This window comes from Kitasatospora misakiensis (genome assembly GCF_042656005.1).
Classification (GTDB): domain Bacteria; phylum Actinomycetota; class Actinomycetes; order Streptomycetales; family Streptomycetaceae; genus Kitasatospora; species Kitasatospora misakiensis.
Genome location: NZ_JBHSOF010000057.1, coordinates 1 through 48729, shown reverse-complemented (window position 1 = coordinate 48729; position 48729 = coordinate 1). Strand labels below are relative to the sequence as shown.

The 48729-nt window shown below is 74.9% G+C and carries 39 protein-coding genes; 29 read left to right on the top strand and 10 right to left on the bottom strand.

The annotated features are described in order from the left end of the window. The first annotated feature begins 169 nt into the window (after positions 1-169). Together tsaE and ACFP3U_RS31375 are read left to right on the top strand one after the other, a co-directional pair. Positions 170-667: a tRNA (adenosine(37)-N6)-threonylcarbamoyltransferase complex ATPase subunit type 1 TsaE gene (tsaE, locus tag ACFP3U_RS31380; protein ID WP_380229124.1), complete on the top strand. Its 498-nt coding sequence runs from the start codon at positions 170-172 to the stop codon at positions 665-667. Between the two features lie 158 nt (positions 668-825). Continuing rightward, a complete protein-coding gene (locus ACFP3U_RS31375) occupies positions 826-1062 on the top strand; it encodes a hypothetical protein (RefSeq protein ID WP_380229123.1) in 237 nt (78 codons plus the stop codon). Between the two features lie 17 nt (positions 1063-1079). Here the strand turns inward: ACFP3U_RS31375 and ACFP3U_RS31370 are convergent, their stop codons facing one another. Continuing rightward, positions 1080-1709, bottom strand: coding sequence for a hypothetical protein (locus ACFP3U_RS31370; RefSeq protein ID WP_380229127.1), 630 nt, complete (start codon positions 1707-1709; stop codon positions 1080-1082). A gap of 198 nt (positions 1710-1907) precedes the next feature. Between ACFP3U_RS31370 and tsaB the strand changes: the two genes are divergently transcribed. From tsaB to ACFP3U_RS31345, 5 genes are all read left to right on the top strand, one after another. Next, on the top strand, positions 1908-2564 hold the full coding sequence (tsaB, locus tag ACFP3U_RS31365) for a tRNA (adenosine(37)-N6)-threonylcarbamoyltransferase complex dimerization subunit type 1 TsaB (protein ID WP_380229122.1): 657 nt from the start codon (positions 1908-1910) through the stop codon (positions 2562-2564). A gap of 68 nt (positions 2565-2632) precedes the next feature. Beyond that, a complete protein-coding gene (gene rimI / locus ACFP3U_RS31360) occupies positions 2633-3163 on the top strand; it encodes a ribosomal protein S18-alanine N-acetyltransferase (RefSeq protein WP_380229126.1) in 531 nt (176 codons plus the stop codon). Continuing rightward, on the top strand, positions 3156-4244 hold the full coding sequence (tsaD, locus tag ACFP3U_RS31355) for a tRNA (adenosine(37)-N6)-threonylcarbamoyltransferase complex transferase subunit TsaD (protein WP_380229121.1): 1089 nt from the start codon (positions 3156-3158) through the stop codon (positions 4242-4244). Before rimI ends, tsaD begins: the two co-directional genes overlap by 8 nt. Then, on the top strand, positions 4241-4504 hold the full coding sequence (locus ACFP3U_RS31350; protein ID WP_380229120.1) for a hypothetical protein: 264 nt from the start codon (positions 4241-4243) through the stop codon (positions 4502-4504). The genes tsaD and ACFP3U_RS31350 overlap by 4 nt, the downstream gene beginning before the upstream one ends. A gap of 90 nt (positions 4505-4594) precedes the next feature. Next, positions 4595-5509: a polysaccharide deacetylase family protein gene (locus ACFP3U_RS31345; protein WP_380229119.1), complete on the top strand. Its 915-nt coding sequence runs from the start codon at positions 4595-4597 to the stop codon at positions 5507-5509. Here ACFP3U_RS31345 and ACFP3U_RS31340 read toward each other — a convergent pair. Next, positions 5485-6693, bottom strand: coding sequence for a THUMP-like domain-containing protein (locus tag ACFP3U_RS31340; RefSeq protein ID WP_380229118.1), 1209 nt, complete (start codon positions 6691-6693; stop codon positions 5485-5487). The two genes, ACFP3U_RS31345 and ACFP3U_RS31340, sit on opposite strands and share 25 nt — an antisense overlap. Positions 6694-6960: 267 nt before the next feature. Here ACFP3U_RS31340 and groES point away from each other — a divergent pair, with 267 nt between their 5' ends. The 3 genes from groES to ACFP3U_RS31325 all read left to right on the top strand — a co-directional run bounded on the left by groES (position 6961) and on the right by ACFP3U_RS31325 (position 10170). Next, positions 6961-7266 (top strand): co-chaperone GroES, encoded by a 306-nt coding sequence (groES, locus tag ACFP3U_RS31335; RefSeq protein ID WP_014136232.1) that lies wholly within the window; start codon positions 6961-6963, stop codon positions 7264-7266. A gap of 112 nt (positions 7267-7378) precedes the next feature. Continuing rightward, positions 7379-9007 (top strand): chaperonin GroEL, encoded by a 1629-nt coding sequence (gene groL / locus ACFP3U_RS31330; protein ID WP_380229117.1) that lies wholly within the window; start codon positions 7379-7381, stop codon positions 9005-9007. Between the two features lie 158 nt (positions 9008-9165). Then, complete coding sequence (locus ACFP3U_RS31325; RefSeq protein ID WP_380229116.1) at positions 9166-10170, top strand: LysR family transcriptional regulator; 1005 nt, start codon at positions 9166-9168, stop codon at positions 10168-10170. A gap of 110 nt (positions 10171-10280) precedes the next feature. On the opposite strand, the gene ACFP3U_RS31320 is transcribed toward ACFP3U_RS31325, so the two are convergent. Further along, complete coding sequence (locus tag ACFP3U_RS31320; protein ID WP_380229115.1) at positions 10281-10607, bottom strand: WhiB family transcriptional regulator; 327 nt, start codon at positions 10605-10607, stop codon at positions 10281-10283. A gap of 572 nt (positions 10608-11179) precedes the next feature. On the opposite strand from ACFP3U_RS31320, the gene ACFP3U_RS31315 reads away from it, so the two are divergent. From ACFP3U_RS31315 to ACFP3U_RS31300, 4 genes are all read left to right on the top strand, one after another. Further along, a complete protein-coding gene (locus tag ACFP3U_RS31315; RefSeq protein ID WP_014136228.1) occupies positions 11180-11791 on the top strand; it encodes a response regulator transcription factor in 612 nt (203 codons plus the stop codon). A gap of 317 nt (positions 11792-12108) precedes the next feature. Next, positions 12109-12777 carry an RNA polymerase sigma factor ShbA gene (shbA, locus tag ACFP3U_RS31310; protein WP_380229114.1) on the top strand — a complete coding sequence of 223 codons (669 nt, stop codon included), beginning with the start codon at positions 12109-12111 and terminating at the stop codon, positions 12775-12777. A gap of 282 nt (positions 12778-13059) precedes the next feature. Continuing rightward, complete coding sequence (guaB, locus tag ACFP3U_RS31305; RefSeq protein WP_380229113.1) at positions 13060-14562, top strand: IMP dehydrogenase; 1503 nt, start codon at positions 13060-13062, stop codon at positions 14560-14562. Between the two features lie 179 nt (positions 14563-14741). Then, on the top strand, positions 14742-15869 hold the full coding sequence (locus ACFP3U_RS31300; RefSeq protein ID WP_380229112.1) for a GuaB3 family IMP dehydrogenase-related protein: 1128 nt from the start codon (positions 14742-14744) through the stop codon (positions 15867-15869). A gap of 87 nt (positions 15870-15956) precedes the next feature. On the opposite strand, the gene ACFP3U_RS31295 is transcribed toward ACFP3U_RS31300, so the two are convergent. Then, a complete protein-coding gene (locus ACFP3U_RS31295; RefSeq protein WP_380229111.1) occupies positions 15957-16559 on the bottom strand; it encodes a hypothetical protein in 603 nt (200 codons plus the stop codon). Positions 16560-16811: 252 nt separating this feature from the next. On the opposite strand from ACFP3U_RS31295, the gene ACFP3U_RS31290 reads away from it, so the two are divergent. Then, complete coding sequence (locus ACFP3U_RS31290; RefSeq protein ID WP_380229110.1) at positions 16812-18701, top strand: serine/threonine-protein kinase; 1890 nt, start codon at positions 16812-16814, stop codon at positions 18699-18701. Between the two features lie 85 nt (positions 18702-18786). Here the strand turns inward: ACFP3U_RS31290 and ACFP3U_RS31285 are convergent, their stop codons facing one another. Further along, positions 18787-19335: an SHOCT domain-containing protein gene (locus tag ACFP3U_RS31285; protein ID WP_380229109.1), complete on the bottom strand. Its 549-nt coding sequence runs from the start codon at positions 19333-19335 to the stop codon at positions 18787-18789. A 79-nt stretch (positions 19336-19414) separates the two neighbouring features. Between ACFP3U_RS31285 and ACFP3U_RS31280 the strand changes: the two genes are divergently transcribed. The 7 genes from ACFP3U_RS31280 to ACFP3U_RS31250 all read left to right on the top strand — a co-directional run bounded on the left by ACFP3U_RS31280 (position 19415) and on the right by ACFP3U_RS31250 (position 31958). Further along, positions 19415-20551 (top strand): protein kinase family protein, encoded by a 1137-nt coding sequence (locus ACFP3U_RS31280; protein WP_380229108.1) that lies wholly within the window; start codon positions 19415-19417, stop codon positions 20549-20551. Positions 20552-20723: 172 nt separating this feature from the next. After that, positions 20724-22496, top strand: a complete 1773-nt coding sequence (locus tag ACFP3U_RS31275) for a protein kinase domain-containing protein (protein ID WP_380229107.1) — start codon at positions 20724-20726, stop codon at positions 22494-22496. 105 nt (positions 22497-22601) lie between these two features. Then, on the top strand, positions 22602-24245 hold the full coding sequence (locus ACFP3U_RS31270; protein ID WP_380229106.1) for a succinic semialdehyde dehydrogenase: 1644 nt from the start codon (positions 22602-22604) through the stop codon (positions 24243-24245). A gap of 108 nt (positions 24246-24353) precedes the next feature. After that, complete coding sequence (locus ACFP3U_RS31265; protein WP_380229105.1) at positions 24354-26144, top strand: GMC oxidoreductase; 1791 nt, start codon at positions 24354-24356, stop codon at positions 26142-26144. Positions 26145-26316: 172 nt separating this feature from the next. After that, positions 26317-28026 carry a hypothetical protein gene (locus ACFP3U_RS31260; protein WP_380229104.1) on the top strand — a complete coding sequence of 570 codons (1710 nt, stop codon included), beginning with the start codon at positions 26317-26319 and terminating at the stop codon, positions 28024-28026. Between the two features lie 1050 nt (positions 28027-29076). After that, positions 29077-30672 (top strand): glutamine-hydrolyzing GMP synthase, encoded by a 1596-nt coding sequence (guaA, locus tag ACFP3U_RS31255; RefSeq protein ID WP_380229103.1) that lies wholly within the window; start codon positions 29077-29079, stop codon positions 30670-30672. A 209-nt stretch (positions 30673-30881) separates the two neighbouring features. Then, positions 30882-31958, top strand: coding sequence for a QcrA and Rieske domain-containing protein (locus ACFP3U_RS31250; protein WP_380229102.1), 1077 nt, complete (start codon positions 30882-30884; stop codon positions 31956-31958). A gap of 47 nt (positions 31959-32005) precedes the next feature. Here ACFP3U_RS31250 and ACFP3U_RS31245 read toward each other — a convergent pair whose 3' ends face one another. Beyond that, positions 32006-32221 (bottom strand): hypothetical protein, encoded by a 216-nt coding sequence (locus ACFP3U_RS31245; protein WP_380229101.1) that lies wholly within the window; start codon positions 32219-32221, stop codon positions 32006-32008. Next, positions 32218-33774 (bottom strand): PspC domain-containing protein, encoded by a 1557-nt coding sequence (locus ACFP3U_RS31240; protein WP_380229100.1) that lies wholly within the window; start codon positions 33772-33774, stop codon positions 32218-32220. The genes ACFP3U_RS31245 and ACFP3U_RS31240 overlap by 4 nt, the downstream gene beginning before the upstream one ends. A gap of 238 nt (positions 33775-34012) precedes the next feature. Between ACFP3U_RS31240 and ACFP3U_RS31235 the strand changes: the two genes are divergently transcribed. The 3 genes from ACFP3U_RS31235 (at position 34013) to pcrA (ending at position 38829) form a co-directional block, all read left to right on the top strand. Beyond that, positions 34013-35416, top strand: a complete 1404-nt coding sequence (locus ACFP3U_RS31235; protein ID WP_380229125.1) for an ATP-binding protein — start codon at positions 34013-34015, stop codon at positions 35414-35416. Then, the gene (locus tag ACFP3U_RS31230) at positions 35409-36086 is read left to right on the top strand and encodes a LuxR C-terminal-related transcriptional regulator (RefSeq protein ID WP_030300497.1); all 678 of its coding nucleotides are present in this window, start codon (positions 35409-35411) and stop codon (positions 36084-36086) included. The genes ACFP3U_RS31235 and ACFP3U_RS31230 overlap by 8 nt, the downstream gene beginning before the upstream one ends. 100 nt (positions 36087-36186) lie before the next feature. Beyond that, complete coding sequence (gene pcrA, locus ACFP3U_RS31225) at positions 36187-38829, top strand: DNA helicase PcrA (protein ID WP_380229099.1); 2643 nt, start codon at positions 36187-36189, stop codon at positions 38827-38829. Positions 38830-38890: 61 nt separating this feature from the next. On the opposite strand, the gene ACFP3U_RS31220 is transcribed toward pcrA, so the two are convergent. After that, complete coding sequence (locus ACFP3U_RS31220) at positions 38891-39709, bottom strand: M23 family metallopeptidase (protein ID WP_380229098.1); 819 nt, start codon at positions 39707-39709, stop codon at positions 38891-38893. Positions 39710-40015: 306 nt separating this feature from the next. Between ACFP3U_RS31220 and ACFP3U_RS31215 the strand changes: the two genes are divergently transcribed. Next, positions 40016-40423 carry a cobalamin B12-binding domain-containing protein gene (locus ACFP3U_RS31215; protein WP_380229097.1) on the top strand — a complete coding sequence of 136 codons (408 nt, stop codon included), beginning with the start codon at positions 40016-40018 and terminating at the stop codon, positions 40421-40423. 107 nt (positions 40424-40530) lie between these two features. Here ACFP3U_RS31215 and ACFP3U_RS31210 read toward each other — a convergent pair whose 3' ends face one another. Then, positions 40531-42114 carry a DUF5691 domain-containing protein gene (locus ACFP3U_RS31210; protein ID WP_380229096.1) on the bottom strand — a complete coding sequence of 528 codons (1584 nt, stop codon included), beginning with the start codon at positions 42112-42114 and terminating at the stop codon, positions 40531-40533. A gap of 161 nt (positions 42115-42275) precedes the next feature. Further along, positions 42276-43601: an SWIM zinc finger family protein gene (locus ACFP3U_RS31205; protein ID WP_380229095.1), complete on the bottom strand. Its 1326-nt coding sequence runs from the start codon at positions 43599-43601 to the stop codon at positions 42276-42278. 189 nt (positions 43602-43790) lie between these two features. Here ACFP3U_RS31205 and ACFP3U_RS31200 point away from each other — a divergent pair, with 189 nt between their 5' ends. The 3 genes from ACFP3U_RS31200 to ACFP3U_RS31190 all read left to right on the top strand — a co-directional run bounded on the left by ACFP3U_RS31200 (position 43791) and on the right by ACFP3U_RS31190 (position 48536). Then, positions 43791-44894, top strand: a complete 1104-nt coding sequence (locus tag ACFP3U_RS31200) for an ATP-binding protein (protein WP_380229094.1) — start codon at positions 43791-43793, stop codon at positions 44892-44894. 43 nt (positions 44895-44937) lie between these two features. After that, complete coding sequence (locus tag ACFP3U_RS31195) at positions 44938-47256, top strand: DUF5682 family protein (protein ID WP_380229093.1); 2319 nt, start codon at positions 44938-44940, stop codon at positions 47254-47256. A gap of 71 nt (positions 47257-47327) precedes the next feature. After that, positions 47328-48536, top strand: coding sequence for a VWA domain-containing protein (locus ACFP3U_RS31190; protein ID WP_380229092.1), 1209 nt, complete (start codon positions 47328-47330; stop codon positions 48534-48536). Positions 48537-48729: the final 193 nt, after the last annotated feature.

Genomic DNA, 48729 nt, shown 5'->3' with positions numbered 1-48729 from the left:
ACATCACACAAACCCGCTGGCCACAGACCTGAAACGGTCACCCGCGAAGTACGGGCCTAGAACGCTGCTGTCCAGGGGCCGGCGCGGGCGGCGGCGGGGATGTGGCACGGTAGCGGGGGCGCCCGAGGGCCGGTGCGCCGCCGTACGGACCGAAGGGCTTGATTCGCGCATGGGCTCCCACGCCTCTCTCACCGTCGCCACCCCCGACCGGATGGGCCGGCTCGGCCGGGAGCTGGCCGCGCTCCTGCGGCCGGGGGACCTGGTGCTGCTCTCCGGCGAGCTGGGGGCGGGGAAGACCACGCTGACCCGGGGCCTCGGCGAGGGGCTCCAGGTGCGCGGGGCGGTCACCTCACCGACCTTCGTGATCGCCCGGGTGCACCCCTCGCTGGTGGGTGGCCCGGCGCTGGTGCACGTCGACGCGTACCGGCTGGGCGGCGACCTCGACGAGATGGAGGACCTCGACCTCGACGTCTCGCTGCCCGAGTCGGTGGTGGTGGTCGAGTGGGGCGAGGGCAAGGTCGAGCGGCTCGCGGAGGACCGCCTGGAGGTCCGGATCGAGCGCGCGATCGGCGCCGAGGCGGCCGGGGACGACCTGGACCCGCGCCGGGTGGCGCTGACCGGCATCGGCACCCGCTGGGACGGCGTGGACCTGGCGGCGCTGACCTGACCGCGCCGGGCCGGACCCGCCGGGCCGATCCGTCCGCCCACGACCCGGCCCACGTGTGTCAGAGTTTGCCGACAGTCTGTCGGGAAGATGTTGCGGTCGAGGTCCCGGGCGTGGTGGGATGGGTGCTGAGGTTAGGTCTGCCTAACTAGGGAGGCGCCATGCCGAGCACCACGCCCGCCCCGGAGCGCGCACCGCGCGGGACCGGGGCCGAGGAGCCCGCCCGCCGTGCCGCGGGGCAGCCGATGCGGGCCCTGCTGGCCGCCTGTGCGGCGGCGGAGGCGGTCTCCACCCCGCCCGAACGCCGTCCGGCCGCCCCCGCACCGGGCGAGGACCCCGGGACGCCCGGGGCGCCGGCCGCGGACGACGGCGCGCACCCGGCCCGCCGCGCCGCGTAGGCCCTGCGCCACCTGGGTCAGGGGATCACGACGACCTTGGTGTCCTTCGGCGCGAAGTCCCAGAGCAGTTGGCCGTCCGCGCGGCTGCTGCGGATGCCGCCCGTCTTGCCCCCCGAGGTCGAGCCCGACGCCGAGCCCGAGGCGGACGCGCTGGGCGCCGGGGCGGCCGGCGGAGCGCCGGTCGCGGCGCCGTCGACGGCCGCGCTGAAGCCGAACACCACGCCGTTCTGCTGCGCGAACCGCACCACGTGCTCGATCTGCCTGCCGTCGGTGCCCGTGCCGGACGGGGTCCGGCTGTACACCGGGTAGCTGCCGGGAGCCGGCTCCACCGTGCCCGGGGTGACCGGGAAGACCGCCACCACCTGCGGGGTCTTCCTCGGGTCGATCAGCCAGACGTAGTGCGTGCTCACCGAGTAGACGACCCGCAGCCCGGTGCCGGTGCCCGCGGTCGGCAGCGTCGGGGCGGTCGGCGTGGGCGTGGCGGTCGGGGTGGCCGAGGCGGCCGGTCCGCTGGACGTCACGGCGGTGCTCGTGCTCGGGTTCGCGGCGACCGCGCGGTCCTGCGCGCCGTTCGCCTGGAAGGCCAGCAGGCTCACCACTGCCAGGGCCCCCAGGGTCAACCCCGTGACCACCACTCCAGGACCCATCTTCGCCACGTGTGCTCCCACCGCCGTCCCAAAAACCGTCGGCCCCATCGTGCCAGGTTCGCCCGTCCGGTCCGCATCGCGTCGGACGTGTGTTCCGGAGCGGGCCGGGTTTTCGATCGGGCGGAGCACGCGCCCGGGTGCGGCTGGGCGGGACCGGGCCCGGGGCCGGTCGCCGTTCGGCCGGTCTAACCTTGACCCGTGCTGCTGCTCGCGTTCGACACCGCTACCCCCGCCGTCACCGCCGCCGTCCACGACGGCACGGCCGTCCTGGCGCAGACCGACCAGGTCGACGCCAGGCGCCACGGCGAACTGCTGCTGCCCGCGATCGACCGGGTGCTGAGGGAGGCCGGGGTCGACCGGCACCGGCTCACCGACATCGCGGTCGGCGTCGGCCCGGGCCCGTACACCGGTCTGCGGGTCGGCCTGGTGACCGCCGCCGCGCTGGGCCACGCGCTCGGCCTGCCGGTGCACGGCGTCTGCACCCTGGACGCGATCGCCCACCAGGCCCGTGCCGAGGGCCTGGCCGGCGAGGCGTTCACGGTGGCCACCGACGCGCGGCGCAAGGAGGTCTACTGGGCCGCGTACGACGCCGAGGGCCGGCGGACGGAGGGGCCGTCGGTGGACCGCCCGGGCGAGCTGGCGACCCCGGCGCGGGCGGTCGGCGCCGGTGCGCTGCTGTACCCGGACACCTTCCCCGGCGCGCACGGCCCGGAGCACGTCTCGGCCGGCGCGCTCGCCGGCTTCGCCGTCGCGGAGCTGGCCGCCGACCGGGCCCTGCTGCCCAACGCCCCGCTCTACCTGCGCCGCCCGGACGCCCAGGTGCCGGCCGGCTACAAGGCGGTGCTCCCGGCGTGACCGGCCCGAGCACCACCGGACCGGCCGCGACCGACCGGACCGCCGGCCCGGCCGCCGTCCTGCGCCCGATGCGCTGGTGGCACATCGCGCCGGTGCTGGCGCTGGAGCTGGAGCTGTTCCCCGAGGACGCCTGGTCCGCCGGCATGTTCTGGTCCGAGCTGGCCGAGGCCCACCCCGGCGGCACCCGCCACTACACCGTCGCCCTCACCCCGGACGGCGCGGTCGTCGGCTACGCGGGGCTGATGGCGGTGGCCGGCGAGGGCGACGTGCAGACCATCGCCGTCGACGGGCGCCACCAGGGCACCGGGCTCGGCGCGGCGCTGCTCGCCGACCTGGTCCGGGAGGCCGCCCGGCGCGGCTGCGCGGACCTGCTGCTGGAGGTCCGGGTGGACAACACCCGCGCGCAGCGGCTCTACGAGCGCTTCGGTTTCGAACCGGTCGGCATCCGGCGCGGCTACTACCAGCCCGCCAACGTCGACGCGCTGGTGATGCGCCTCGACCTCGCGGCCGCCTCCGCGGCCGGTGCCGCCCCCGAAGACCTCGACGAACCCGCGGACCACCCGCGACCGGACGTGAAGAAGGACACCCCCCATGGCTGACGAACCGCTCGTCCTCGGCATCGAGACCTCCTGCGACGAGACCGGCGTCGGCATCGTGCGCGGCACCACGCTGCTCGCCGACGCGGTGGCCTCCAGCGTCAACGACCACGCCCGGTTCGGCGGCGTCGTCCCCGAGATCGCCAGCCGCGCCCACCTGGAGGCGATGGTCCCGACCATCCAGCGCGCCCTGGACACCGCGGGCGTCAAGGCGAGCGACCTGGACGGCATCGCCGTCACCGCCGGTCCGGGCCTGGCCGGCGCGCTGCTGGTCGGCGTGAGCGCCGCCAAGGCCTACGCGTGGGCCCTGGAGAAGCCGCTGTACGGGGTCAACCACCTCGCCTCGCACATCTGCGTGGACCAGCTGGAGCACGGCCGCCTGCCCTCGCCGACGATGGCGCTGCTGGTCTCCGGCGGGCACTCCTCGCTGCTGCTCAGCGAGGACATCACCAGCGACGTCCGCCCGCTCGGCGCGACCATCGACGACGCGGCCGGCGAGGCCTTCGACAAGGTGGCCCGGGTGCTCGGGCTGGGCTTCCCCGGCGGCCCGGTGGTGGACCGCACCGCCCGCGAGGGCGACCGGAAGGCGATCGCCTTCCCGCGCGGCCTGACCGGCCCCAAGGACCCGGAGTACGACTTCTCCTTCTCCGGCCTGAAGACCGCCGTCGCCCGCTGGGTGGAGGCCAGGCGCCGGGCCGGCGAGGAGGTGCCGATCGCCGACGTCGCGGCGTCCTTCCAGGAGGCGGTCACCGACGTGCTGACCCGCAAGGCCGTCAAGGCCTGCAAGGACAACGGCGTCGACCACCTGATGATCGGCGGCGGCGTCGCGGCCAACTCCCGGCTGCGCGAGATGGCCCGGCAGCGCTGCGACAAGGCCGGCATCCGGCTGCGGGTGCCGCGTCCGGGCCTGTGCACCGACAACGGCGCGATGGTCGCCGCGCTCGGCTCCGAGATGGTCTGGCGGGACCGCGCGCCGTCCTCGCTCGACCTGTCGGCGGACTCCTCGCTGCCGGTCACCGAGGTCCACGTGCCGCACACCGACTTCCACGGGCAGGCCTACCGGGCGCTGACCGGGCAGCAGTGACCACCACCGCCGCGATGTGGGAGGCCCGGGCCGCCGACGGCCGGGGCGCCGAGCTCTCCGCCTGGGTCCGGGGGACGGCGCTGCCCGCGCTGCGCGGCTCCGCGGGCCTGGTCCGCACCGAGCTGCTCGCGGCCTCCGGCGACCGGGTGCTGCTGATCACCTGGTGGTCCGGCGAACCCGTCCCGGTGGCCGACCCGCCCGCCGCCCTGCTGGGCCGTCCGGTGCACCGCTGGTCCTTCACCAGCGAGCATGTGGAGTAGCCGCTCGTACTCCTGAACGGGAACCGAACGCCCGACCGTTACCGTGCTTAGTGATCGAGGTCGCTGAACGGGAGCGGGGAGTACGGCGCGGTGAACAGGCACGGGCGGGGCAGGACGACGGTGTACGCGGCGGGGGCGCTGGCCCTGCTGGCCGCCGCCACCGGATGCGGGAGCGGCGGCGGTGCGGCCTCGGCCGCCCTGGTCCCGAGCACCGCCGCGCGGTCCACCGCGCCGACCGCCGCACCGCCGGCGCAGCCTGCCGGCACACCGCCGGGCGCGTCCCCCACCGCCGCCGCCGGGGACGCCGCCGCGTGGGCGAAGTGGCACCTCACCCCGCTGCCGCCGGCGCCGCCGGCGCCCGCCGACAAGCCGGTGAAGCTCCCGCGGACCGGGCCCGTCCCGGTGTTCAGCGAGGTGCCGACGAACGACAAGGTCGTCTTCGTCACCATCGACGACGGCGCCGAGAAGGACCCGAGGTTCGTCGAGATGCTGACCGACCTCAAGGTGCCGGTCTCGATGTTCCTGACCCGCGACATCGTCAAGGACGACTACGGCTACTTCAAGCGGCTCCAGGCGCTCGGCAACCGCATCCACAACCACACCGTGGACCACCCGCAGATGAGCAGGCAGACGCCGGAGAAGCAGAAGTCCGAGATCTGCGACGACCAGGCCGCGCTCACCCAGCAGTACGGCACCCCGCCGCTGTTGTTCCGCCCGCCGTACGGGGACGGCGCCCACACGCCGGCGCTCAACACCGCGGTGCAGCAGTGCGGGCCGCGGGCGGTCGTGCTCTGGCGCGAGTCGATGCAGATCCACGACATGCAGTACCAGGCGACGGACAAGAAGCTGCGGCCCGGCGACATCGTGCTCGCCCACTTCAGGGGCCCGAAGGACCTCAAGGGCGAGACGATGACGGAGATGTTCGGGGAGCTGCTGGCCCGGATCCAGGAGCAGGGCTTCGCGGTGGCCCGGCTGGAGGACTACATCGAGGCGCCGGCCGCCTGAACCGCAGCGGCCGGGCCGGTGACCGGCCGGCCGAGCATCATCAGCGGGCCGTGGTCGGTACGGCTGAGGATGACCGTGACGGCGTTCGGGCCGGCGGGCTTCAGCTGGCGGCGCAGCTCCTCCGGGGTGATCGCCATCCCGCGCTTCTTGATCACCACCGTGCCGACGCCCCGCTCGCGCAGCAGCGCCTTGAGCTTCTTGATGTGGAACGGCAGCACGTCGGTCAGCTCGAAGGCGTGCGCGTACGGGGTGTCGACCAGCTCGTCCGAGGTGAGGTAGGCGATCTTCGGGTCGATCAGCCGGCCGTTCACCCGCTCGGCCACCTCGGCGACCAGGTGGGCGCGGATCACCGCGCCGTCCGGCTCGTAGAGGTAGCGGCCGACCGGGCCGGCCGGGGGGTCGGGCAGCTCGCCGCCGGTGAGGGTGGCCCGCTCCGGCAGCAGGGTGGCGCGGTGGCGGTGCCCGGCCCGGGTGCCGAACCAGAGCACCGCCTCCTTGACGTCGCCGTGGTCGGAGACCCACTCGGCCTCGGCGTCGGCCGGCACCGCCTCGTGCGGGATGCCGGGCGCCACCTTGAGCGCGCCGACCGGGGTCCGTCGGCCGGCCCCGATCGCCCAGGACAGCGGCGGGGCGTAGGCCTCGGGGTCGAAGACCCGGCCGCGCGAGGTGCGCCGGGCCGGGTCGGTGAAGACCGCGTCGTAGCCGGTGACGTCGACCTCGGTGACGTCCGCGCAGCGCACCTCGACCAGGTCGGCGAGGCCCAGGGCGGCGGCGTTGGCGGCGACGGCGGCGCAGGCCGCCGGGTCCCGGTCGACGGCGAGCACCTCGATGCCGGCCCGGGCCAGCGCCAGTACGTCGCCGCCGACGCCGCAGCAGAGGTCGGCCAGCCGCTTCACCCCGAGGTCGGCGAACCGGCGGGCCCGCCACTCGGCGACCTCGCGCCGGGTGGACTGCTCGACGCCGTTGGGCGTGAAGTACATGAGATCGGCGTCGGCGCCGAACTTGGCCCGGGCCCGCTGTCGCAGCCGGGCCTGTCCGAAGGCGGCCGACACCAGCTCGGCGGGGTGCTCCTTGCGCAGCCTGGTGGCCAGCGCCAGCTCCTCCTCGGGCGCGAACTCGCGCAGTTCGGCGAGCAGGGCCTGGCCCCGGTCGGTCAGCAGGGGCCGCAGGTCGTCGTTCTCCACCCGCCCATTCTCGCCGGTCGGGGCGGTGCGCGGCGGGGCGGCCCCGCAGGCGGGGGAGTGGCCCGGCGCCGTGTTCGGTGGCAGCCGGTCCGCGTGGCGTTGGCACTCTGGTTGACTGAGTGCTAACGGCCGCCTATGGTCATCACTAGCACTCCCCACCGGGGGAGTGCTAACGCGAGAATGCGTGTCTGACCCCCGCGACGGCAGACACGCGAGTTCGCCCCTACCCGTTAGAAAACCCCGTAATCTCCGAAGGGGAGCTCGGACGTGACCACCAGCAGCAAGGTTGCCATCAAGCCGCTCGAGGACCGCATCGTGGTCCAGCCGCTCGACGCCGAGACCACCACGGCCTCCGGCCTGGTTATCCCGGACACCGCCAAGGAGAAGCCCCAGGAGGGCGTCGTCCTGGCCGTCGGCCCGGGCCGCTTCGAGGACGGCCAGCGTCTGCCGCTCGACGTCGCCGTCGGTGACATCGTCCTGTACTCGAAGTACGGCGGCACCGAGGTGAAGTACCAGGGCGAGGAGTACCTCGTCCTCTCCGCCCGCGACGTTCTCGCCATCATCGAGAAGTAAAGCGTTCAGCCGCGCCCCGGATCCGTGTCCCAGTGACAGGGCGCCGGGGCGCGGCTGTTGGTTCACGTAGTCGAGCGGCCGTGCCGGCCGCACCCCCGAGGGAATAGGGAACATGGCGAAGATCCTGCAGTTCGACGAGGACGCCCGCCGCTCGCTGGAGCGCGGTGTCAACAAGCTGGCCGACACCGTCAAGGTGACCATCGGCCCCAAGGGCCGCAACGTCGTCATCGACAAGAAGTTCGGCGCTCCGACCATCACCAACGACGGTGTCACCATCGCCCGTGAGGTCGAGCTCGACGACCCGTACGAGAACCTTGGCGCGCAGCTCGTCAAGGAGGTCGCCACCAAGACCAACGACGTCGCGGGCGACGGCACCACCACCGCCACCGTGCTGGCCCAGGCCCTGGTCAACGAGGGTCTGCGCAACGTCGCCGCCGGCGCCGGCCCAGCCGCCCTGAAGAAGGGCATCGACAAGGCCGTCGCCGCCGTCTCCGAGCACCTGCTGTCGGTCGCCCGCGAGATCGAGGGCAAGGACGACGTCGCCGCCGTCGCCACCCTGTCCGCCCAGGACTCGCAGGTCGGCGAGCTGATCGCCGAGGCGATCGACAAGGTCGGCAAGGACGGTGTCATCACCGTCGAGGAGTCGAACACCTTCGGCGTGGAGCTGGACTTCACCGAGGGCATGCAGTTCGACAAGGGCTACCTGTCGCCGTACTTCGTCACCGACGCGGAGCGGCAGGAGGCGGTCCTCGAGGACCCGTACATCCTGATCAACCAGGGCAAGATCTCCTCCATCCAGGAGCTGCTGCCGCTGCTGGAGAAGATCCTCCAGGGCGGCACCTCCCGCCCGCTGCTGATCATCGCCGAGGACGTCGACGGCGAGGCGCTGTCCACCCTCGTGGTGAACAAGATCCGCGGCACCTTCAACGCGGTGGCCGTCAAGGCCCCGGGCTTCGGCGACCGCCGCAAGGCGATCCTCGGCGACCTGGCCGTCCTGACCGGCGGCACCGTGATCTCCGAGGAGGTCGGCCTCAAGCTCGACCAGGCCGGTCTGGACGTGCTGGGCTCCGCCCGCCGCGTGACCGTCACCAAGGACGAGACGATCGTCGTCGACGGTGCCGGCGAGTCCGAGGCCGTGGCCGGCCGCGTCGCCCAGATCAAGGGCGAGATCGCCAACACCGACTCGGACTGGGACCGCGAGAAGCTGCAGGAGCGCCTGGCCAAGCTGGCCGGCGGCGTCTGCGTCATCCGCGTCGGTGCCGCCACCGAGGTGGAGCTGAAGGAGCGCAAGCACCGCCTGGAGGACGCCATCTCGGCGACCCGCGCCGCGGTCGAGGAGGGCATCGTCGCCGGTGGTGGCGCCTCCCTGGTCCACGCCGCCAAGGTGCTGGACGGCGGCCTGGGCCTGTCCGGCGACGAGGCCACCGGTGTCGCGGTCGTCCGCAAGGCGCTGCACGAGCCGCTGCGCTGGATCGCCCAGAACGCCGGCCTGGAGGGCTACGTCATCACCTCCAAGGTCGCCGAGCTGGAGCTGGGCCAGGGCTACAACGCCGCCACCGGCGAGTACGGCGACCTGGTGAAGGCCGGCGTCATCGACCCGGTCAAGGTCACCCGTTCCGCCCTGGAGAACGCCGCCTCGATCGCCTCCCTGCTGCTCACCACCGAGACCCTCGTGGTGGAGAAGAAGGAGGAGGAGGCCGACAGCGGTCACTCGCACGGCGGTCACGGCCACTCGCACTGAGGCCCGAACGACTGACCGGAGGCCCGGTCCGCGCCCCGCGAGGGGTGGCGGGCCGGGCCTCCGGCCGTGTCGGGGCGGGGGTTGGCGCGGAGGTGCTCCACCGTTCAACCATCAGTTGAATTTTGCATACGGCAAAGAATGTCTTATATCTTGAGGGCATGATCGAGGCCCGCCACCTGCGCGTCCTGCGTGCCGTCGCCCGCACCGGCTCCTTCTCCGCCGCCGCCCGCGAGCTGGGCTGCACCCAGCCCGCCGTCAGCCAGCAGATGAAGGCCCTGGAGAAGTCCGTGGACACCCCGCTGGTGGTCCGCTCGGGCCGCGGGATGCAGCTGAGTGAGGCCGGCAAGGTGCTGCTCAAGCATGCCACCGGGATCCTCGCCGGACTCTCCGCCGCCGAGGAGGAGGTCGCCGCGATCGCCGGGCTGCGGGCCGGACGGGTCCGGCTGGTCTCCTTCCCGACCGCGAGTTCCACCCTGGTGCCGCCGGCCGTCGCCCGGCTGCGGGGCACCCATCCGGGGGTGCGCGTGTCGCTGGTCGAGGCGGAGCCGCCGGAGTCGCTGGCGATGCTGCGCGGTGGTGAGTGCGAGGTCGCGCTCGCCTTCCGCTATCCGCAGGCCCCCGGTTCCACCCTCACGCCGGCGCCCGCGCCCGCGCACGGCACGCCGCGGGAGGCGCGCGCCGAGGCCAATCTGGAGGCGCAGCAGCTGAGCGCCGGCGCCGACTGGTCCGATCTGGTGGCCACCCCGCTGCTGGACGACCCGCTGGTCGGCCTGCTGCCCGCCGGGCACCGGCTGGCCGGGCGCGGCGGGCCGGTGCGGCTGGCCGAGCTGGCGGGGGAGCAGTGGATCGCCGGCTGCCCGCAGTGCCGGGGGCACCTGGTGGAGCTGTGCGCGGGCGCCGGCTTCGAGCCGCGGATCGACTTCGCGACCGACGACTATCCGGCGGTGGTCGGGTTGGTGGCCGCCGGGCTCGGGGTGGCGGTGCTGCCCGGGCTGGCGCTGCAGTCGGTGCGCCCGGACGGGGTGGCGACGGTGGCGGTGCACACCGCCTCCGGGGCGCCGGCGGTGCGGCAGGTGGTCGCGCTGACCCTGCCGGACCTCGCCGAGGTGCCGGCGGTGGCGCTGATGCTGGAGCGGCTGTCGGGGGCCGCGGCCGGGCGCTGACGCCCGCCCGGGAGCCGGGCCGGGCCCGGTTGGCCGGGCTCCGGGCAGACCTCGCCCCGGGAAGACCCCCGAGAAGAAACGTTTCTTCTCGGCGGGGCGAAACCCTCGGCCTACTGCTGGACCACGCTCGGCGCGACGAGCGGAACCTCCACCAGACGGTGCCGCGAACGGCCCATCATCTCCTCGCGCTCGTCCTCGGTGAGGCCTCCCCAGACGCCGTACGGCTCGCGGACCGCCAGGGCGTGCGCGGCGCACTCGGTACGGACCGGGCAGCGCATGCAGACCTCCTTGGCGCTGGCCTCCCGTGAGCTGCGGGCCGCGCCGCGCTCTCCCTCGGGGTGGAAGAAGAGCGAGCTGTCCACGCCGCGGCAGGCTGCGGAGAGCTGCCAGTCCCAGAGATCCGCATTGGGGCCGGGGAGGCGGGAGAAATCTGCCATGGCTCATTCCCTTCAGAGGTCGTCGACCGCGGGCCGTCACCAGCGGGTTGCGCTGGAGGCGGCTTGGCGGGGCGTCCGGCGCGGTGTGGACACCTGGAAATATGACTTACGGCAACTCCATGGACAAGTCACCCACAGAGTGGCACAACAGTCAATGACCATACAAAAGCTCTAAAACCGGGCAAAGTGGGCATGACTGTCGGGCTCGCAGTAGACCGGCGCAAGCGTGGCAATCGGGTGGCCGGCGGGCGCGCGGAGTGCCTCGCGGGTGTGCGGGTCGTACGCCCACCGCGCGCGAGCTGCACAAAAGTGCGGCGTGTGCACCGCGATGCGGCTGATCGGTAACGGGTCGGCCACGTACAGTGGTGGAGATGGCCCTGAAGGCCGTAACTCATTCGAGTGACGGTCGTTGGAAGTGCGGAGGCGGTTAGCGGGCGTCGGACGTCGGGAACGATCGCGGGGAATGCCAGGCGATCAGCACGGAAGTCCGAACGCCGATCGGCCGTGTCGGAGAGGTTCGTACCAGCCAGGAGGCTCAACGTGACGCGGATCAGCTGCGGAGGACGACGGTCATGACTTCCGTTCTCGTTTGCGACGATTCCCCGCTCGCCCGCGAGGCGCTTCGCCGCGCGGTCGCGACCGTACCCGGTGTCGACCGGGTCACCACCGCGACGAACGGGGAGGAGGTCCTCCGCCGCTGGGTGGCCGACCGCTCCGATCTCGTCCTGATGGACGTCCGGATGCCCGGCCTCGGCGGGGTGGAGACGGTTCGGCGGCTGCTGTCCGCCGACCCGGGCGCCCGGATCATCATGCTCACCGTCGCCGAGGACCTCGACGGTGTCGCCCTCGCCGTCGCGGCGGGCGCGCGCGGATACCTGCACAAGGACGCCTCGCGCGCCGAACTGCGGGCCACCGTGACCCAGGCCCTCGCCGACCCGACCTGGCGGCTCGCGCCCCGCCGGCTGCGCAGCCCCGACATGGGCGCCGCGCCGACCCTGACGGCGCGTGAGATCCAGGTGCTCGAAGGCATGAGCCACGGCCGCAGCAACGCCGAGATCGGCCGCGAGCTCTTCCTCTCCGAGGACACCGTCAAGACCCACGCCCGACGCCTGTTCAAGAAGCTCGGCGCCTCGGACCGCGCGCACGCGGTGGCCCTGGGCTTCCGCTGGGGTCTGGTCCGCTGACCGCCGGCGGCGCCGCCGGTTCCGGCACGCTGCTCGCGATTGTCCGTGCGGGGGCGTGTGACGTTACGGTCCCGAGGTTGCACCATGGAGGAGTGGAGCACCTCGGGGACCAGCGGACAGGAACTGCGGCGAACCACGCAGCCGCAGGAGACTCGGCGGACGGCGCTGCGGACGGAATCGCCCACGGCGGCGGGGCGGGAGGCGGGACGGTGCAGGAGGGGCCGGTGGTGCGTACCGGAGCGGCACCGCATAACGTTCCGGTGCACAACTCCGGACGCGGTGCCGCGTTTTCCCTCACGACCAGGCACCATGGACCGATGCGTGACGACGTGACCGGGTCTCCCGGTGAGGCGGACCCGGTGGAGGCCGAGCCCCCTACGCCCGGGCCCGGCCGGGCGTACGCGGAACCGGCCGACGGGCCGGGCGCGCTCGCCGAACTGGTCGCCGCCGCCGTCCGCGGCGAGGGTCCGGCGATCGACGCGCTGCTCGCCCACGTCCACCCGCTGGCCCTGCGCTACTGCCGCGGCCGGCTGGTCCGGCTGCCCGGCGGCGCCCGCCACCACGTCGACGACATCGCCCAGGAGGTCTGCGTCGCGGTGCTCTGCGCACTGCCGCGCTACCGGGACCAGGGGCGGCCGTTCGAGGCCTTCGTCTACGGGATCGCCGCGCACAAGATCGCCGATCTGCAGCGGGCCGCGATGCGCGGGCCCGGCTCGACGGTGGTCCCGCAGGACGACCTGCCGGAGGTGCCGGACGACGCGCTCGGCCCGGAGGAGCGGGCGCTGCTCAGCAGTGACGCGGCCTGGGCCAAGGAACTGCTCTCCAACCTGCCGGCCCGCCAGCGCGAACTGGTGCTGCTGCGGGTGGCCGCCGGGCTCTCGGCGGAGGAGACCGGCGAGGTGCTCGGCATGTCGCCGGGGGCCGTCCGGGTCGCCCAGCACCGCGCCCTGAGCCGACTGCGGGCCCTCGCCGAGGAGTCGTCCTAGCCCAGGGGCCCCCTAATCCGCCCCCGAGCGGGCGAAATTGCGGAATGGCTCATGCGTGATGGGTGTTGTCAAGGGCGCACGAGGTTCCCATTCGCGGTGCCAGTACCATGGGGTATCGGCGCCTGGGCGGGTTGCCAAAGTTTCGACGGTGCGTACGGGGTTCCCCTGGAGGATCCTCCAAAGAACACCGGGCTTTCGGCGGTCCGAGCGAGTGAGCTGATGACAGCGCCCCCATCCTCAGGGCGCGAGCGGATTAGGCCGGCCACGGAAGGTACCCCCGAAATGTCTTACAACGCCGCAGGCGTACCCGAGAAGTTCGCGATGCTCGGGCTCACGTACGACGACGTCCTGCTGCTGCCGGGGGCGTCCGAGGTGCTGCCGAACCAGGTCGACACCTCCTCGCGGGTCTCCCGCAACGTGCGGGTGAACATCCCGCTGCTCTCCGCCGCGATGGACAAGGTCACCGAGTCGCGGATGGCGATCGCGATGGCCCGTCAGGGCGGCGTCGGCGTCCTGCACCGCAACCTCTCGGTCGAGGACCAGGCCAACCAGGTCGACCTGGTGAAGCGCTCCGAGTCCGGCATGGTCAGCGACCCGATCACGGTCGGCCCGGACACCACGCTCGCCGAGGCCGACGCGCTCTGCGCGAAGTTCCGGATCTCCGGCGTGCCGATCGCCGACGAGAGCGGCAAGCTGCTCGGCATCGTCACCAACCGCGACATGGCCTTCGAGACGGACCGCACCCGCCGGGTCCGCGAGATCATGACCCCGATGCCGCTGATCACCGGCAAGGTCGGCATCTCCGGCGTCGACGCGATGGCGCTGCTCCGCCGCCACAAGATCGAGAAGCTGCCGCTGGTCGACGACGACGGCCGGATCAAGGGCCTCATCACCGTCAAGGACTTCGTCAAGGCCGAGCAGTACCCGAACGCCGCCAAGGACTCCGAGGGCCGGCTGCTGGTCGGCGCCGCCGTCGGTGCCAGCGCCGAGGCCTTCGACCGCGCCCAGGCCCTGGTCGAGGCGGGTGTGGACTTCCTGGTCGTCGACACCTCGCACGGCCACAGCCACAACGCGCTGGCCTGGATCCAGAAGATCAAGTCGGCCGTCAAGGTCGACGTGGTCGGCGGCAACGTCGCCACCCGCGACGGCGCCCAGGCGCTGATCGACGCCGGCGTGGACGGCGTCAAGGTCGGCGTCGGCCCGGGCTCCATCTGCACCACCCGCGTGGTCGCCGGCATCGGCGTCCCGCAGGTCACCGCGATCTACGAGGCCGCGCTGGCCTGCCAGGCGGCCGGCGTGCCGGTCATCGGCGACGGCGGCCTGCAGTACTCGGGCGACATCGGCAAGGCGCTGGCCGCCGGTGCCGACACCGTGATGCTCGGCTCGCTGCTGGCCGGCTGCGAGGAGTCCCCGGGCGAGCTGCTGTTCATCAACGGCAAGCAGTTCAAGTCCTACCGCGGCATGGGCTCGCTGGGCGCCATGCAGTCGCGCGGGCAGGCGAGGTCCTTCTCCAAGGACCGCTACTTCCAGGGCGACGTCACCTCCGACGAGAAGCTGATCGCCGAGGGCATCGAGGGCCAGGTCCCCTACCGCGGCCCGCTCTCCGCGGTGCTCTACCAGCTGATCGGCGGCCTGCGCCAGACCATGGGCTACGTGGGTGCCGCCACCGTCGCCGAGATGGAGAGCAAGGGCCGGTTCGTCCGGATCACCTCGGCGGGCCTCAAGGAGAGCCACCCGCACGACATCCAGATGACCGTCGAGGCGCCGAACTACACCAGCCGCTGATCGCACCCGCGTCAGGAGGGCCCGTCACCCGTCGGTGGCGGGCCCTCCCGGCCGTCCGGGCACCGGTCGCAGCCGGTCCGCGGAGCGGGCGGCGCCGTGCGGCGGCGGGTGGGTGCGGGATACTGGGGGCGGCCGGGGTGACCCGGCGGGCATGAGCAACACCAGAAGAAGGGCTCGAAGTGACTGAGATCGAGATCGGGCGAGGCAAGCGCGGACGCCGGGCGTACTCCTTCGACGACATCGCCGTCGTCCCCAGCCGGCGTACGCGTGACCCGAAGGAGGTCTCGATCGCCTGGCAGATCGACGCCTACCGCTTCGAGCTGCCGTTCCTGGCCGCGCCCATGGACAGCGTGGTCTCCCCGCAGCAGGCCATCGCCATCGGCCGCCTCGGCGGCCTGGGCGTGCTGAACCTCGAAGGTCTGTGGACCCGCTACGAGGACCCGCAGCCGCTGCTCGACGAGATCGCCGCGATCACCGACGAGGCCGCCGCCACCCGCCGGCTCCAGGAGATCTACGCGGAGCCGATCAAGGCCGAGCTGATCAAGCACCGGATCCAGGAGGTCCGCGACTCCGGCGTGGTCACCGCCGCCGCGCTCTCGCCGCAGCGCACCGCCGAGTTCTCCAAGGCCGTCGTGGACGCCGGCGTCGACGTCTTCGTCATCCGCGGCACCACCGTCTCGGCCGAGCACGTCTCCGGTGCCGCCGAGCCGCTCAACCTGAAGCAGTTCATCTACGAGCTGGACGTCCCGGTCATCGTCGGCGGCTGCGCCACCTACACCGCGGCGCTGCACCTGATGCGCACCGGTGCGGCCGGCGTGCTGGTCGGCTTCGGCGGCGGCGCCGCGCACACCACCCGCAACGTGCTGGGCATCCAGGTGCCGATGGCCACCGCCGTCGCGGACGTGGCCGCCGCCCGCCGCGACTACATGGACGAGTCCGGCGGCCGCTACGTGCACGTCATCGCGGACGGCGGCGTCGGCTACAGCGGCGACATCCCGAAGGCCGTCGCCTGCGGCGCCGACGCGGTGATGATCGGTGCCGCGCTGGCCCGGGCCACCGACGCGCCCGGCAAGGGCTACCACTGGGGCATGGAGGCCGTCCACGAGGAGCTGCCGCGCGGCAAGCGGGTGGACCTCGGCACCGTCGGCACCACCGAGGAGATCCTCACCGGTCCGTCGCACACCCCGGACGGCACCATGAACCTGTTCGGCGCGCTGCGCCGGGCGATGGCGACCACCGGGTACACCGAGCTCAAGGAGTTCCAGCGGGTCGAGGTGACCGTCAACCCGGCGCTCACCCACGGCTGAGCCCACCACTGGGCGACCCGAGGCCCCCGTCGCACCGCGCGACGGGGGCCTCGCGCCGTTCGGTTCCCCCGGCGCGGACCGGACGGCCTACTGGCGGACGGCGGCCCGGCGGGTCAGCAGGAAGCCGCCGATCAGGGCGATGCCGTAGAAGACGAGGTCCAGCGGGCGGCGGTCGGCGCGCCAGAGCGGGAGGGCTTCGCGGAGCAGCTCGCCGTACCCGGTGCCGGCCAGCGCGTGCAGCCGGCGGGTCTGCCCGAGCAGCTGACCGAGGAACAGCGCGCCGGACGCCAGCACGGCGCCCAGCGGCGGCAGCAGCCGGACCGGGTCGCCGAGCCGGCCCAGCGCCAAGGGCACCGCGGCCGCCGAGGCGATGGCCAGCCAGCCGACGGTCGCCTCCGCGCGGGTCGGCGCGCAGCCGAGCGCCGCGGCGCCGGCCAGCATCGCGAGGACGGCGATCGCCACGGCCCGGCCGGTCCGCCGGCGCCGCCGTCGGCGCCCGCGGCCGGCCTCCTCGGCCGTCGGGGCGGCCGTCGGCGCCGGGGCGTCAGGGTGGTAACCGGCCACCGGGGCACCGGGCATGCCGGGGGCCACGTAGCCCTCCGGGGTCCCCGGTTCCGGTGCGACCGAGAAGTGCGGGGCCGTGGGCGGCCGGTTCGACTGGCCGTCAGCGCCCGGTGCGGATGCGGTCATGGACGTCCTGTTCCCCCCGGAAAGACGGTGAGCTGCCGAACGGTAGCAGTGGCCGGAGCTGGGCGGACAGGGGTTTCGATCACAGATCGGGCACGGAGCGCCGCGCCGGGCCGGGGTGCGGACCAGGGTGGCCGGGGGCCGGGTGGTCGGGGGCGTGCGGGACAGGGGATGATGGAGGCTTGGTTCGGGCCCGACGCCGGTCCGACGTGCCGTCATCACGACCGCCAGCAGCACAGTGGGGGAACGTTCCGAATGACCCAGGCGCAGGGTTCCACCGGCCGCCTCCTGGCCGGACGCTACCGACTGGACGCGGTGCTCGGGCGCGGTGGCATGGGCACCGTGTGGCGCGCCGAGGACGAGATGCTGGGCCGGACGGTCGCGGTCAAGGAACTGCGGATGAACGCCAGCGTGGACGAGGACGAGAAGCACCGGCTGATCGTCCGGACCCTGCGCGAGGCCAAGGCGACGGCCCGGATCCGGCACAACTCGGCCGTCACCGTCTTCGACGTGGTCGAGGAGGACGACCGGCCGTGGATCGTCATGGAGCTGGTCGAGTCCCGCTCGCTGGCGGACGTCATCCGGGAGGACGGCCCGCTGGCGCCGGCCCGGGCGGCGGAGATCGCGCTGGACGTGCTCGGGGTCCTGAGCGCCGCGCACGCGCACGGCATCCTGCACCGGGACGTCAAGCCGTCCAATGTGCTGATCGGCGAGGCCGGCCGGGTGGTGCTCACCGACTTCGGCATCGCCAGCGTGGAGGGCGACTCCTCGGTGACCTCGACCGGCATGCTGGTCGGCGCGCCCTCGTACATATCCCCGGAGCGGGCCCAGGGGCAGAAGCCCGGACCGCCGGCCGACCTGTGGTCGCTGGGCGGCACGCTGTACGCGATGGTCGAGGGCAGACCGCCGTACGACCGGGGCTCGGCGCTGGCCACCCTGACGGCGGTCATGACGGAGGAGCTGACCACGCCGGCGCACGCCGGGCCGCTGCTGCCGGTCATCGAGGGGCTGCTGGCCAAGGACCCGGCGGAGCGGCTGACGGCCCCGCAGACCAGCTCGATGCTCAAGCGGGTGGTCGCGGAGGCGACCGCGCGGTCCGAGTCCACCACCGAGCAGGCGGTGCCGGTGGCGGGCCTGGGGACCGGCAAGGGCGGGAAGCCGCCGGTGGGCGGACTGCTCGGGACGGTCCGGGTGGGCAGCCGCGCCGAGGACGCCGGGAGCGGGGAGACGCCGGTGACGCCGGTCGCGCCGGTCGCGTCGGTGTCGCCGAAGGACAAGGCGGCGGCGGGGTCCGCGGGCCCGGCGGAGCCGGAGGACGAGTCGGTCCGGCCGGTCACCAGTGAGTGGACGCTGGGCGCGACCCAGGCGGCCGGGGCCGACCCGCGCACCGGCCGGCGGCGACTGGCCGTGGCGACGGTGGTGGTGGTGCTGCTGCTGATCGCGGGCGTGGTGGCGCTGCTCCAGGCGTTCGGCGACTCCGACGGCGGCTCGGTGAAGGGCGCGCCGGGCACCGCGCCGGTGGTGGCGACCACGGACGTCACGGACGTCGCGGACGCCACGCCGGGCGGCGCCGCACCGGTGACGGCCTCGGAGAGCACCGGCCCGGCGGGGACCGCCGCGCCGGCGCCCGCGCCCGTACCGCCCGCAGCCCCGACGCCGACTCCCACGCCGACCCCGGCCCCGACGCCGACCGGGCCCACCGTGCCGGCCGGGTACCACGAGTACAAGGACCCGTCCGGCTTCTCGATCGTGCTGCCCGACTGGCTGCAGCCGGCGGGCTCCGAGTCGAACCGCCGCACCTTCAAGGGCGGCGGCAGCACCCTGCGGATCGAGTGGACGACCACGCCGGGGGCCAGCGCGCTCGCCGACTGGCAGGCCTCCGAGCCGGGACTGCGCGGGCAGGTGAGCAACTACCAGCGGGTCCAGCTGCAGTCCGTCGCCTACCGGGAGTGGTCCAACGCGGCCGACTGGGAGTGGACCAACGGCACTCCGCGGACGCACTCGCTGAACCGCGGCTTCGTCACCGGCTCCCCGGCCAAGTACGGCTACGCGATCTACTGGACGACGCCGGACGCGGACTGGTCCTCGGCGCAGAACGCGCAGGCCCGGCAGACCGCCTTCGACACCTTCCAGCCCGCGGGGTGATCCGCCGACCCGCCGTTCCCGGCGCCCGGGGCGGGGGGGCGCGGCGGCCCGCCCGCTCCCGGGACTGCCCGGGCCGCCCGCTCGGTCAGCCGATGAGGCGCTGTTTGGCGCGGGCGAACTCCTCGTCGGTGAGGGCGCCGGCGGTGTGCAGGGCGGCCAGCCGCTCCAACTGGTCGAGCAGGTCGGCGCCGGTGGAGGCGGGGGCCGCCGGGGCGGCCGGGGCGGGGGCGTCGAGGGCCTTTCGGGAGGCCTCCCGGGCCAGCCGGGCGGCGGCCCGGAGCTGTTCGGCGAAGACCTCGGCCTTGACCACCTCCTCGAAGCGGTGCGAGCCGGTCAGCGCGACCACCAGCAGCACCTCGCCGTTGATCCGGGTCTTGGTGACGGTCGCGTCGGTGACCGCCGAGAGCGCAACCGGGATCGGGGGCTTGCCGTCCTTGAGGAAGAGCAGCCGGTGGGTCGTCAGGACCAGGACGCCTTTGCGGAAGTGGTCGGGGTGGCGTCCGGCCGTGGAGGCGACCGGCTTCTCGTCGGGGGCGACGTTCGCCTCGACGGTGCGCAGGGCGGCGGCCCGGTTGGCGCTGTTGCTGTTGCCGGCCACGTCGAAGGCCGTGTCGATGAGATCGGTCCAGTCCATGGACCGAGCGTAATCCGGGTGGCTCCGGCAGTTCCTTCCACGGCGAACTAGGCTTGGCGATGAGCGGAGAGGAACACGCATGCGAGCGGGCCCGGGTCAGGTGCTGGCGGGGCGTTATCGGCTGGCGGGCCGTCCTGAGGCACTGGGCGCGTTCGCCGTGGACGAGCGGAGCGGTGACGTCGTGCGGCTGCGCGCGCTGGAGCTGCCGGCGTCGCTGATCGGGGATCAGGAGCCGGACGGCCTCGGGGCGGAGCCGGGGGAGCGGCTGGTGCGCCGGGTGGCGGCGGTCGGTGCCGCGGCGCCGCGGCACGCGCGACTGCTGCAGGGCGCGGGGGCGTTCGTCGAGGGCGAGCTGCTGTGGACCGTCGAGGAGCGGCCGGCCGGGCAGCCGCTGGACGCGCTGCTCGCGGCCGGGCCGGTCTCGGCGTACCGGGCGGCGGAGGTGGTGTCGGACCTCGCCGCGGCGCTGCGGGTGCTGCACGAGGCGGGTCTGGCGCACGGGAACGTGACGGCCGGCTCGGTCCTGGTCTGCGAGGACGGCGCGGCCCTGCTGGGCGGGCTGCTCCCCGGGGTGGCCGAGGAGGCGCTGGCCGAGGAGTTGGGCGGTCCGGGCGGGCGGCGGCGGTACGAGGTCCGGGCCGCGCTGGTCGGGCCGGTGGCCGAGCGCTGGCCGCTGGACGGCGGACCGGCCGGCGACTGCTGGGCGCTCGGGGTGCTGCTGCACCGGATGGCGACCGGCCGCGCGCCGTACCCGGAGAGCGGGGTGCCGGAGCTGGTGACGGCGGTGCGGGAGGGTCGGCGGGTCCCGTCGGAGGCGTGCGGGCCGCTGGGACCGCTGGTGGAGCGGCTGGTGCAGCCCGATCCGGCGCTGCGGCCGACGGCGGCGGAGGTCCGGCTGGAGCTGGCGGACCTGCTGGCGAGCGCGCCGGAGCCGGTGGACGGGCCGCGGGTGGCCGGTCCGTCCGGTGTGCCGGGGCCGCGGGCCACCGGGGCGTCCGGGCGCCGCCGGGCCAAGCGCGCGGGAGCGGCCGCGGAGCGGTCGCGGGCGGCGGCGGCACGCGTGGAGACGGTACGGGCGGACGCGGCGCGGGTGGCGGCCGCCGGGCCCGCCCGGCCGCCGCGGATCCCGCCGGCGCTGCTCGGGCCGCTCCTGGTCGGCGGGGTGTTCCTGCTCCTGGTCCTCGGCGTGGCGGCCGTCGTGCTGTTCGCAGGCTGACGGGGCCGGTGGGAACATGGTCGCCGGGGTGGCGGGTGGGGGAGATTACCGGGGTACGACCGGGGCGCCTAATGTGTCCGTGGAATCTGTTCGATTCAGTGGTCTGCACCGAGTGGTCTGCACCGGGCCCTCCGTCGCGTGACGGCAGGTGGATGAGGGGGAGCGGTCGCGGATGGGCGTGCAGGACCGGCCGGAGTCGGCCGAGGGGGAGCGGCTGCTGGCCGGCCGCTACGAGCTGGGCGACCGGCTCGGCCGGGGCGGCATGGGTACGGTCTGGCGGGCCCGGGACCGGATGCTGGACCGTGAGGTCGCGGTCAAGGAGCTGACCGTCAGCCACCTCCCCGAGGAGGAGGTGGAGATCCTGCACGCCCGGATGAAGCGGGAGGCCGCCGCGGCCGCCCGGATCAAGCACCCCGGCGTGATCACCGTGCACGACGTGCTGGAGCAGGACGGCCGGCCGTGGATCGTCATGGAGCTGGTCGACGGCCGCTCGCTGGCCGATGTGATCAGCCAGGACGGCACGCTGCCGCCGCGCGCCGCCGCCGAGGTGGGCGGCCAGGTGCTGGCCGCGCTGCACCGGGGCCACCAGCTGGGCGTGCTGCACCGGGACGTGAAGCCGGCCAACGTGCTGTTGGAGCACGGGACCGGCCGGGCGGTGCTGCTGGACTTCGGCATCGCGACGTACGAGGGCTCGGCCGAGCTGACCCGGCCGGGCGACCTGGTCGGTTCGCCGGACTACCTGGCGCCGGAGCGCGCGCAGGGCGAGCGGCCGGGCCCGGCCTCCGACCTGTGGGGGCTCGGGGCGACGCTGTACGCCGCGGTGGAGGGCGACTCGCCGTTCCGCCGCACCTCGCCGCTGACCACGCTGGCCGCGGTGGTCGGCGATCCCCTGCCGGAGCCGCGCCGGGCCGGGCCGCTGGGGCCGGTGCTGGCCGCGCTGATGGCCAAGGACCCGGCCGAACGGCCGAGCGCGGACGAGGCGGCCCGGATGCTGGCCGAGGTGGAGGCCGGCCACACCCTCGGGTTCAAGCCGGTCGCGCCGGTGCGGACGCCGACCCAGTCGGTCCCGGTGGTGGACCGGTCGGGCGAGCCGGACGGCTCGGCCGAGCCGGCGCCCGGCACGGCGGCCGGTACGGCGGCCGAGGGCGCGGAGGCCGTCACGGTGCCGGGTCCGGGCGCGGCGGCGGACCAGGCGCAGGAGTCCCCGGTGGCACCGCCCGCCGGGACCGTTCCGGCGCGGGAGGCGGCCGAGGGGGCGCCCACCGCACCGGTCGCGCCGGTGCCGTACACCGATGCGCCCGCACGCGGACCGGCGAAGCGCCGGGTGGCGCTGCGGGTGCTCGCGCTCGCGGTGGTCGTGGCGGTGCTGGTCGCCGGGGCGCTCTACCTGGTCCGGCGCGACCGCGCGCCCGTGGACGACCCGGTCCGGCCCTCCCCGACCCAGCAGGCCGGGCCGCAGCCGACCGGCTCGGTCGACGGCACGCCCGCGCCCGCCGGCTACCACTGGGTGGACGATCCGGCGGGCTTCCGCTTCCCGCTGCCCGCGACCACCCCGGCCTGGCAGCGCAGCAGCACGCCCGACAACCAGATCTACTACAGCCCCGACAACCGGGCGCACTACCTGCAGTTCGCGGTCACCGTGGGCCAGTCCGTCCGGCCGCTGGAGCACATGAAGCAGATGGAGGTCAGCCTCTCCAAGTCGCTGAAGGAGTACAAGCAGCACAAGCTGACCGGGGTCGCGGTGAACGGCCACGAGGCGGCCGTCTGGGAGTTCAGCTACCTGGCGAAGGAGGGCGGCCGCCGCCGGGCGATCGAGGCCGAGTTCATCGACGAGGACGGCACCAGCTACGCGATCTACTCGTCCAGCCCGGAACGCGGCAACGAGTGGAACGAGGCCGAGCAGCGCTTCAACGCGGTACTCCACTACTTCACCCCGACCCGCTGACCGACCCGCTGACCGACCCGCCGACCCGACGGGGCGCCGCCGACACACCGTTTTCTTGTTACCGACGGGTACCGGACCGGCCGCCGAAGGCCTAGGCTGCGCCCTATGTCGGACCTCACAGCAGCTGCCAAGGACACCGATCCCGCCGGCCCCGGAGCGCCGGGCCGCAACCCCGCCGCGCCCGGCGGCGGACGCACCGTCGCCTCGGCCGTGCCCCCGTCCCTGGTCGGCCGCCTCGCCGCCGGGGTCACCGCGACCGGCGAGCCCAGCGTGGTGGAGACCGTCGCCCCGCTGACCGGCGAACGGCTGGCCGGCCTGCCGCGGTCCACCCCCGCGGACGTCGAGGTCGCCTTCGAGCTGGCCCGCCGCGCCCAGCCGGCCTGGGCCGCGCTGCCGGTCCGCCGGCGCGCCGCCGTCCTGCTGCGCTTCCACGACCTGCTGATCAAGCGGCAGGACGAGGTGCTCGACCTCATCCAGGCGGAGACCGGCAAGGCCCGGCTGCACGCCTTCGAGGAGGTCCTCGCCGTCGCGATCGCCGCCCGCCACTACGGCCGCGCCGCGCAGGGCTACCTGCTCGACAAGCGGCACCTCGGCGCGGTGCCGCTGTTCACCCAGGCGGTCGAGGCCCGCCGCCCCAAGGGCGTGGTCGGCCACATCTCGCCGTGGAACTACCCGCTGGAGCTGTCGGTCGGCGACGCCCTGCCGGCCTTCGTGGCGGGCAACGCGGTGGTCAACAAGCCGGACACGCAGACCGCGCTGACCGCGCTCTGGGCCCGTGAGCTGCTGATCGAGGCCGGCCTGCCGGCCGACCTGTGGCAGGTCGTGATCGGTGACGGCCCGGTCATCGGCCCGGCCGTGGTCGAGCACGCCGACTACGTCTCGTTCACCGGCTCCACCCGCACCGGCCGCGAGGTCGCCCGGCGGGCCGCCGAGCGGCTGGTCGGCGCCTCGCTCGAACTCGGCGGCAAGAACGCGCTGCTGGTGCTGGCCGACGCGGACCTCGACCGGGCCGCCGAGGGCGCCGTCCGGGCCTGCTTCTCCTCGGCCGGCCAGCTGTGCATCTCGATCGAGCGGCTGCTGGTGCACCGCTCGGTGGCCGACGAGTTCCTCGCGAAGTTCGCCGCCCGCACCCGCGCGCTGCGGCTCGGCGGCGGCCTCGCGTACGGGGCCGACATGGGCTCGCTGGTCTCCGGCCGGCAGCTGGAGACCACCACCCGGCACGTCGAGGAGGCGGTCAAGGCCGGCGCCACCGTGGTGGCCGGCGGCCGGGCCCGGCCGGACCTCGGCCCGTTCTTCCACGAGCCGACCATCCTGGAGGGCGTCACCCCGGACATGGCGGTCTGCGGCGAGGAGACCTTCGGTCCGGTGGTCTCCGTCTACCGCTTCGACACCGAGGAGGAGGCGGTGACCGCCGCCAACTCCACCCCGTACGGCCTCAACTCCAGCGTCTGGACCAGGGACGTGCGGCGCGGGCGGGCGATCGCGGCCCGGCTGCGCACCGGCACGGTCAACGTCAACGAGGCGTACGGCGCGGCCTACGGTTCGGCCGGCTCGCCGATGGGCGGCATGGGCGAGTCCGGGCTCGGGCGGCGGCACGGCGCCGAGGGCATCCTGCGGTTCACCGAGGCGCAGACGATCGCGAGCCAGCGGCTGCTGCCGCTCGCGCCGGCGTTCGGCCAGGACGACCGGCAGTACGCGGCGATGATGACCGCCGGGCTGCGGATCCTGAAGGCGCTGCGCGTCAAGTAGCCGGGCCCGCCGGCCGGTTGCCCGTTTCTGGTTCCTCGCGGCCGGTTCCCCGCTGCCGGTTCCCCGTTTCCCGAACGTCCCGAACGACTTCCGAAGGAGCAGTGGCAGATGGTGGGTTCGGCTGACGGCCGGGAGTTCGACTACGACGTGGTCGTGGTCGGCTCCGGCTTCGGCGGTTCGGTCTCGGCGCTGCGGCTGACCGAGAAGGGGTACCGGGTCGCCGTCCTGGAGGCCGGGCGCCGCTTCGACCGCGACGAACTGCCCAGGAACTCCTGGGACGTCGCCAACTACCTGTGGGCGCCGAAGCTCGGCCTGTACGGCATCCAGCGCATCCACCTGCTGGCCAATGTGATGATCCTGGCCGGCGCCGGGGTCGGCGGCGGCTCGCTGAACTACGCCAACACCCTGTACGTGCCGCCGAAGGCGTTCTTCGAGGACCGCCAGTGGCGGCACATCACCGACTGGCAGGAGGAGTTGGCGCCGTTCTACGACCAGGCGCGGCGGATGCTCGGGGTGCGGCTCAACCCGACCGTCACCCCCTCGGACGTCCACCTGCGGGCCGCCGCCGAGCGGATGGGCGTCGGCGACACCTTCCACATGGCGCCGGTCGGGGTGTTCTTCGGCGACGGCGAGGACGCCGACGGGGCGACCCGGGCGGCGCCGGGCGACGAGGTGGCGGACCCGTACTTCGGCGGCGCCGGCCCGGCCCGCCGGGCCTGCGTGGAGTGCGGGGAGTGCATGACCGGCTGCCGCCACGGGGCCAAGAACACGCTCACCGAGAACTACCTGTACCTGGCCGAGCGGGGCGGCGCCGAGATCCACCCGCTCACCACGGTGGCCCGGATCCGGGAGCGTGGCGAGGGCTTCGCGGTGGACGTCCGGCGCACCGACGCCCGGTCCACCACCGACCGGGTCAAGGCCGGGGCGCGGACGATCACCGCCGCCCGGGTGGTGGTCGCGGCCGGCACCTACGGCACCCAGCAGCTGCTGCACCGGATGCGGGCGGCCGGCCACCTGCCCCGGATCTCCGCCAAGCTCGGCGAGCTGACCCGGACCAACTCCGAGGCGCTGGTCGGCGCGCAGACCACCGACCGGCGGTACGGCGCCCGCGCGGACTTCACCAAGGGCGTGGCGATCACCTCCTCGATCCACCCGGACGAGAACACCCACATCGAGCCGGTCCGCTACGGCAAGGGCTCCAACGCGATGGGCGCGCTCTCGGTCGCCCAGGTGCGGGGCGGCGGTCGGCTCCCGCGCTGGCTGCGCTACCTCGGCAACTCGGTCAAGCACCCGGTGAACTTCGGCCGGTCGATGAACCAGTACCGGTGGTCGGAGAAGACGATCATCGGCCTGGTGATGCAGTCCCTGGACAACTCCATCACCGTCTCGCTGAAGGAGAAGGGCCTGGGCAAGGGCACGCTGACCTCCCGCCAGGGCCACGGCGCGCCCAACCCCACCTGGATCCCGGCCGCCGAGCGGGGTGCCCAGGTACTAGCCGAGGAGATCAACGGCTTCGCCGGCAGCAGCGTCGGCGAGATCTTCGACACCCCGATGACCGCGCACTTCCTCGGCGGCTGCCCGATCGGCGACTCCCCGGAGACCGGCGTGGTCGACCCGTACCACCGGCTCTACGGGTACCCCGGGATCAGCGTGGTGGACGGCGCGGCGGTCTCCGCCAACCTCGGCGTCAACCCCTCGCTGACCATCACGGCGCAGGCCGAGCGGGCCATGTCGATGTGGCCGAACAAGGGCGAGGAGGACACCCGCCCGGCCTCCGGCGAGGCCTACCGCCGGGTCGGCCCGGTCGCACCGGTGGCCCCGGCGGTGCCGGCGGACGCGTTCGGCGCGCTGCGGCTGCCGCTGCTGGCGGTGCCGGAGGTGCCGAAGAAGCGGGGCTGAGCGCGGCCGGGACGCGCCGCGGTCCGGCGGCGCGTCCCGGGGTTCGTCCCGGCGTTTGTCCCGAGCTCGTTCCGGCGGGCCGTGACCGGTTGACAGCGGTCCGTGCCCGATGAAAGAAAGGGCGCCCTGGGGGACCAGGAGATCGCTCGTTCGAACGGGGGGAACGCGGCCCATGGCCATCTGCGCATCCTGTGGCGCGGCTTCGGCGGAAGGGGCGCTCGCCTGCGCGTCCTGCGGGCGGCCGTCGGTGCCGCCACCGGTCCTGCCGCCCCCGCCGCCGACCGAGCCCCCGGCCGCACCGCCGTCCGGGGTGCCGTCCCTGGCGAAGCCGGACCTGCCGCCGCCGGTGCTGCCCCCGCCCCCGCCGTCCGCGCCGCCGTCCGGGGGGACCTGGGGCGCCGGCCGGCCGTACGACCCGGCCGGGGAGCGGCCCGCCGCCCTCGCCTGGCTGACCGGCGCCGACTGGCGCCCCGCGCTGCGGGCGACCGTCGCCCCGACCGCCGTCCTGCTGCTGGCCGCGCTGATCGCCGCCGTCCCGGAGGGCCGCTTCCTCACCGGCTCCTTCGACACGCCGTCCTTCGGCAAGCGCTTCGGCACCGCGCTGGCGATGGCCCTGGGCGCCCTCGGCGCGCCGTACCGGCTGGACTTCGAGGTCGGCGGCCCGGCCGTCTCCTCCGGTGACAGCGCGACGGTGTTCCGCGCCCTGCCGATGACCGTCACCGTGCTCTGGCTGCTCGCCCTCTGGCTGGGCCTGCGGGTCGGCGCCCGCCGTCGGCAGCAGCGCACCGGGGAGCAGCAGACCCGTCGGCAGGCGGCCGGCGAGGCCGTCCGCACCGCCGTGGCCGTGGCCGCCGCGACCCTGCTGATCGGCCTGGTCGCCGGCGCGACCTGGCACCCCGGCGGCAGCAGCTTCGGCCTGAACGACGCGGCCGCGGCCCGGCTGCTCGGCCGGGCCACCTACAGCTCCTCGGCCGGCTGGCCGGAGGCGGTCGGCTGGACCGCCCTGCTCGCCGGGCTGCTCGCGTTCGCCGTGTACGGCACGGACGCGCTGCGCTGGGCGGCCTGGCGCAACCGGACGGTGCGCGGCTGGGCGGTCGCGGGGCTGGCGGCCGGCCGCGCGCTGACGGTCTCGGTCGCGTTGGCGGCGGTGGCCGGCTTCGCGGTGGTCGCGGTCGAGGTCGACGGCGGCCAGACCGGCGCCGCGCTGGCGTTCCTGCCCAACCTCGGCCTGCTGCTGCTCGGGTTCGGTTCCGGTGCGACCTTCCGGACCAGCACCAGCGTGCTGAGCGACGACCCGGACTGGCTGCGGGACCCGCGCGACGTGGACGAGCACTCCCTCTTCGACCTGCGCGACGCGGGCGGCGACTGGCGCTGGGCCGTCCTGCTCGCGCTGGCCTCCGCCGCGGTGCTCGGCTGGACGGCGTACCGGCGGCGGCTGGACGCGGCGGACCGGCTCCGGCTGGCGGCGGTGTACGCGGTCGGGCTGAGCCTGCTGATGCTGGTGGCGGGGGTGCTGTTGTCCACCGAGTCCGTGCTCGGCCTCGGCGGCCGGAGCCGCGACACCGGCTTCGAGAACTCGCTCTCCCTGGTGCCGTGGACGCTGCTGGTGGCCAACGCGGTCTGGGCGGCCGTCGGCGCGCTGGCCGTGCCGCCGCTGCTGGCGGCCCGCGACCGGCGGACGGCGGCGGGGGCGGTGGCGGACCCGGGCCCGGCGGCGCCCGGGGCGGAGTTCGCGGACGGGACGCCGATGGTGGTCGAGGTGATCAGCTCGGCGGACGGGCAGCGGTCCACCGGGCACGGTCCGACCGGCGGTGCCAGGGGCGGTGACGCCCCGGACGGTGACGGCCCGGCGGACCCGAGCGTCTGGAGCCGCCGGCCGTAGCGCCGTAGTTCCCAGGCGGCCGTTCCCAGGTGGCCCGGACAGGGCAAAGGGCCCCGCGGGGGAACGGGGCCCTTTGTCGTTCAGCACGCGGCGTCAGGGCTGCGCCGGTGCTGGAGTGACGGCGCCGGGGGAGGAGCGCCGTCCGGTCGGTTGGCCGAAGGGTCGCGCGTCGCCGCGGTTCCGGCGTGGTGGGCCGGCGCGCGCGGGCGCACGAGGCCGTGGCGGTGGGCCGGTGCGCATGGCTGCGTCGGCCCTCGCTCACGGAGCGTGAGGTGGTAACCGCTGCCACCGCAGGTCTCGGCGGCACCGGGCGGTCCTCCGCGGGTGGCGCTTCGGCCATCGGGAGAACCTCTTCCACGCAGCATCGTGCTGGACGGAGGGCTTGCTCTGCAACCGATTCGGCATGATTCGGTACAGCTCGTTTCCAGCCGGACCGGCCGTCGAGCCCGGGCCGGGGCCGCCGCGCCCGGTGTCGGGCGAGGTGACGGCAGCGCGGCATCGATGATCACGGTGTGTAGTGGCGCTGCTCGGGGCGCACGGAGGGGCGTACAAAGCAGCGCGTAGCGGCGCGGGGACGGCGGCCGTGGTGCGCCGGGATCGCGACCGGGTGCGGCGGTCGGCTCCGGGCGTCCCCGGCGGCCGACCGCCCCACCTCCTTGGCCCAGTCGCGGCCGGGGTCGCTGTCCCCTGCTGGCCGGCCGCAGCACCCGCGCACGGTCCCACGGCGCGCCGCTCCCCGGTCGAACCGGTTCCGCGACGGCGCCACGCGCGCCGGTGGACTGGGTTGAGCTCCACGCGTGGTCCTGCACGTGCCGTACGGGGGTGCCCTGGCCGGGGCGGGGTGACGCGTCTGGCGGACGCGGAGCGGTCGTACGGTCCGCCCGGAGCAACGAACCGGCCGCCGGGACGGTCACGGCCCCCGGGGCGGGCAGACGAGTGAAACCGGTCAGCCCGGTAGACTCGGTGCCAGACCCCCGCCCGTCGCCCGCCGCACACCTTCGGGGCCGCGCCGCGTGCGACACCTTTCGTTCCGCTGCCGGAAGGCCGTCTGTGTCCTCTGCTACTCCCGTCCAGTCCGTGCCTGAGACCGACACCGTCCTGGTGGTCGACTTCGGTGCCCAGTACGCCCAGCTCATCGCCCGCCGGGTGCGTGAGGCCCGGGTCTACAGCGAGATCGTGCCGAGCAGCATGCCGGTCGCCGAGATGCTCGCCAAGAACCCGAAGGCGATCATCCTGTCCGGCGGCCCCTCGTCGGTCTACGAGGACGGCGCCCCGCAGCTGGACCGCGCGATCTTCGAGGCCGGCGTGCCGGTCTTCGGCATGTGCTACGGCTTCCAGCTGATGGCGAAGACGCTCGGCGGCACCGTCGACAACACCGGCGCCCGGGAGTACGGCCGCACCCCGCTGACCGTCTCGCGCTCCGGCTCGACCCTGTTCGAGGGCGTCCCGGCCCAGCACTCGGTCTGGATGTCGCACGGCGACGCCTGCTCCGCGGCCCCCGAGGGCTTCACCGTCACCGCCTCCACCGACGTGGTGCCGGTCGCGGCCTTCGAGAACGACGAGGCCCGCCTCTACGGCGTCCAGTACCACCCCGAGGTGCTGCACTCCGACCACGGCCAGCAGATCCTGGAGCACTTCCTCTACCGCGGCGCCGGCCTCGCCCCCACCTGGACCACCGGCAACGTGGTCGAGGAGCAGGTCGCGCTGATCCGCGCCCAGGTCGGCGACAAGCGCGCCATCTGCGGCCTCTCCGGCGGCGTGGACTCGGCGGTCGCGGCCGCGCTGGTCAACAAGGCCATCGGCACCAAGCTGACCTGCGTGTACGTCGACCACGGCCTGATGCGCAAGGGTGAGACCGAGCAGGTCGAGAAGGACTTCGTCGCCGCCACCGGCGTGCAGCTGAAGGTCGTCGACGCGCAGGAGCGCTTCCTGAACGCGCTGAAGGGCGTCAGCGACCCGGAGGAGAAGCGCAAGATCATCGGCCGGGAGTTCATCCGGGTCTTCGAGCAGGCGCAGGCCGAGATCGTCGCCGAGGCCGGCGAGCACGGCGAGTCGGTCGACTTCCTCGTCCAGGGCACCCTGTACCCGGACGTGGTGGAGTCCGGCGGCGGCACCGGCACCGCCAACATCAAGTCCCACCACAACGTCGGCGGCCTGCCCGAGGACCTCCAGTTCTCGCTGGTCGAGCCGCTGCGCAAGCTGTTCAAGGACGAGGTCCGGATGGTCGGCCAGGAGCTCGGCCTGCCGGAGGAGATCGTCCAGCGCCAGCCGTTCCCGGGCCCGGGCCTGGGCATCCGGATCGTCGGCGAGGTCACCAAGGAGCGCCTGGACCTGCTGCGCGAGGCCGACGCGATCGCCCGCGAGGAGCTGACCGCGGCCGGCCTGGACCGCGAGATCTGGCAGTGCCCGGTGGTCCTGCTCGCGGACGTCCGCAGCGTCGGCGTCCAGGGCGACGGCCGCACCTACGGTCACCCGATCGTGCTGCGCCCGGTGTCCTCCGAGGACGCCATGACGGCCGACTGGTCGCGCCTGCCGTACGAGGTGCTCGCGCGCATCTCCACCCGCATCACCAACGAGGTCCCCGACGTCAACCGCGTCGTGCTCGACTGCACCAGCAAGCCGCCGGGCACCATCGAGTGGGAGTGAGCACTCCCCGCTCCCGGCCGGTCCTGAACCGGTCCTGAACCGGTCTTGAACAACCGCGCCGTCGCTTCCGTACCGGGGAGCGGCGGCGCGGTCGTTCCGTTTCCACGGGCGCCCGGCGGGTGGGCCCTCCCACCGAAACCGCTCACGACCGGGCAGAATGCGTCCGGACCTGTCAGGCGGTGACGGGCCGGCGAGGGAAGGTGTGGGGAATGTCGGAGGCCAGCAGCTCCGTGGCGGCCGGGCCGGACACGGCCGCGAGCATCGGTGACGGCACGGCCGGACCGGGGCCGGCCCCGGACGCCGGCGACGGCCCGGCGGGCAGAGCCGGGCGGACCGCCGCGTGGAAGGCGACAGGCTCGCGGTTCGCCCAGCTCCCACTGCGGCTCTTCCTCGGCGTCACCTTCGTCTACGCGGCGCTCGACAAGCTCTCCGACAGCCACTACCTGGCCGGTTCCGCCGACCCGGCCTCCTTCGTCTCGCAGACCCGCGCCGTCAAGGGCGGCAGCCCGGTCTCCTTCCTGCTCGGCCCGGCCCTGGACCACCCCACGCCGTTCGCCCTGCTGGTCGCCTTCGGCGAGCTGGCGGTGGGCCTGGGCACCCTGCTCGGCCTCTGGGGCCGGCTCGCCGCCGCCGGCGGGGCCCTGATCAGCCTCAGCCTCTGGCTCACCGTCAGCTGGAACGTCTCCCCGTACTACCTCGGCAACGACCTCGTCTACCTGATGGCCTGGACGCCGCTGCTGCTGGCCGGCACCCCGTACCTCTCGGTGGACGGCTACCTCGCCCGGCGGTCCGCCCGGGACCGGGTCCGCGGCCTGCCGGAGGACCACGTCCGGCGCCGGGCCCTGATGGACGGCGGCATCGCGGCCGTCGCGATGGGCGGGGCCGGGCTGCTCACCGGCTCGCTGACCGCCACCTTCGGGCGGGACGAGCCCGCCGCGACGGCGAAGCAGCCCACCGCCCCGGCGCCGGCCGGCGCGCCCGTCACGGTGGACGCCGCGAGCGTCCCGGTCGGCGGCTCGGCCCAGGTCAAGGACCCGGCCAGTGGTGACGCGGTCTACGTCGTCCAGCCCAAGGCGGGCCAGTACTGCGCGTTCTCCTCGGTCTGCACGCACTCCGGCTGCGCGGTCGACGCGCCGAAGAACGGTCAGCTGTACTGCCCCTGCCACGGTTCCCGGTTCGACGCGGCGACCGGCGCGGTGCTGAACGGGCCGGCCACCAAGCCGCTGCCGAAGTACCGGGTCACCAAGGAGGGCGAGAAGCTGCGCCTCGGGCCGCTGGAGGGCTGAGCGCCCGGGCCAGGCCGGGCCGGTCCGGCGCGGTCGGCCCTGCCCGGTCAGTCCTGCCCGGGCCGCTCCGGCCGGGAGCGGCGGACCGCCGCCGCCACCGCCCCGGCCAGGCCGCCCAGGCCCAGCACGATGAAGGTCACCGGGATGACGATCCGGCCGTTCACCGAGACGTCGTTCACCGCCGCCACCAGGTAGAGCACCGCGATCACGGTGAACAGCCCCCCTGCGATCAGCGAGAAGAGATCGAGCTGGTGCTTCCTCACTTCTGGACCACCTTCATGTTGCCGAGCCCCATCTTCAGCGTGAGGTCGAGCGTGCCCTTGGATGTCTGTCCGTTCGCCGGCAGCAGCTGGTAGCTGCGGGTCCCCGGGCCGTCGTCCGAGCCGTCGTGGCCCGGCACCCGGATCTGGCCCAGGCCGATCTCGGCCCGTACGTTCACCGTCACGTCCGCCGGCACCGTCACGGTCATGTCGCCGGCGCCGACCTCCACCGTGGTGGCCACGGTCGCGCCGGCCGGGTCGAGCCCGCCGAGGTCCAGGTGCGCCGAGCCGGCCCCCAGCGTGTACCTCCGCTCCAGCTCGGTCGCCGTGGCGGCCGTCCAGGAGCGGTCGCCGAGCAGGTTCTGCGCCGAGACCGAGGAGTGGCCGACCGCGGTCAGCGCGATGGTGAGCAGCAGGCCCGGCACCACCAGCTTGCGGGCCCGGCCGAACTTCGCGCCGAGCACCAGGGTCAGGCCGATCACCAGCAGCGCGGTGGCCAGCACGCTGCCGGCCCGCACGGTCGCCCCGCCGTCGGCCGAGGCGGACCAGACGGCGCTGGCCGCGCCGACCGCCAGCAGCAGGCCGATGAGGCCGAGCGGGGAGCGCTCGCGCCGGTGCACCACCACGGGCGGGCGCGGCGCGGGCGGCGGGGTCGGGCCGGCGTCCTTGCGCAGCGGGTCGCCCTGCGGCAGGTCGGTCCGCTGCCACCACGGCCGGGCCGGGGCGCCGGGCGGCGGGGTCGGGGTGCCGTACGGCGGGGTGGGGGTGTCGTACGGCGGGGTCGGCGCCGCCTCGCCGTACGGGTTGCGCTCGGGGTGGCGCGGGTCCCACAGGTAGCCGGACGGGCCGGCGTGCGGGGTGTCGGCGGGGACGGTGCCGGCGGCGCGCTCCCGGGCGTGCCGGGCGCGGGCGTCCCCGTCCTCCTCCTCGGGCGGCCAGCGGTACCCGCTCCCGGCCGCGCCGGCGGTGGAGCCGGCGTCCGGGAAGTGCCGGTCGTACGGGCCGCCGACCGGTCCACCGTGGCCGTGGCCGTGCAGGTGGTGCCCGAGCCCGTGCCCGAAGCCGTGCGACCGGCGCCGGCCGCGGAACCGGCCGCGCCGGCGCTCCGGGTCGTAGCGGACGGCGAGGAAGACCATCCCGGCGAGCAGCAGCAGCGGGAAGAGCTGGTCGCCGTCGCCCATCGAGGAGAAGAAGACGCCGGTGCCGATCACGGTCAGCAGCACCGCGCCGACCGACTGGCCGTCCACTCGCCCGGTGAGCACCCGCTGGAGCTCGGTACGGCCGGAGCGGCCGCCCTTGCCGTCCGCACCGGCCTCGGTCGGCACGATCAGCCAGGCGAGTCCGTACAGGAAGAGGCCGAGGCCGCCGGAGAGGCAGAGCACGACCGTGACGACGCGGAACACCACCGGGTCGATGTCCAGGTGCCGGCCGAGACCGCCGCAGACGCCGGCCACCACGCGGTGGCGCTCGGCGCGGGTCAGCGGGGGTCGGTCGGAAGCGGGCCGGGCACCCGGCCCGGCCTCGTGGAGCTCCTCGGTGCGGTGGTCTTCGGTCATGCCCACCATCCTGGTGGGTGCCGGACGCCCGCCCAACCGGTCCCGCCCCTGCTCGGACCCTGACTTGTCCCTGAGAAGGGTCAGGGCTCCACCCTGATGCGTGCGGGTCCGCCCGCGTGGAACCATCGGTGCCGTGGCAGCACCCGGTTCCGATCCCCGTCCCCTCGCCCCCGAGCCCGCGTCGCCGGGGGGCGCCGACCCGTCCGTGCCCGGGGACGGGAAGCCGCCGTACCGCCGGCTGTACCGCAGTCCGCAGGGGCGGATGCTCGGCGGGGTCGCGCACGGGCTCGCCGTGCACCTCGGACTGCCCGTCAGCTGGGTGCGGATCGCCTTCGTGGTGCTGTTCTTCGCCCAGGGGCTCGGGGGGCTGCTGTACGCGGCGTTCTGGTTCGTGGTGCCGATCGGCATCGGCGAGCCGGCCCGGCGCGGCGGCGGCCCGCACTGGGTGTACGTCAACGGCGCCTTCGTCCCGGTGGGTTCCGGGCCGGTGGGCGACGGCGGGGAGCTGAGCAAGGGCGGCGGCCGGCGCGGCGGGTGGATCGGCCGGATGCGCGAGGTGCTGCAGCACACGCTGCGCGGCGAGCCCGTCGAGGCGGCGGAGGGGGCGTCGGGCACCGCGGCCGGTTCCGGGGCCGGCACCGTCTCAGACACGGCGGGGGCGGGCCCGCGGCAGGGCGGGCTCGGTCAGCTGGCCGCCCTGGTGATGCTGGTGATCGGCGTGATCGCCCTGCTCAACGCGCTCAACGTGCAGACCGCCAAGCCGTACACCTGGCCGCTGCTGGCGGTCGGCGTCGGTGTGGCGCTGGTCTGGCGGCAGGCCGACGACTCGCGCTGGCAGCGCTGGTTCGGCCTGGAGGAGGGCGAGAAGCGGCGCGGCGCCTACACCCGGGTCGGCGCGGGCGTGCTGCTGGTGGTGGCCGGCATCATCGCCTTCCTCGCCACCCAGGGCAGCGGCTCGACCATCGGCTCGGTGGTCGAGGCCTCGCTCGCGGTGCTCGCCGGGGTGCTGGTGCTGGTCGGCCCGTACGCGCTGCGGATGTGGCAGGACCTCGGCGCCGAGCGCACCGCCCGCATCCGCGCCCAGGAGCGCGCCGAGATCGCCGCCCACGTGCACGACTCGGTGCTGCACACGCTGACCCTGATCCAGCGCCGGGCCGAGGACCCGAAGGAGGTCCTGCGGCTCGCCCGGGCCCAGGAGCGCGAACTGCGGCTGTGGCTCTACCGCCCCGAGGCGGTCGCCGAGGCGGCGCCGGACACCATGGCGGAGAGCCTGCGGGCGGTGGTCGCCGAGGTCGAGGACCGGCACGGCGTCCCGGTCGAGGTGGTGATCGTCGGCGACTGCCCGATGGACGAGCGGATCGCGGCACAGATGCAGGCCGCGAGGGAGGCGACCGTCAACGCGGCCAAGTACGGTGGCGGGGGACCGGTCCAGGTCTACGCCGAGGTCGAGGGGAGGACCGTGATGGTGTTCGTCCGCGACCACGGCCCCGGCTTCGACCCGGACACGGTGCCGGAGGACCGGATGGGCGTACGCGAGTCGATCCTCGGCCGCATGAAGCGCAACGGCGGCACCGCACGGGTGCGGCCCGCGCCGGACGGCGGGACCGAGGTTGAGCTGGAGATGGAGAGGGCCAATGACTGAGGCAGCGCCGGAGCGCCGAGCGAGGGTCGTGCTGGTCGACGACCACCGGATGTTCCGGACGGGGGTGCGGGCCGAGATCGGGCGCACCGAGACGACCGGCATCGACGTGGTCGGCGAGGCCGACGACGTGGAGTCCGCGGTCCGGGTGGTCGCCGAGACGCGGCCCGACGTGGTGCTGCTGGACGTCCACCTGCCCGGCGGCGGCGGGGTCGAGGTGCTGCGGCGCTCGGCCGGGCTGATGGGCGACCCGGGGGGCGTGCGCTTCCTGGCGCTCTCGGTGTCGGACGCGGCCGAGGACGTGATCGGCGTCATCCGCGGCGGCGCCCGCGGCTACGTCACCAAGACGATCACCGGGACCGACCTGGTCGACGCGATCTTCCGGATCTCCGACGGCGACGCCGTCTTCTCGCCCCGGCTGGCCGGCTTCGTGCTGGACGCCTTCGCCGCGACCGACACCCCGCCGGTGGACGAGGACCTGGACCGGCTCACCCAGCGCGAGCGCGAGGTGCTGCGGCTGATCGCCCGCGGCTACGCGTACAAGGAGATCGCCAAGCAGCTGTTCATCTCGGTGAAGACGGTGGAGAGCCACGTCTCGGCGGTGCTGCGCAAGCTCCAGCTGAGCAACCGGCACGAGCTGACCCGGTGGGCCACCGCGCGCCGGCTGGTCTGACCCGGTGCGTGTGGTCTGACTCCGGTGCGCGCCGGGCCCGCCCGGTCCTGTCAGGGGCCGGGCGGGCTTGTCGGTGGGTGGCCATAGACTCGTCATTGCCATGAATAGCCTCTTTGACGACCTCCCGCTCCCCGGTTTCGAGGCCCCCGCCGCCGCCGGGTCGAAGCAGCCCGCGCCGCCGATCGACGAGGAGCCGCCGCCGTACGAGGACGACGTCCCGTACGACGCCTTCGAGGAGGCGATCCCCGAGGGGCTGTTCCAGACCGACCACGCCGAGCAGGCCGAGCGGGACGCCTGGTACCGCAACGGCGCCGCCCGCCCGGTGATCGACCCGGCGGCCCTGCTGGAGGGCATGAACGACCCGCAGCGCGAGGCCGTCCTGCACGCCGGCTCGCCGCTGCTGATCGTGGCCGGCGCCGGCTCCGGCAAGACCCGGGTGCTCACCCACCGGATCGCCCACCTGCTGGCCGCGCGCGGGGTGCAGCCGGGCGAGATCCTGGCGATCACCTTCACCAACAAGGCGGCCGGCGAGATGCGCGAGCGCGTCGAGCAGCTGGTCGGCCCGCGCGCCCGGGCGATGTGGGTCTCCACCTTCCACAGCGCCTGCGTGCGGATCCTGCGCCGCGAGTCCAAGCTGCTCGGCTTCACCTCGTCGTTCTCGATCTACGACGCGGCCGACTCGCAGCGGCTGATGGCCCTGGTCTGCCGCGACCTCGACCTGGACCCGAAGCAGTACCCGCCGAAGTCCTTCACCGCGAAGGTCAGCAACCTCAAGAACGAGCTGATCGACGAGGAGACCTACGCCGACCAGGCCGCCAACCCGATGGAGAAGAAGCTCGCCGAGGCGTACTTCCTCTACCAGCGGCGGCTGCGCGAGGCCAACGCCCTCGACTTCGACGACATCATCATGACGACGGTGAACCTGCTCCAGGCCTTCCCCGACGTCGCGGAGCACTACCGGCGGCGGTTCCGGCACATCCTGGTCGACGAGTACCAGGACACCAACCACGCCCAGTACACGCTGGTCCGCGAGCTGAGCGGCGGCACGGTCGCCCACGCGCCGAAGCGCACCGTCGACGGGGACTTCGTGAACCCGGCCGCCGCGCACCTGGCCGAGGTGCCGCCCGCCGAGCTGTGCGTGGTGGGTGACGCCGACCAGTCGATCTACGCCTTCCGCGGGGCGACGATCCGCAACATCCTCCAGTTCGAGGAGGACTACCCGAACGCCACCACCATCCTGCTGGAGCAGAACTACCGCTCCACCCAGACCATCCTGAGCGCGGCCAACGCCGTCATCGAGCGCAACGCCAACCGGCGTAAGAAGAAGCTCTGGACGGCGGGCGACGACGGCGAGAAGGTCGTCGGCTACGTCGCGGACGACGAGCACGGCGAGGCCCAGTTCATCGCCGACGAGATCGACCGGCTCACCGACGCCGGCGCGGCCAAGCCCGGCGACGTCGCGATCTTCTACCGCACCAACGCGCAGTCCCGCGTCTTCGAGGAGGTGTTCATCCGGGTCGGCCTGCCGTACAAGGTGGTCGGCGGGGTGCGCTTCTACGAGCGCAAGGAGGTCAAGGACGTCCTCGCCTACCTGCGGGTGCTGTCCAACCCCGAGGACACCGTACCGCTGCGCCGGATCCTCAACGTGCCCAAGCGCGGTATCGGCGACCGGGCCGAGGCGATGGTCGACGCGCTGGCCGCGCGCGAGCGGATCTCCTTCGCCCAGGCCCTGCGGCGGGTGGACGAGGCGTACGGGATGGCCGCGCGCTCGGCGAACGCGGTGAAGAAGTTCAACACCCTGATGGCCGGGCTGCGCCAGGTCGTCGAGTCCGGGGCGGGCCCGGCGGCGGTGCTGGAGGCGGTGCTGGAGGAGACCGGCTACCTGGCCGAGCTCCAGGCCTCCACCGACCCGCAGGACGAGACCCGGGTGGAGAACCTCCAGGAGCTCGCCTCGGTCGCCCTGGAGTACGAGCAGGACCCGGGCGAGCGCCCGGACGCGGGGGAGGACGGCACGCCGCCGGTCGGCTCGCTGGCCGACTTCCTGGAGCGGGTCGCGCTGGTCGCCGATTCCGACCAGATCCCGGACGAGGACGACGAGGGGCAGGGCGTCATCACGATGATGACCCTGCACACCGCCAAGGGGCTGGAGTTCCCGGTGGTCTTCCTGACCGGCATGGAGGACGGCATCTTCCCGCACATGCGGGCGCTCAACCAGGTCAAGGAGCTGGAGGAGGAGCGGCGGCTCGCCTACGTCGGGCTCACCCGGGCGCGCCAGCGGCTCTACCTGACCAGGTCGGTGCTGCGCAGCGCCTGGGGGCAGCCGGCGTACAACCCGGCCTCGCGGTTCCTGGAGGAGATCCCGGAGACGCTGGTGGAGTGGAAGCGCACGGGGGGAGCGCCGGCACCGGCCTCGCGCGGCTTCTCGTCGGGGTCGTCCTGGGGCGGGAAGTCCTCCGGCGGTGCGGGCGGGTCGGGCGGGTCGTCGCGCGGCGGGTCCGCGCGGGGGTCGGCCGGGGCCTCGCCGAAGGCGGGCTGGGGTCAGTCGGCGCGCCGCTCGGGCACGGCGGTGGAGCGGGAGGTGGTCGCCCTGGCGGTCGGCGACCGGGTCACCCACGACACCTTCGGGCTTGGCACCGTGGTCGCCACCACCGGGGTCGGCGACAAGGCGCAGGCCACCGTGGACTTCGGTACGGAGGGGCGCAAGCAGTTGCTGCTGCGCTACGCGCCGGTGGAGAAGCTCTAGGGAGCGCCTGCTTCGGCCCGGTCATCCGGCCGGGCCGAAGGGGCCTACCTTGAGTGAAGTCTCACCTCGGGTCGAGGCCATGGGTGAGGAACCAGGGGAGGGGGTCGACGGGGGCGCCGCCGCCGGCCGGGCGGATCTCGAAGTGCAGGTGCGGGCCGGTGCTGTTGCCGCTGCTGCCGACGTAGGCGATGACGTCGCCGGCCTTCACCGTGCCCTTGCGGATCTTGTACGAGCGCAGGTGGCAGTACCAGGCCTCGGTGCCGTCGGCCATTTTGAGTATCGTCATGTAGCCGTACGACGGGTTCCACTGCGTCCGGATCGTCCCGTCGGTGACGGCCATGACGGCGGTGCCGCCGTCCACCGGGAAGTCGATGCCGGTGTGCCGCTTCGCCCAGTGGGTACCGGCCGCGCCGAACGTCTCGCCGAGGCCGTGCAGGGCGACCGGCATGGAGATCTTCGGACGCTCCGGCGGGGCCTGGTCGGCCGTCTGCCCGGCGGAGTCGGCCCCGCCCTGGGAGGCGGAGAGCGGCTGGCGGGCGTCGCCGCGGGAGGCCTGCGCGGCGTCACCGGCGGCGAGTGCCTGCTGGGCGGCCTGGGCGGCCTCGGTGTGCGGGGCGCCCGCGTTGTCCGCGGCCCCGGCGGCGGTGGTCTGCTCGGGGATCCGGCCGGCCGCCTCGGCCCGCTGCTGGTCGGCCTCGCCCTGGACGGTGACGGCGGCCGCGGCGGCGACGCCGAGCGCGGCCACCGAGGGCAGCGCGACCCGCAGCAGCGCCGTCCGGGTGGCGGCCTTGGCGGCGCCGCGGCGCTGGGCCCGGGACTGCTCGCGGGCGGCGACGCGCAGTTCCGCACGGGTCGGGCGAGGTGCTGCTTCGGGAGCCATGGCGGCTGCCTCCTCGGTGGGCCTCGGTCGCGTCGTCGGGCGAGGGGCTAAACGACCGAGACTGTAGCCGCAAGCCTGACATCCGGACAAAAGTCCGGTTGTCAAGGGGCTGTGGGCGTGCCGTTGCGGGGTAGAACAGGGGAGGGGCGGTGGGCCGCCTGTGATTTTCCCCTCCTCTTGAGGGGCGGCGGGCCCAACCGGGACGGGTGACGTTACCCTCCCCTCAGATTGGTTATTGCTCGTTAACCTCGCCCGCGGCCCACAAGGCCCGGTGGGGGGATGGACGACGAGGTCCAGGAGGCAGTGATGGGTGTGTCAGGACCGATCCGTGTGGTGGTCGCCAAGCCGGGGCTGGACGGCCACGACCGTGGCGCCAAGGTCATCGCGCGCGCCCTGCGCGACGCCGGCATGGAGGTCATCTACACCGGTCTGCACCAGACGCCGGAGCAGGTGGTCGACACCGCGATCCAGGAGGACGCGGACGGCATCGGCCTGTCGATCCTCTCCGGCGCGCACATGACCCTCTGCGCGCGGGTGCTGGAGCTGCTGAAGGAGCGCGACGCGGCGGACATCAAGGTGTTCTGTGGCGGGATCATCCCGGACGAGGACATCGTCGAGCTGAAGGCGATGGGCGTCGCCGACATCTTCACCCCGGGCACGCCGACCACCGACGTGGTCGCCTGGGTCACGGCCAACCTGCGCGCCGCCGGCTGACGGCCGGGGCGGGGCCGGCCGCCCGCCGCCCCCGTCAGGCCGCCCGCCGCCCCCGTCAGGCCGCCCGCCGCCCCCGGCCGTCCGCCGTCCCCAGCCGCCCGCCCCCGTCAGGCCGCCAGCTCGGCGAGCATCGCCTCGCGGAACCGCAGGGTCCCGGCCAGCCGGGCGAAGGTCTCGCCCCAGGCGGTGGCGGGCGCGGCCTCGGCGGCCAGGGCCTCGACCGCCCCGGCGGCCTCCGGGGAGAGCGCCCGCTCGGTCATGCCGAGCACCCCGCTGTGGCTCCACGGGTACGCCCCGGAGCCGGCGGCCCGGGCCAGGGCCTCGACCACGGCGGTGGACAGCGGCGGCGTCCACGGCGTGGCGCAGGCGCCGAGCAGTTGGAAGGCGTCGCCGAGCCCGTGCGTCTCGATGAACGCGGCCGTCCAGACGGCCCGTTCGGCGGGCGGCAGCACCGCGAGCAGCTTGGCGGGGGCTCCGGTGGTGCGGGCGGAGCGCCCGGGGCCGGGGACCGGCGCGGGGCCGAGCAGCGCGCGCGCCCAGTCCGCGTCCTGCTGGCGGACGGCGGCCCGGGCCCAGGCCTCGCGCAGGTCGTCGGCCCAGGTGCTGCTGGTCTCGTCGATGGCGTCGCCGACCCGCAGGGCGAGCAGCCGCTCGGGCGGCAGGCCGGTGTGCGCGGACCAGAGGCCGAGCGGCGCGGCGGCGATCACCTCGCCGAACCACCAGGCCCGTTCGCCGCGCCCGGTCGGCGACTTGGGCGGTATGCCGTCCCGCTGCATGGCCGGGTCGCAGGCGGTGGGCGGGGTGACCAGCAGATGGGTGCCGTGCGCCGAGAGGCGGACGGCGGCGCGGGCGCGCTCGGCCATCCGGGCGGCCAGGGCGGAGCCGGGCAGGGTGGAGAGCAGTTCGGCGGCGGTGGCCCGGACGTTCTTGCTGCGGTCGCCGAGCGCGGCCTCCAGGAACGGCTCGTCGGTGAGCGAGAGGCCCTCCTGGAGGGCGTCCAGGAACAGCAGCCGGTCCTCGGCGCGCTCGGTCGGCCAGGTGCCGCGCAGCAGGGCCAGGCCGGCCGCCGGTTCGCGGCGGCGCAGCAGCGTCAGATGGGTGACCCGCTCGGCGAACAGGCCCTCGTGCCAGAGCTGGTCGCTCTCGGCGGGCGCGGCGTCCGCCTCGGGCGGCGGTTCCGGGGCGGCGCGCTGTACGAACCGCCAGTCCGGGTTGCGCTCGGCGAGCCAGCGGCCGAGCGGTCCGGCCAGCGCGACCGCGTCCGGGCGCAGTTCGCTGCGGGCGCGGGCGGCGTCGAGCAGGGCCGGGACGCTGGCGGCGGGCGCCCGGTAGCCGCGGTCGCGGGCGGTGGCCAGCCACTGCGGGAGCAGTTCGCCGAGGTTGGCGAGGACGCCGCCGCCGGCGGTGCCGCGGGTGGAGAGCAGCAGGGCGAGCCGGCGGGCAGCCTCGGCGGGCAGTTCGGCGCGCGGGTCCTCGGCGGCCGGGGCCGGGGCCGGGGCGCGGACCAGGGCGGGCAGCGCGCCGGCCAGGTGGCGGACCGTCTCCAGGGCGGCGAGTTCGAGCAGCGCGGCGGCCGGGGCGGCGCGGTCGACGGTGCCGTCGTACGGGGCGGCCGGGCCGGGCGCGGGGAGCGGACGGCGGTCGGTGCCCAGCAGGGCGGTGGTCTGCAGGGACTCCCAGGGGTCGGGCACGGGGCCTCCTCCTCCGGTGGAACGGGTGGGGACGGATGTCGGGTCGGGGCCCGCCGGGCGGCGGGCCGGGGTGCGATGACGGGGCGCGGTGGCGGGGCGCGATGGCGGAGCGCGGTGGCGGGGCCGGGGGCGGCGCGCGGCGCCGGGACCGGCCGCCCGGCTCAGGGCGTGGTGAGGCCGATCGGCCGGCCGTCCCCGTCCCAGGCGGTGACCGGGGCGAAGCCGCGGTGGCCGTGCTCGCCGAAGACGGTGAGCGGGCGGCCGGTGGAGACGGCGGCGAGCCGCCAGAGCGCGGCCTCGGTGACGGCCCCGCGGTGCACCGGGGCACTGTGCCGGCCGTCGGTGAGGTGCCAGCCCTCGGGGGAGAGCACCGGGACGACCCCGGTCAGTACGGTCGGCCAGGCGTCCAGCCACGGGTCGTCGGCGACCGCGGTGCCGTAGCCGGCCACCGCCTCGGCGACGCTCAGGCCGGCCGGCGGGCCCGCGGGCGCGGGCTCGGGGGCGCCGTAGCGGGTGCCGAGGGCGGCCCGCAGCGGGCGGGCGCCGGGGTGGTAGGCCAGCTCGGCCTCGACCACCAGGCCGGTGGGCAGGGCGAGTTCGGGTGCCTGCCCGGGGCGGCCGAAGGCGATCAGCAGGGCTGGTCGGCCGGTCTTGGCGCCGCGCAGCCAGAGCCGGCGGGTGGTCAGCCGCTCGTCGGCGCCCCCGTCCATCGGTGAGGTCCGGCTGCCGAGCACCTGCCAGCGGTCCCGGACGGTCGGGCCGGCCAGCAGCTCGGCGGTGTCGGTGGTGTAGCCGACCCGGGCGCGGACGGTCGCGGCGAGCGGCGCGGGCAGCTCGTCGAGGCGGGTCGCGGCGGTGGCGAGCAGGTGCAGCATCGCGTACTCCTCCAGCAGTCCGGGCTGTGACACCGCGTCGAGCTCCCGGACCCGGGTGGCCAGTCCGGGCGCCTGGGCGTCGACCATGCGGGCCGCGACCTCCTCCCACGGTCCTGCGGTGGACCGGTCGGCCAGGCCGTGCCGGACCCGGTCGGCGAGCTGCAGCCGCAGCTCGGCGGCGCCGGCCGCGACCCGGGCGGAGCGCTTCTCGGCGCGGCGGCGGGCGGCGGCCGGGTCGACCGGCGCCGGGGCCCGCTCGGCCCGCTGCTCGGAGCGCTCCTGGCGCTCCGTCAGCCAGTCGGCGGCCCAGTCGGCGGGCTCGGCGCCGTCCGGGACGGCGCCGGGGGAGCCGCTCCAGAGCAGGAGGAGCCCCAGCGCGTGCTTGCAGGGGAACTTCCGGCTCGGGCAGCTGCACCGGTAGGCGGGCGTGGCGAGCTCGACGACCGTGCGGTACGGCGTGCTGCCGCTGCCCCGGCACTCGCCCCAGACCGCGCCGCCGTCGGTGCCGGTGGCCGACCAGGGGGCGGACGTGGAGAGCTTGCCCGCGGCCTTGCGCGAGGCGGCGTCGGGTGCCAGGGACAGGACGTGTTCGGTGCTCCAGCGTTCCTCCATGCCGACGACGGTAGGCGGCGGGACTGACAGTCGACGGTCCGCCCGGGCGAGCCGAACTGAGCTCCGGTCAGGATTGTCAGTGGTCCGGTGCATGGTGGTTCCACAGGCCGGGACCCCGGTCTGGCTCCCCCCGATCACCCCGCCGCCCGGGCATCCGTGTGCCCGGACGGCCGACCCCAAGGAGCCCCGATGGCCGACCTCGTGACCGATGTCCTGCGCCGGCACGCCGAGGACGCGTTCGCCGACGAGCTGGCCGCGCTGGCCGCCCAGGACGACCGTCCGCGCCCGGAGCGCTGGCGGCTGTCCCCGTGGGCCGTCGCCACCTACCTGCTGGGCGGCGAACTGCCCGACGGCACCGTGATCACCCCCAAGTACATCGGCCCGCGCCGGGTGGTGGAGGTCGCCGTCACCACGCTCGCCACCGACCGGGCGCTGCTGCTGCTCGGCGTGCCGGGCACCGCCAAGACCTGGGTGTCCGAGCACCTGGCCGCGGCGATCAGCGGCGACTCCACGCTGCTGGTGCAGGGCACCGCCGGCACCCCGGAGGAGGCCGTACGGTACGGCTGGAACTACGCGCGGCTGCTCACCGCCGGGCCCAGCCGGGAGGCGCTCGTCCCCTCGCCGCTGATGCGGGCGATGGCGGACGGCCGGATCGCCCGGGTCGAGGAGCTGACCCGCATCCCGGCGGACGTGCAGGACAGTCTGATCACCATCCTGTCCGAGAAGACCCTCCCCGTCCCGGAGCTGGGCACCGAGGTCCAGGCCGTGCGCGGCTTCAACCTCATCGCCACCGCCAACGACCGCGACCGCGGCGTCAACGAGCTGTCCAGCGCGCTGCGCCGCCGCTTCAACACCGTCGTGCTGCCGCTGCCCGGCTCGCTGGAGGAGGAGGTCGAGATCGTCACCCGCCGGGTCGAGCAGCTCGGCCGCTCCCTGCGGCTGCCCGAGCTGCCCCGACTGCCCGGCGGTGCCGAGGAGATCAGGCGGGTGGTGACCGTCTTCCGGGAGCTGCGGGCGGGCCTCACCACCGACGGCCGGACCAAGGTGAAGACCCCCAGCGGCACCCTGTCCACCGCCGAGGCCATCTCGGTGGTCACCAACGGCATGGCGCTCGCCGCCCACTTCGGCGACGGCGTGCTGCGGGCCGGCGACATCGCGGCCGGCGTGATCGGCGCCGTGGTCCGCGACCCGGCCGCCGACCAGCAGGTCTGGCGCGAGTACGTCGAGGGCGTGGTCCGCGAGCGGGACGGCTGGAAGGACTTCTACCGCGCCGCCCGTGAGAACGCCCGCTGAGCGGCACGACCGGACAACTCGCAAACGTCGGGAGGGAGGCGCGATGAGCGCAGAGGTGACGCTGCTGGGCGTACGGCACCACGGCCCGGGCTCGGCCCGCGCGGTGGCGGCCGCGCTGGAGCGGCTGCGGCCGGACGCGGTCCTGGTGGAGGGCCCGCCGGAGGCCGAGCCGATCCTCGGGCTGGCCGCCGCGAAGGACATGGTGCCGCCGGTCGCCCTGCTGGCCCACGCGGCCGACGACCCGGCCCGGGCCGCGTTCTGGCCGTACGCCGAGTTCTCGCCGGAGTGGGTGGCGATCCGGCACGCCGTCGACCTCGGCGTCCCGCTCCACTTCATCGACCTGCCCGCCGGCCACTTCTTCGCGGAGGAGCCGGACGGCGGCGAGGAGGAAGGCGCGGACCTGCCGCGCGACCCGATCGCCCGGCTCGCCGAGGCGGCCGGCCACGACGACCCGGAGCGCTGGTGGGAGGACGTCGTCGAGCACCGCCGCCCCGCCGCCGGCGAGGACGCGCTGGCGCCGTTCGCGGCCGTCGCCGAGGCGATGGCGGTGCTGCGCGAGGACGGCGCGGCGAGCCGGCGCGACCGGCAGCGCGAGGCGTACATGCGCGGGCGGATCCGCGCCGCCCGCCGGGCCGGCCACCGCCGGATCGCCGTCGTCTGCGGGGCCTTCCACGTCCCCGCGCTGGCCGGGACACCGACCGTCGCGCACGACCGGGCGCTCCTCGCCGAGCTGCCGAAGAAGGTGCGGACCGAGATCACCTGGGTGCCCTGGACGCACCGCCGGCTCTCCCAACTCACCGGCTACGGCGCCGGGATCGTCTCCCCGGGCTGGTACCACCACCTCCACCGGACGGACGGCGACCCGCTGCCCGGCTGGCTCACCCGGGCCGCCGAGCTGCTCCGCGCCGAGGACCACCCGGTCTCCTCCGCGCACGTCATCGAGGCCGTCCGGCTGGCCCGCACCCTCGCCGTGCTGCGCGGCCGCCCGCTCGCCGGGCTCACCGAGACGCTGGACGCCGTCCGCTCGGTGATGTGCGACGGCTCGGAGGTCGCCCTCGCGCTGGTCCGGGACCGGCTGGTGATCGGCGACGCGCTCGGTACGGTGCCCGACGACGCGCCCGCCGTCCCGCTCCAGCGCGACCTCGCCCGGCTCCAGCGCACCCTGCGGCTCAAGCCCGAGCCCGAACCGCGCGACCTCGACCTCGACCTGCGCAAGGAGACCGACGCGGCCCGCTCCCGGCTGCTGCACCGGCTGCGCCTACTCGGCGTGGACTGGGGCGTGCCGGCCCGCTCCTCGGTCGCCTCCACCGGCACCTTCCGGGAGAGCTGGCGGCTGTGCTGGCAGCCCGAGTTCGCCGTCCGGATCGCCGAGGCCGCCCAGTGGGGCACCACGGTCGAGCGGGCCGCCGTCGGCAAGGCCGTCGGCACCGCCCGGGCCGCGGCCGAACTCGCCGAGCTCACCGGGCTGGTGGAGACCTGCCTGGTGGCCGGCCTGGCCGAGGCGCTGCCCGCCGTGATGCGGGTGCTCGCCGACCGCGCCGCGCTGGACACCGACGTCGCCCACCTGGCCGGCGCGCTGCCCGCCCTGGTCCGCGCGCTGCGCTACGGCGACGTCCGGGGCACCGACCACGGCGCGCTCGGCGAGGTCACCGGTGGCCTCGCCGACCGGATCTGCGTCGGTCTGCCGCCCGCCTGCACCGGCCTCGACGCCGCCGGCGCCGCCGTGCTGCGCGGTCACCTCGACGAGGTGCACGGCGCGATCGGCCTGCTGGAGGGCGCCGACGGCCTCGCCGACCGCTGGGCCGCCACCCTGCGGGCGCTCGCCCGGCGCGAACCCTCCGGCGGTCCGGCCACCGGCGTCCCCGGGCTGCTGCGCGGGCGCGCCGTCCGGCTGCTGCTGGACGACGGCCGGCTGGAGTCCGCGGAGGCCGGGCGGCGGCTCGGCCTGGTGCTGTCCGCCGCCAACAGCCCGGCGGACGCGGCCGGGTGGATCGAGGGCTTCCTGACCGGCGGCGGCGCGCTGCTGCTGCACGACCCCCGGCTGCTCGGCCTGCTCGACGCCTGGCTGACCGGCGTCCCGGTGGAGGTCTTCACGGACGTGCTGCCGCTGCTCCGCCGCACCTTCGCCACCCTGGAGGCCGGGGTCCGGCACACCGTCGGCAGCCGGGTGGCGGCCGGTCCGCTCGGCCCCGGCCAGGCCGAACCGGCGGGCGAGGCCGCCGAGTTGGACGCCGCCCGGGCCGGCGCCGCGCTGCCGGTGGTCGCCCTGCTGCTCGGCCTTCCGGCCGCTCCCGGACTGCCGACCGCCCCCGGCGCCGACCGTCCGGTGATCCCCCGACAGGCCGGGGGCCGCGACACCTGACCGCCACCGCCGTCCCTCCCGGACCGCCACCGCCCCCTCCCGAACGCCGACCGCACCCAGAGGAGTCCCCGATGGCCGCCAGTACTCCCCCCGCCGCCGCCCCGCCGGCCCCGGCCCCGGCCCCCGACGACGAGCGGCTGCGCCGCTGGCGACTGGTCCTCGGCGGCGAGGCGGACGGCACCGGCCGCGCCCTGCACGGCCGGGACGCCGCGATGGACGGCGCCCTCGCCGCGCTCTACCGCGGCGCCCCCGAGGAGGACCGGACCGGCCAGTCGCGCTCCGGCCGCCGGAGCGCCGGGCTGGGCGGTTCGGCCCCGCAGGTGGCCCGCTGGCTCGGCGACATCCGGGAGTACTTCCCGGCCACCGTCGTCCAGCTGATGCAGCAGGACGCGATCACCCGGCTCGGGCTGGAGCAGCTGCTGCTGGAACCGGAGATGCTGGAGGCCGTCGAGCCGGACGTCCACCTGGTCTCCACCCTGCTCTCGCTCAAGCACGCGCTGCCCGAGACCACCCGGGAGACCGCCCGCGCGGTGGTCGGCAAGGTGGTCGCCGAGCTGGAGCGCCGGCTCGCCGACCGCACCCGGGCCACGCTCGGCGGCGCGCTGGACCGCAGCGCCCGGGTCAACCGTCCGCGCCTGCGCGACATCGACTGGGACCGCACCATCCGGGCCAACCTGAAGAACTACCTGCCCGAGCACGGCACGGTCGTGCCCGAGCGGCTGGTCGGCTACGCCCGCGCCCGGCGCGCGGTGAAGAAGGACGTCATCCTCTGCATCGACCAGTCCGGCTCGATGGCGCCGTCGGTGGTGCACTCGGCGGTGTTCGGCGCCGTCCTCGCCTCGATGCCGAGCCTGGACACCCGGCTGGTGGTCTTCGACACCTCGGTGGTCGACCTCACCGAGCAGCTCACCGACCCGGTCGACGTGCTGTTCGCCACCCAGCTCGGCGGCGGCACCGACATCAACCGGGCGCTCGCCTACTGCCAGTCCCGGATCACCCGGCCGGCCGAGACGATCGTCGTGCTGATCAGCGACCTCTACGAGGGCGGCATCCGGGACGAGATGCTCAAGCGGGTGGCCGCGATGAAGGCGGCCGGCGTCCAGTTCATCGCCCTGCTGGCGCTCTCCGACGAGGGCGCGCCCGCCTACGACCACGCGCACGCCGCGGCGCTCGCCGCGCTCGGCGCCCCGGCCTTCGCCTGCACGCCGGACGTCTTCCCGGAGATCATGGCGGCCGCGATCGAGAAGCGCCCGATCCCGATCCCGGAGCAGGGCGTGTGAGCGCCCCGCACCGGGGGTGTGAACGGAGCTGTCGGCCCGGCGCGCGCCGGTCTCACCCGAACGGGGGAACGCGGGGCGCGGGCGAGCGAACCCGCCGGTGGGGGCGCCCGGCGCGCGCCCCCAGGGTCCGTCTTCAAGCCCCCGTCGTCCGCCCGGAGGGCGGGCGGGGCGGCGTTGGGGTGCGTGCATCGGC

What these genes read in the sequence shown, in the direction of transcription:
- ACFP3U_RS31215 (WP_380229097.1), top strand. Translation starts at nt 40,016, where the DNA reads ATGGGTGTGTCAGGACCGATCCGTGTGGTGGTCGCCAAGCCGGGGCTG.
- pcrA (WP_380229099.1), top strand. Translation starts at nt 36,187, where the DNA reads ATGAATAGCCTCTTTGACGACCTCCCGCTCCCCGGTTTCGAGGCCCCC.
- tsaE (WP_380229124.1), top strand. Translation starts at nt 170, where the DNA reads ATGGGCTCCCACGCCTCTCTCACCGTCGCCACCCCCGACCGGATGGGC.
- ACFP3U_RS31325 (WP_380229116.1), top strand. Translation starts at nt 9,166, where the DNA reads ATGATCGAGGCCCGCCACCTGCGCGTCCTGCGTGCCGTCGCCCGCACC.
- groL (WP_380229117.1), top strand. Translation starts at nt 7,379, where the DNA reads ATGGCGAAGATCCTGCAGTTCGACGAGGACGCCCGCCGCTCGCTGGAG.
- ACFP3U_RS31205 (WP_380229095.1), bottom strand. Translation starts at nt 43,601, where the DNA reads ATGGAGGAACGCTGGAGCACCGAACACGTCCTGTCCCTGGCACCCGAC.
- ACFP3U_RS31370 (WP_380229127.1), bottom strand. Translation starts at nt 1,709, where the DNA reads ATGGGTCCTGGAGTGGTGGTCACGGGGTTGACCCTGGGGGCCCTGGCA.
- rimI (WP_380229126.1), top strand. Translation starts at nt 2,633, where the DNA reads ATGCGCTGGTGGCACATCGCGCCGGTGCTGGCGCTGGAGCTGGAGCTG.
- ACFP3U_RS31315 (WP_014136228.1), top strand. Translation starts at nt 11,180, where the DNA reads ATGACTTCCGTTCTCGTTTGCGACGATTCCCCGCTCGCCCGCGAGGCG.
- ACFP3U_RS31230 (WP_030300497.1), top strand. Translation starts at nt 35,409, where the DNA reads ATGACTGAGGCAGCGCCGGAGCGCCGAGCGAGGGTCGTGCTGGTCGAC.
- ACFP3U_RS31275 (WP_380229107.1), top strand. Translation starts at nt 20,724, where the DNA reads ATGGGCGTGCAGGACCGGCCGGAGTCGGCCGAGGGGGAGCGGCTGCTG.
- ACFP3U_RS31200 (WP_380229094.1), top strand. Translation starts at nt 43,791, where the DNA reads ATGGCCGACCTCGTGACCGATGTCCTGCGCCGGCACGCCGAGGACGCG.
- ACFP3U_RS31240 (WP_380229100.1), bottom strand. Translation starts at nt 33,774, where the DNA reads ATGACCGAAGACCACCGCACCGAGGAGCTCCACGAGGCCGGGCCGGGT.
- guaB (WP_380229113.1), top strand. Translation starts at nt 13,060, where the DNA reads ATGTCTTACAACGCCGCAGGCGTACCCGAGAAGTTCGCGATGCTCGGG.
- ACFP3U_RS31270 (WP_380229106.1), top strand. Translation starts at nt 22,602, where the DNA reads ATGTCGGACCTCACAGCAGCTGCCAAGGACACCGATCCCGCCGGCCCC.
- ACFP3U_RS31250 (WP_380229102.1), top strand. Translation starts at nt 30,882, where the DNA reads ATGTCGGAGGCCAGCAGCTCCGTGGCGGCCGGGCCGGACACGGCCGCG.
- ACFP3U_RS31265 (WP_380229105.1), top strand. Translation starts at nt 24,354, where the DNA reads ATGGTGGGTTCGGCTGACGGCCGGGAGTTCGACTACGACGTGGTCGTG.
- ACFP3U_RS31285 (WP_380229109.1), bottom strand. Translation starts at nt 19,335, where the DNA reads ATGGACTGGACCGATCTCATCGACACGGCCTTCGACGTGGCCGGCAAC.
- ACFP3U_RS31220 (WP_380229098.1), bottom strand. Translation starts at nt 39,709, where the DNA reads ATGGCTCCCGAAGCAGCACCTCGCCCGACCCGTGCGGAACTGCGCGTC.
- ACFP3U_RS31190 (WP_380229092.1), top strand. Translation starts at nt 47,328, where the DNA reads ATGGCCGCCAGTACTCCCCCCGCCGCCGCCCCGCCGGCCCCGGCCCCG.
- ACFP3U_RS31320 (WP_380229115.1), bottom strand. Translation starts at nt 10,607, where the DNA reads ATGGCAGATTTCTCCCGCCTCCCCGGCCCCAATGCGGATCTCTGGGAC.
- ACFP3U_RS31280 (WP_380229108.1), top strand. Translation starts at nt 19,415, where the DNA reads ATGCGAGCGGGCCCGGGTCAGGTGCTGGCGGGGCGTTATCGGCTGGCG.
- tsaD (WP_380229121.1), top strand. Translation starts at nt 3,156, where the DNA reads ATGGCTGACGAACCGCTCGTCCTCGGCATCGAGACCTCCTGCGACGAG.
- ACFP3U_RS31195 (WP_380229093.1), top strand. Translation starts at nt 44,938, where the DNA reads ATGAGCGCAGAGGTGACGCTGCTGGGCGTACGGCACCACGGCCCGGGC.
- ACFP3U_RS31295 (WP_380229111.1), bottom strand. Translation starts at nt 16,559, where the DNA reads ATGACCGCATCCGCACCGGGCGCTGACGGCCAGTCGAACCGGCCGCCC.
- ACFP3U_RS31290 (WP_380229110.1), top strand. Translation starts at nt 16,812, where the DNA reads ATGACCCAGGCGCAGGGTTCCACCGGCCGCCTCCTGGCCGGACGCTAC.
- ACFP3U_RS31260 (WP_380229104.1), top strand. Translation starts at nt 26,317, where the DNA reads ATGGCCATCTGCGCATCCTGTGGCGCGGCTTCGGCGGAAGGGGCGCTC.
- shbA (WP_380229114.1), top strand. Translation starts at nt 12,109, where the DNA reads ATGCGTGACGACGTGACCGGGTCTCCCGGTGAGGCGGACCCGGTGGAG.
- ACFP3U_RS31375 (WP_380229123.1), top strand. Translation starts at nt 826, where the DNA reads ATGCCGAGCACCACGCCCGCCCCGGAGCGCGCACCGCGCGGGACCGGG.